We start from the raw sequence: 57,671 nt of genomic DNA on the forward strand, positions 1-57,671 counted from the left end.
CTTTTATTTTATCTTTTGAAGAAAATTTAGCCATAAAAAATGCACCTCCAATTGTTAGTTATGTGTCTAACAATTGGGGTGCACTTCATTTTTAAGTTAGTCTTTTCCCCTTAATTAGAGTTAAGTTCTACTTTCTCTAACCCTTCAGCCAATTGTTTCTTATCTAGTCCTTCTCCTATTACTACTAAGTTTGTCGGGAAACCGAAGTCTTGTTCTAATAAAGTTGGTACTCCGAACGAATATTGGAATAGGTGAGGGTATTTATCTCCACGGAATTTCACAAAACCTTTCACTCGATAAATACTATCTGGTAAATTCGAAAGCCATTCATATAATTTGTCTTGATCAATCGGTTTCGTAAATTGATATGTCATCGTTTGTATATGTAAATGCTGTTTGACATGTAGTGTCTCATGTTCCTCATCATTTGGAAATTCTGCTTCTTCTATATCTTTTAAAGATATATTACAATACTTTGTCTCATACATTTTCGCATGATCATTTATTGCCTTTACTTCTTCAAATACTGTGTTCTTATCTTCATCTGTTAGTAAATCTGCTTTATTAACAAGAATGTGACTACCAAATTTCAGTTGCTCATGCAATAGCTGTTGTACATTTGCACTTAATATACTTCGGTTTAACCACCTTACTGCATCTAAAACGACTACAATTGATTTCACTTCCAGAAAAGGAGCTAAAATTGGCGAGACACACGCGTCTAACACTTCAATTGGATGCGCAACACCTGTCGTTTCTATATAAATTACATCTGGTCTTTCTTGTTGGTATAACGAATGTAATTGTATTTCAAGCTCTTCTTTTAACGTACAACAAATACATCCTTTAAGAAGTTCTCTTAAAACATTCTCTTTTCCAATAATATCTGTATCTACTGAGTATTCACCAATTTCATTCATTAATACTGCAACTTTTCTATTCTTCTTTTTCTCTGCTAACAATAAATTTTGTAATAATGTTGATTTTCCACTACCTAAAAAACCACCTAATATATGAATCTCCACTTTATTCATTCAACCGACCATCCATTTCTTTACTTCAAATGTATTCAAAGCGTAATAATTACGATTTATACTTATTATTTTATTAAAAGAATGACCATTTGTAAATATAAGAGATTCACTGTTCATTTACTTCATATGCAACTCTAACTCCAGACTCAATTGCCCCTTGCATCCACCCATGTGTTAATGTCGTATGCTCTCCTGCAAAGTGTACTTTTCCAGATGGTGGTGTAATATACGGAAATAACTCGAGCTCTTGGCCTGGTTCGAAAGCTGTAAATGCACCGCAAGAATACGGATTTTTACTCCAGCTAAAAGATGTTCCAGTGACAAACTCACTATAGACGATGTCACCGTATATTTCCGCTAAATTTTTTAATGCGTAACGAATACGATCTCTTTGCGGGAGACTATCCCATGTTAACGCCTCATCTGCCCACGTATAACTTGCTATAACGATAGCTGGTCCTGGAGTATGAATGCCATAACTCGGATAGTATGTAAAACGTATCGGTAAATCAGTAATAGATTTACCTCCACACTGTCCCGCTTTCTCCCAAAATCTACTTTTAAACTCTATTGCAATTTTAGTTGCAGCAATATAATTTAATTCACGAATTGCTCTTTTTTTAAAATAAGAGAATAAATAGTATGGCTGAACTTCTACAAACCTTAACGCTGAAAATGGAATGGTAATAATAGCAAAATCACTTGTTATTGTAAATTGCTCTAACGTTTGTTCATGATTTCCTTGTAACATTACTTTATTATCTTCTTGTATAATTTTATCAACCTTATACTGCATTAAAATATGTTCCCTTAATTGTGGTAAGAATGCATTCGATAATTTATCCATTCCACCAGTTATTTCATAATATTTCGTTGTTGAAGTAAAGAAAATCATTTCACGTAATACTTCAATTAAGGACATTCCCATATAAGCTTCCATATCAAGAAGTACCCCAATCATATCTATTGCACCATCTGAATAATACTCCATTAAAAATGAACCAAGCGAATACGTTTTATACTTTTTTTCAACGATAAGCCAGTTTTTATCAGGATCCTTCTTAATATAATTTAGTATTGGTTCTAATACCTCAATCATTAGCTCTTCTGCCGTTTTTCCTCTTTCTTTATCCAAAACCGGATATTCAAGTACACTTGGATCATTTTCAAACACATTCAATCTCGTTTGAATGTTATTCGTATAAATGATATCTGCAAAAGTTTTATTTATAAAAAGGTTTAAAGGTAGTTTAAATTTATGAATATACGCTAAGGTTAACTTATGGGTGTCAGGGATTCTCATCGGTCCCGCATTAAAATATAAACCCACACTAAATGGTTCCCGAATCGTATACACTCTGCCACCTATTCTGTTATTTGCTTCTATAATCGTTACTTCGTGCCCAGCCTCTTTTAATAAAGAACCTGCAACTAATCCAGAAATCCCTGCACCTGCAATCGTAATCCGTTTTGGGTTATTCTTTTTAACAAGCCCTGCATGAATAATATGAAACATTTCTTCCATTGTTAATGGGTTCCCCATACCATTTCCCCTTTTACAAAGGATTTTACTGAATTATATTCGGTTCACTGAATTCCTATGTTTTGTTCGCAGATTTGTACGGATACATTTTCAAATACTTGAATATCTTTTATAAAATGTAATAAACTAGATATGACTCTATAGAAGTAAGACGTATTATCTTACATAACAAAACCAATGAAATTGCGAGGAATTTTGAAATGAAAAAAGGTATTAACCGTGTTGTATTAGTAGGAACAGGAGCAGTTGGATGTAGTTATGCTTACTGCATGATTAACCAAGCCGTAGCTGAAGAATTTGTTTTAGTCGATGTAAATGAAGCAAAAGCTGAAGGGGAAGCAATGGATTTAAGTCATGCTGTTCCATTCGCCCCAGCTCCAACTAGAGTATGGAAAGGCAGCTACGAAGATTGTAAAGATGCTGACCTTGTAGTTATTACAGCTGGATTACCACAAAAGCCAGGCGAAACACGTTTAGATTTAGTTGAGAAAAACGCCAAAATCTTTAAACAAATCGTTCGCAGTATTATGGATAGCGGATTTGATGGCATCTTCTTAATCGCAACAAACCCTGTAGATATTTTAACTTACGTAACTTGGAAAGAATCTGGTTTACCGAAAGAACGTGTAATCGGTTCTGGTACAACGCTTGATTCTGCTCGTTTCCGCTATATGTTAGGTGAGTACTTCAATATTGGTCCACACAACATTCACGCTTATATTATCGGAGAACACGGCGATACTGAACTTCCAGTTTGGAGCCATGTTTCCGTTGGTATCCAAAAACTACAAACATTGCTTGAAAAAGACAACACGTATAATCAAGAAGATTTAGACAAAATTTTCATAAACGTCCGTGATGCAGCTTACCATATTATTGAGCGTAAAGGCGCAACTTATTATGGTATCGGTATGTCACTTCTACGTGTTACAAAAGCAATTTTAAACGACGAAAATAGTGTATTAACTGTATCAGCTTACTTAGAAGGTCAATACGGTCAAAAAGATGTTTATATCGGGGTACCTGCTGTTTTAAATCGCGGCGGTGTTCGTGAAATTTTAGAGGTTGAATTAAGTGAAGATGAAGAATTAAAATTCGACCACTCTGTTCAAGTATTGAAAGAAACAATGGCTCCGGTTCTTTAATGAAAATAAAAAAGCAATCCAATTTATTTTGGATTGCTTTTTTATTTTCATTATCTCCTATGACTTTTTAGTGATTTTCTATCATTTCTTATTTTTTAGTCTCATCCTCATTATTTATATCAAGTACATCTAATAAAAAGATAAAGATTGGTATCCCGATAATAAGCCCCCATATTCCGAGGAAATGCTCTGAGAAGATAAGAATCATAAATGTGTAGAATATTGGTAAATTTGTTTTTGCAGACATAAACTTCGGATTTAAAAAATAACTTTCAAGAGCATGGATTACTGTTATGAATACGAGTATGTATACTACGTACATAACTCCGCCTACGTTGTAAGCAATGATACAAAGTGGAAACAAAGAAATAATCACACCTGCAACAGGAATCAACCCTAGTAAGAAAATCATAACAGCTAATACAAGTAGCTGTGGAAATCCTAAAACGATTAATGCAATAACAGTAAGAATACAATTTACAACGGCAATTAAAAACTGAGCTTCAATTACTTTGCCGAACGATCTTGCAAATCTTTCACCAAAATATGCAATTTCTTCATAAAAGATTTTTAACTTACTATCTTTAAACTTTGATGTAAATGTAATAATACGCTCTTTTTCTAATAAGAAAAATAAGCTTAAAATTAGAGATAATAATATTTGTAAACTTACCTTCCCTATATTTGCTATTGATTGATATATGACGTCTACACCTTGTTCTATATATTTTGATACTTCCATCCCATTAATTGTCGAAAGTGCATATTTAACGATTTCATTATCAGGTGGATTTTGAAAAAATAGTTTAAATTGATAAATTAATTGTGAAATTTGTATCGTCAGCACAGGTAAATATTTATATAACGTTGTGCCTATAAAGGAAACTAGTATTATATATAAACATGCAATAACAATTTTCCGGTTTACTTTCAATTTTCTTGAAATAAAACGTTGAAATCGATCCATTAAAAACGTCAGTATAAACGTAATTAATATTAAATTAATCATACTTTTTAATGCGTATAATACAAGCGCTACTATTATTAAAACGAGAAACCGTTGAAACCCTCTACTTCGAAAAAAACTCTTTACTTCATTCATTAAGAATTAACCTCCCCCTTCAATGGATGGAAATTGAATATATTACATTTTATGAACTCCTATAGACAATCTTTCTTACTAATTGAGAAGAATCCTTTTTTTCTTTTCATATTGTTAGATTCGTTTAACTAGAATCCACCAACATATTTCGGTGGATTCCAGTTATTTTTCATATAATCTTTTATAAACTAGGTAATTTTCTATTTTTAGACTGCTGTTCATACGCATATCCAATATTGAAAAGCTCTTTTTCACCAAACTGTTTCCCTACAAGCACTACACCGATTGGTTCTCCATTTTTATCATATCCAGCAGGAACCGCTAATTCCGGATAACCAGCTACAGCTGATAGAAGAACTTCATCGTTATTAATCATAACTAGAGCATCCAAACCTTTTTCTACTAAATACCTATCTAGCTCTTTTCTTGCATTTTCTTGACTCGTTTGCACTACGTTTTCAAACTCTTCTTTCGTTATAACAGATTTTTCAGACCCTTCAATTAATGTTTGTCCGTATTTTATTCGTCTTTTACTATCCTTTTTATTAAACCCTATAATCTCTTCTAACGATTTTACCGGTACATTCTTTTGCTGTGAAAGATAGTCGTTTACATTATGCTTGAACTCATATTCTAATGTTTGCAAATTATCTACACCCTCAGTACTTAACTGGATATTATCCGTTAATATCGCACCTGCATCTTGAAGGTCTTTTCTAATTTTTTCTGCTACTACTTTTCTATTTTCATCTTGTTGGTCTACAGAAAAAAGAAGCCCTATCTTTTTCCCTTTTAATCCATTTATTGATAAATCCTTTGTATAATCAATTCTTTCTTTATCTTTCATTTTTTCTGTCATAACATCTTTTTCGTCATAACCTATCATTGCATTAAATAACGTTGCTGCATCTTTTACTGTTCTTGCTATAGGTCCTGCTGTATCAAGAGTTTCAGCTAATGGAATAATTCCTGTTCTACTTACCATACCTAAAGATGGACGTAACCCAACTACTGATTGCTGCGCCGCTGGTGCAACAATCGATCCCGTCGTTTCTGTTCCAATTGCAAGCGGCGCAAAATCTGCTGCAACTACTGTAGCAGATCCTGAACTTGATCCTGAAGTATCGAATGTAATCGGACCGTACGGGTTTAAATTTTGTCCTTTCTTCCCGCTATACCCGCTTGGCATTGTAAAAGATAAATAGTTCGCCCACTCAGACATATTCGCTTTTCCTAAAACAAATGCTCCTTCTTCTTTCAACTGCTTCACAATTGTTGCGTCTTGATCTGCAATCCAATCTTTTAATACATAAGTTCCTGCACTAGTCGGCATCACTTTTTCCGTCTGTACATTATCTTTTACAACGACAGGAATACCATATAAATTCGAATTTTTGTTTCTATCCCGCTCTTGATCTAACTTTCTTGCTTCTTCCATCGCATTAGGATTTATCTCTGTAACAGAATTTAATGTTATTCCATTTTGATCATGTTCTTGTATTCTAAAGAGATAAATACTCGTTAATTCTTCATATGACAACTTTCCATTATCAATCATTTTTTGAAGCTCATCTACAGTCGCATTTACGACTTCTTTTTCTTTTATCTTTACATTTTCTATATTGATTCCTTTAAGCTGATTATGTATCGGTTGTAGCACTCTTTCTTTATCATATACAATACGCTCAGGTTCCTTTGGAAAATAATTTTTATACACGTAATATCCACCGGCACACGCTAATAAGACAATGCCTCCAGTGATAGACAGCGTTACCTTTACCCATTTCTTCATGTTGCTTCCTCCACTCTATAAGATGCTTAGCTATACAAAAAAGAGAGTTACCTTTTACTTAACTCTCTCCAATCAAAATGCTAAATGAAAAAATGAAAGATTTCAATCTAATTACTTCTTTTTTTGCATTTGCTTTGCTAACATTTCTTTCACTTGATTATACGTTAATCCTGAATTTTTATTTAAACGCTTTACTTCCTCAACATCAGTACCTACCACTGTATATTTTTTCTCATCATTCATTTTTCTAATTCCCTTCTCACCGTATTATTTCTTATATTTCTTCCCTAAATGCGCATAAATTAACACCACTACAAAAAAGGAAGCTGTTTTTAAGCACAGCTTCCTTCTCGTTACATATTGTATTTCTTAATAAAATTTCACTACATCTTCAGTAGGCAAGAACGTTCTTTCTGCTGGTTGTTCGTTTGGTTCACCAAATGGCATTTGACCTACTAAGCTCCACTCTGCCGGAATGTTCCAAGTTTCTTTCACTTCAGCATCTACGATTGGGTTGTAATGTTGTAATGACGCCCCAATTCCTTCAGCAGATAATAGCATCCACACAGTATGTTGTAACATCGCATTTCCTTGATGAGACCAGAATGGGAACTGATCTTTATATAATGGTGCATTTTCTTGCATTTTTTCTACAGTTGCTTGATCTTCAAAGAATAGAACTGTTCCTACACCTGCATGAAAACCTTTTAATCTTTCTACAGTCGCTTCAAAGTTTTCTGCTGGTACACGGGCTCTTAGTGTTTCTTTAACGATATCCCAAAACTTTTCATGCTCTCCATCCATTAATACAACCATACGACCACTTTGCATATTGAAAGATGTTGGTGCGTGTAAAGCTGTTTTTAACACTTCTTCAATTCTTTCTTTCGTAATTACATCGTTTTTTGCTACTTTACGAATTGAACGGCGGTTCACGATTGCTTCTTTTAAGTTTGTTGTAGTTGCTGACATTTTAATTCCTCCAAATGTTTGTTTTATAATTTATTTTGTTATTTCATAACAAGCGAATTAGCAATATCCATCGGTATTACATTGCATACCTTCAAATGAATTTGTTTTATCCTTTTCAATTTCTTTATCAATGACCCTTTCTAGTGTTTCTTTACTAGCAAGCCCTTGAATGACTTCATCTCCAATCATGACAGTTGGAACAGCCATAATATTCGCTTCATCATATGCGTGTTGAATTGCTTCTTGATGCTTTTCTTTATATTTACGAGTTACTAAAGCATCTTTAAATTCCGCCTCAGGAAGTCCTACTTCTACCGCTAATTTTGTTAACACATCAATATCTTCAATGTTTTGCTCTTCTTGGAAAAATGCTGTGAATACGCGGTGATGATACTCATTACCTAGTCCACGTTCTTTCGCAAATTGACATCCTTCGAAAGCTAAATGTGTATATGGATGTGGTGAAACACGTGGCAAGCGCATATCAATTCCTAACTTCTTCGCTGTCGGAAGAATGAAAGCATCCCATGAACCTAATTTTTCTGGCTCATTCCATGGATCTATTTTTGCATATGGACTTGGACGTAATTCAAATGGCATCCATTCAATCTCTACATCTTTCTCTTTCGCTACCTCATCTAATGGACCTTTTGCTAAAAAACAAAACGGACATATAAAATCTGAGTATACTTTCATTTTTACAGTCATAACTTTTACACCTTACCTTTACAGTTGTAATCGAATCAGTTACATTAATGATAAAAAAATATAAATATGATTTAAGCATTCATTTTTTCTTGCAAAGTTTCAAACAACTGCCCCATCGTAATATTTCTCAAAACTTCTTCCATCGCGGATTGTGCTTGAATTAAAATAATTTCTAACACCGCTTGAATATTCGCCCCAATTGGACAATCTGGATTCGGTTGCTCGTGAATATGAAATAGCTTGTCTTCTTCGACTACATTCACTGCATGATACACATCTAACAATGTGATTTCATGTAAATCCTTTAGTAATCCCGCGCCACCCGGTCCACGATTTACGTAAACAAAGCCAGCTTGTTTCAAGTACGACATGATTTTACGAATGACTACTGGATTTGTATTGACACTCTCAGCCATATAGTCTGAAGTACAAAGTGAAGATGGATTGTTTTTCAAAATAGATAAAATATGAACAGCTATGGAAAAGCGGCTACTAATTTTCATCGTAATCACCACCTCGTTGTAATCATTATAGTTACAACTAAAAAATAAGTCAATCCTTTTCATAAATTTTTTATAAGTAAATTAAAAAGTGTCCCATTATGATATATGAGACACCTCTTTTTATTCTGCAAATAGCGATTGAAATTCTTCAATAAATAGCTGCACAGCGATTGAAGAATCCTTTAATGAAGGAACAGCTAAAGCAATTTCTCTCCATACTTGTGGTTCCAATTCTCTCGTTTGCACATTTTTTGGTAAATTCGTTAAAGATAATTCAGCTAATATTGCAATGCCTAATCCTTCTTGAATCATATTTAAAGCTGTAGTAACTGTCGAAATTACATACTCAGCCCGAAGTGGTACGTTTGCTTGTTTAAACATATCAATAATAGGTGGTTCGTATCCGCCCTTACATAATATGATCGGTTCATTCTCTAAATCACTAATTGTAATAGAGTCCTTCTTACAGAGAGGATGATCCTCTCTTAAGATAGCAACCATTTTCCCCTTCGTTAATGGAACAATCTCCATATCTTTATTAGGCAAAATAACAATTCCTATATCAATAACCCTCGATACTAACCAATCTTCAACTTCTTTAATCGTTCCTTCACAAAGAACTACTTCTAAGCTCGGATACTTCTCCTTAAAAAGGTTTATCATTTTGGGTAAGAAATGTGCAGAAGCACTCGGAAAACTACCAATTCGAATCGTCCCAACTTCGTGTCCTTTCTCCATCGCAACTTCTTGTTCAATCTTCTCTACACCGTTCAAAATCTCTCTAATATGTACAAGAATCCTGTTTCCTACATCCGTAACGAGGAGCCCTTTTCGTTTATCACGTATAAGAATAGTAACGCCTAACTCTGACTCAATACTTGAAATCGCATGACTAACAGCTGGCTGCGTCATATTTAATACCCTGGCGGCCTTCGTAAAACTACCTAACTCAACAGTTTTTATTAATACTTGCAGTTGTGTAATGGTCATAACTAATCACTTATACTCCTTATAAAAAAGATTCATTTTATTTATTACAGTCGATATCATATCATAGTGAAATGAATAACAACAAGGAGGTCTTTCAGTGACACAGCTTTCTCGAACTAAGACGGCCATAATCCTTACCTTTCTCGTTTTCATGTGGGGAATCAATTGGCCTTTATCAAAGTTTGCCCTGCATTATACACCACCTGTTTTATTTGCAGGCGTTCGAACTTTAATTGGAGGATTCATTTTACTCCTGTTCGCATTACCGAAATACAAAGAGTTACATTTAAAAGAAACGTGGCATTTATACGTTATTTCTTCTTTACTTAACATCATTATATTTTACGGGTTACAAACTGTCGGCCTTCAATATATGCCTGCTGGGTTATTTTCCGCCATTGTATTTCTACAACCAGTTTTACTCGGTATTTTCTCGTGGATATGGCTTGAAGAATCAATGTACGGCTTGAAAATTTTTGGGCTTGTTCTCGGATTTATTGGTATAGGTGTTATTAGCTCAAGCAGTTTAACAGGACATATTTCTATTATTGGAATCCTTCTCGCGTTAGGATGCGCTATCGGCTGGGCACTTGGCACAGTATTTATTAAGAAGACTGGTCACCGTGTTAATGCCATTTGGATGGTAACACTTCAGCTTATTATTGGTGGACTTTGCTTAATTGGATTTGGTTCAGAATTTGAAAGCTGGTCTAGTATCGCTTGGAGTATACCATTTGTTAGCGTACTTCTCTTTATTTCATTCTTTGTTATTGCAATGGGGTGGCTTGCATACTTCACACTTGTTGGAGCTGGTGAAGCAAGTAAAGTTGGGGCTTATACATTCCTCATTCCACTAATTGCTATTATTGTAAGTTCAATTTTCTTACATGAGGCCATTACCATTAGCTTATTCATCGCCTGTCCATTCAACAATTTCTCCATCTTTATATTGTTGATATGCGTCCCAAGCTATTTTTTTCTCTTTATCAGGATTTTTAGCGACGAAAGTAAATCGCTGGAACTGACCGGGTAAAATCCCTTCTCCTGTTGCTTCCCATACTACAGTTTTAACTTTTCCAGCTGTATCTTTTTGCTCCTCAACTTTCCATCCTGGCACTGGTTCATACTGCTGGAACTCTACTCCAGACGGTATTTTCAGTGTAACTTTTGTTGTTGCTACATTTTTTCCAACTGGTACTTTTATCGTATATGTCTCCCAAGAACCAACGTCAGAAGTTGCTGGTTTTACAGTGACGTGCGCACTAACAGGTAACGAAAACATTCCCATTGCAATAATTGTTGCGATCATTGTTGTTCCTAATTTTTTTATACGTTTCATTTTCTATTAGCTCCTTTTCATACATAGCTTCTTTTTATCTGCCACCGACAATAAATTTAAAATCTGTATCGAAACTATCAAGAGATTTTGTTAATCCATGAACATGTATATTCCAGTTTCCTGTCATATTAATATACATACCTTCTGCTTCATATTCTCCTGGTGAAACTACTGAAACTTTAAATGAACCTTTTCCCATGTTCATATCTAATGATTGAGTCGTCAATATCATTTGTTCCATATCAGTAACAGGCTGTCCCTTTTCATCCTTTAGTGTAATATGGAATTTATTTTGTCCTACCTTATTCGGACTTACATTTAGCGTAAGTTCATATCCATTATCTAATTGCTTACTCTCTGTAAAAGGTCCAGTAGGAGGCATCGGTGGTGTTTGTACGTTTGTCATAAAAGCTACGATTACGAAAATGATAATTCCAATGACAAACTCTACTTTCACCGTAGCTCCTAATCCTTGCTGCGCTCGCATTCTCCCTTTCATATAATGAATAATTCCCAATATCCCCATGAAAATGAATAAAAGTATCTTTGTTAATAAAGCCAATCCATACTTCGTATCAAATAACGAGTGGATTGTTGGAATAAAAAATGTACTGTTAAAGAGGCCTGTTATTAAAATCACGATGACAGCACCTGTTGCCCACGGTGAAAAACGCTTAATCATATCCCAATACATATGCCACTTGTTATCCTCTTTACGTAAAAGAAGAATAATAGATGATAAACCACCAACCCATAATGAAGCTGCTAATAAATGTAGAAAATCCATAACGACAGCAATGTCTTTAAACTTTAAACCGTATGCGTGACTATTAAAGGCCTTCATAACAAGTAACCCTATAAACAATAGTATTGGAATACTCCATACTTTAAACGACGAAAACTTCTCATGCTTCACCGCAAAATACGTAACAATTATAAGCGTACTAATGAGAACCATTTGAGTAATCCATACATAACCAAAAACAGAAAGCTGTAATGTTTCTTTTAATAGTAAAGGATTGAATGCTTCTATCCATGAAACATCAGCATTTATTTTCGCTTGCAGTGGTAGATTGAATAACAAGCTAATCAATATCCCAAATAAAGAGATCCATATTATGTTCTTACTCCTTGATCGAACCGAGGTTGCATTGCCTTTATACATAATAAGATTAAAGAATAGCACTCCTATAAATAGTGAGAAACTTGTATATAAAATTCCACGTTCCATAATCATATCGATTTGTGGGACGTAACCCATCTCTTCCACTTGTATATCGTCTGTTTCCGCTTCCGCTAATCCAACCCGGAACGGGATAACTCCTTGAATTGGATGTCCATCAGCTGAAATAGCTTTCCACTGAATAGAGTAAAGACCATTTTTGAGATTGTCTTTTAATCCAGCTTCTAATAGCTTTTTATTTTTTTTATCAATATGAGCATCTTTTAAATCAACCCTTTTACCTGATGTATCTCTCACGTACAATGTATTAAAACTTGAAACTTGTATGTCCTCATCGAATTCGATTTTTACAACAGATGGTGCTTTCTTCAATGTTTCATTTTCAGTAGGGTTTGATTTCACAACGTACGCATGAGCAGATGCACTTTGCGGTATCAATATGATAAGCACACACACAAGTAATAACCATGTCCCTAATCTTCTCATTACTTTCACACTCATTTCACTTCTTTCTTCCTCATCGCTCTATTTTCATTACTTTAACTTCCGAAGTTTGATTCTCGGGCGAAATATTAACCTGATTAAATATAAACTTCTATAAAGTATAACTCTTATTTCTCTTCCACCTCTAAACTTCTAATATAATAGTAACTATCACTATAGATACAACTTACATTTTTAAAGTCGATTGTTATTATATCATAAAATATATTTATGTAAGTTATCAAAGAAGAAAAGTTATCGTGAATCATTTGTGAAGAAAATGTGAAATGCATAAATAAAAAGGTGTTACGTAATAACGTAACACCTTTTTAAAAATATCCTTCTTCTATTGCTCTTCCGGATAATCACAATACTCGATAATCGTTCCTTCTGTATCCGCTGGGTTAAGATATATTAATCTTCTACCGTGCTTATTAATCCGAAGTGTATGCTCTAACGTTCGAATTCCTTGTTCTTTCAATTCCTCTAAAGCCACATCTAAATCATCTACTCGATACGCAACGTGATGAACACCTTTACCTTTTTGTTTAATAAAACGGGCAATTGGAGATGTCGTATTATTCGTCGGTGCAAGTAATTCTATTCTATCTCCATCCACTTCAAGAATGGCTACTTCGCTTTCCACACCAGGAGCTTCACTTACGTAACGATCTATTAAAGTTCCTAGTAACACATTTTCATAAAAACGTATCGTACTATCTATATCTCGAACTGCGATTCCGATATGATCAATTGTTTTTTTCATTTTATTTCCCCTACTACTTTATTTTTTCTCATTATTAATAGTAACAAAAAAAGCTATAGAAACAAGTCTATAACTTTTTTTTATTTAACCTATTTTCTTATCCGCTCTAGTTGCTGGTTGAACTTGGTTTTTCACTTTTAAAATGCTAATGCCATATCCGATAAATCCACCGATAATCGCTGGGAAGATCCAGCCTAATCCTACTTCCTGCATCGGAAGGAATTTAGTGAACACTTGGCTTACTACTTCAATGTTAACTCCAGCTGCACTTAATCCATCAAATAAGCTGATGATAAATGTTACGATTAAGCTTACTTGATAAACTTCAGCTCTTCCTTTAAATAATGAATGGAAGAATGTTAAGAAAATCAATGCGATTGCTAGTGGATAAATTGCTGTTAATACTGGAACAGAAACTGCGATCAATTGTGTTAATCCTACGTTTGCAACAATTGCACTAAATACACATAGCGTAATTGCAATTGCTTTGTAAGGAACATTTGGGAATAACTTATGGAAGAATGAAGAACATGCTGATACAAGTCCCACACTAGTTGTTAAACAAGCTACTGTAATCATTAATCCTAATAATACTCCGCCATATGATCCGAAATAGTAGTTAGAAACTTTCGCTAATACTTCTCCGCCGTTCTCTAAATGTCCAAGCTTTGCAACACTTGAAGCACCCATATAAGAAAGTGCTGTATAGATAATTGCTAAAATAGATGCTGCAATAATTGTCGCTTTTGCACAAACGACCATAATTTGTGTTTTCGTTTTCGCACCTTTTTCTTTAATAGCATTGATAATGATAATCCCGAATACAAATGATGCTAGCGTATCCATCGTTAAGTATCCTTCTTGGAATCCTTTAAAGAATGCATGTGATGTATAAGCTTCCACTGGTGCTTGCATATCTCCAATCGGATGTATAAAAGCAACGATTACTAAAATACCGATGAAAGTCAACTTAATTGGCGTTAAGATTTTTCCAACAATATCGACAATTTTCGCGGGATTTAGCGAAAAAAAACAAGTGATACTAAAGAATATAATTGTGAAAAGAATTAAAGGTGTAGAACCTACTCCTTCTGGCATAAACGGCTTAAGACCAATTTCATAAGAAACATTTCCTGTTCTTGGTATTGCAAATAACGGACCAATCGCTAAGTATAAAACTGTTGTAAACACAATCCCAAACACTGGGTGAGCACGACTAGCTAACGACTGCAAATCATCTTTACCTGAAAAACCAAATGCTAGTACACCTAGTAATGGTAATCCAACACCAGTTACTAAAAATCCAGCGTTAGCAATCCATACATTCTCTCCAGCTGATTGACCAAGCATCGCTGGAAAAATTAAATTTCCCGCTCCAAAAAATAGTGCAAATAACATTAATCCAATAACTACTATGAACGAAAACGGTACTTTATTCGCCATAATATAACCCCCATTCAAGTTTCCTTATCTCATTTTCCAATTTTAACTAATTGAATTTTCTGAATATTTAATTTAAGTATCAACTATTCTTGAATTCATTATAGTTTGCTATATAATATTTTGCAATACTATTTTCGAACTTTTCTTTTATTTTATAAATATACATTTTTTAACATAAAAAATAGACTAAAAATCCAACATAGTCATCCATGTTGGTTTTTCCATTTACTATCATGAATTAAAATTTTGCTGCTACTTTTTTAACGTTTTCTAGACCTTCTTCAACAATTTGTTGTGAACGATCTGGATATTGATTGTGTCCTTCAATTACAACTGTCTCTGGATTTGTAATTCCCCAGAATCCAAGTACAGTTGTTACGTAATTAACTGCCATTTCCATAGGAGCCATTTGCTCTGAAGAGTAATCTGAACCACGAGCACCTAACACAACTACTTTCTTACCACCAACTAAACCTTCTGGGCCATTTGCTGTATATTTAAACGTTTTTCCAGCTTGAGATAAGTATGAAATATATGTGATTAATGGTGCTGGTACTGTAAAGTTCCATAATGGGAATGCAAATACAACCTTATCAGCTTCTAAAAATTGATTTAAATATTGATCTACTGTAGCAACTGCCTTCTCTTCTTCAGCTGTTAACTCCATACCTTGGCTACGTTTATATCCACCTGAAATCGCAATATTTCCGTAATAAGGAAGATCTAATGCAAATAAATCTAATTCCGTAATTTCTGTATTTGGATTTGCTTCTTTATAAGTACTTACAAATGTTTCATACATTTTTGAACTAACTGCTTGCTCCGCTGGACGATCGTTTGCTTTTACAAATAATACTTTCGACATTTTTTTATTCCCCTCTACAGTCGTATTTTCTTCTTTTTTACCAAATAATGAGCTAAATAGTCCCATTTTCTTCACCTAATCTTTCTTTTCATATTCATTATTCATCATCATAAAAATTCTTATTCTAAGAAAAAGTTCCAATAGATACCTTAAGTTACGCCATTGCAACTTTTTGTTATTTAATTACCTTATGTAAGTGATTGTAATATAGTCACTTACTTTAGTCGAGTAACTTTTAATGAAAAATAAAATCTCGACTTAAAAATATTAAGCGAGATACAATTGAACACCAAATACATCTTTATTACTTGTATAATAAACTTAGAGAGGAAAATTCATATATAGAAAGGATTTATTCATGAGCACTATAGAAAAGATTCAAACTTTTATTATTCTTTTTGCTGTTACATGCGGCATCGTACTCGGACAATTTAATATGATACATACGTATTCAGACAAATTTATTGTCCCCTTCTTATTCTTCATGCTATATGGATTATTCCTCAGCATCCCATTAAAAGAAATAAAAAACGGATTTCGCAATTTAAAATTTGCTGGAACAAGTCTTACTATTAACTTCTTATGGACACCTTTACTCGCTTGGGGGTTAGGGGCACTATTTCTTTCCGATCATCCAGCACTTTGGGTTGGATTTATAATGTTAATGGTTACTCCATGTACAGATTGGTACTTAATCTTTACTGAAATAGCGAAAGGTAATGTAGCACTTTCTACTGCAATTTTACCTGTAAATTTAATTTTGCAAGTACTGCTCCTTCCCATTTATTTATTTTTATTTGCTGGTGTCATGAAAACTGTAGCGGTTTCTGTTTTAGTAGAAAGTATTGTTATCGTAATCGTCTTACCATTTATACTTGCACACGCTACAAAGTTCATTATGAATAAAATGAAAAAAGCTGAACCTCTCGAGAATAAACTCATTCCGTTTTTCAGCTCTGCTCAAATTGTATTTTTAAGTTTAGCAATAGTAGCGATGTTTGCATCACAAGGTAAATATTTACTACAAAATATGAATGTTGTTTTATTATTACTCGTTCCTGTTCTATTGTTCTTCATCATTAATTTTTTACTAGGACAATTTATCGGGCGCATGATGCATTTATCTTACAAAGATACAGTAAGTCTAAGCTTAACAACGTTAGCAAGAAACTCACCTGTTGCACTCGCTATCGCTGTGACCGCTTTTCCAGACGAACCTCTTATCGCACTTGCACTCGTTATTGGACCATTGATTGAGTTACCGGTACTAGCTTGTGTGTCACAAGTTTTGTTGCTTATTAAGAAAAAACGGCAATATGCATAATAAAAAACGTCCCATTTTGGGACGTTTTTTATTATGGAAAGATTACATACAACACTTACTTCTTATTTATCAATACAAATGAAATTACCGAAACTACAAACGTAATAATATCCATTATAAATCGATGGGCTCTAAAAATGTTATATGTTATAGAGAATTAACTTTTCGTTACATTAACAGATCCTTTCTAATTAAAAATGATAGGAAACGTAAATATAACGAAAGCTGCCCAAAGTCCGTATATTGGCAAATACTTCGTAACGGCATCTTGGATAGCTTTTGGTCCTGATTTATTTTGCAAGAAACGCATATAGGAAAACATAATCCAAATTAGATTTGCCCAGATCAGTATGTTTACACCTAAAACAGCTAGTCTATTAGGTGTAATCCCGTAAGAAGAAAGTCTAAATACGATGGCTGACAATGCAACAGTATCAATAATAAGTGCCAAAACAATTAAGGAAAAATTTATATAATCTGAAATGTTCTTTTTCTCGTCCGAGTCACTCTCAACGATAGAAAATATAGTAACAGCCAATACACCAAGCAGTATTCCGTTGAAGGCCATTAGGAAATTGCGATCCAAGAATGGATTTTTCCCGACCCAAATTACCGTTATAAGATAGATAAGCAAGGTGATCAGGACGAGAGGACTAAAAATTTTAGATATGTATGGTGTAATATTTTTAGCAAGCTTAAGATCCATTGATACTAAGTATGCAGTCACAATAGCGAGAGCGGCTGCTCCAAATAAAACAACATTACTAAAATAGAACTCTCCTATATCTAAGTCAACAAAGCTAAATAAACGCATGGTGAATACCGCTAGTATCATTCCGCTCACTGCCATGCTCCCGTAGAGAAGACAATATTCTAAATTAAATTTAATATAGGCTAATCTTGTACTGCCTTTTGAATATTCATTTCCTGTAAACGCAAGCCCTACTAAGACCCATAAAAATATAGGAAGATGTAAATAAGCAAGTATGGTACTGTCTTTATAATTTATTGGCAACGTATTAAGATACACCCCGGAAACTAGGAATAACGCTATAAGGGAATAAATAATACTTTTTTTCGGCTTATTATTGTAAACAAAATAAGCAGCAATAAAGGGAATTACACCAAAAGCCAAGTTTATTGGAGCAATTGCTTCCTGCTCAACAAAGTGGAAAATGATCCTGGTGCTTATGCCGGCCAGAATAGCTAAAAGGCCCATGAATAAGAAACCTTTTTGAAACAAAGATGTTTTTTCTTTATTTACTTTCTCCTTGAAATACAACCTTTCATACCAAGCACCTAGAATTTGAGAATCAGGGTTTTGGTCCCATGCTTGTGAGAATGCTTTTTTAAAAGCTTTCGGATCTTTTCTATACATCTTCTCCAACTCATGGGGGTTATCCATATTTTTAACAATCAAATTGTTACTGTTCATAGTTATACCTCCTCTAATTTTAAAATAAGGTTGTTACCTTTTAACAAAAGCACCTCACTCATTTATTATGATTTTGATTTTAATACAAAATTTATCGTTTTACAATAAAAAATTATTATTTAAAGGATTTTTTTAATCGTTAAATTTTATATCAAAGAAAAACAAAAGAGCATGACAATTTTATGTCATGCTCTTTTAACAAATTAATTCTCAAATACAAAATTAATCTTATTATCTTTCCACTCTAATTTCGCATCAAACGTTTTCTCGCCCTTTTTAAAGCCTTTAATTAAATCAGTCTTTTCACCTTTTAAGAGCTTTGTCATATTCTTTTGCGAAATTGTTTTACTTAATATCTTCTTTGAAATGGTGAAATCACATTGCGTTGTATTATAGTTAGAACAACCGTAAAACGTTGACTTATCAATTACATCGCCATCACATTTTTTACAGCTACCAACCTTTTTACCCGTTGTAAATTTCGATCCTTTTCGTTCAATCGATTCAACATGTAGTCCCGTGAAATCCCACTTCTCAGACATTTCCACTGCGTCTTCAATAATTTTAGCTGATAGCTTTTTCGTCTGTTCCATAAAAGTTGCTGGTGAAGCTGTACCTTCACCAATTTCCGCAAGACGTTGTTCCCATTTCGCAGTCATTTCCGGTGAAGCTAGTATTTTGTCACCAATTGCGGTAATTAATACTTTTCCTTTATCAGTCGCATACACTTGGTTTTTCTTTACATCTATATATTTACGGTCTTTCAGCATCGTAATAATCCCTGCGCGGGTCGCTTCTGTTCCTAAACCTTCTGTTTTCTTCAATACCTTCTCTAGCTCTTCATTCTCTAAATACTTACCAGCTGTTTTCATTAACGTAATAAGTTGTCCTTCTGTATAACGCTTCGGTGGCTGTGTTTTTCCTTCTTTCACTTTCACCTTTACAACTTTTCCTTCTTCACCTTCAGCTACAATTGGAAGAATGGTTTCGTCATCTTTATCGTCTTGGAAAATAACTTTACGCCAACCTTCTTGAATTTGCTGTTTTCCTTTTGAAATGAATTCAGCACGTTCATCTACAAGCGTTACAATCGTTGTATAGTCAAAGATTGCAACTTCATAATGAGCTGCAATAAGCCTTCTTACGATCATATCGTATATTTTCTTTTCATCACCTGATAGTCTCCTTGGGTTTGTAACTTGCTCTGTCGGAATAATCGCGTAGTGATCTGTTACTTTCTTTTCATTTACATAACGCTTATTGTTCATAATGGATTCAACCGGAGCCGGTAATAAACCTTTATATTCATCAAACTGACTTAACTTCTGTAAAATATCAGGGAACGTCGCTGCTTCTCCTTGAGTAACATAGTTAGAATCTGAACGTGGATAAGAAACAATCCCTTTTTGATAGAGTGCTTGCGTTATATCAAGCGTCTTTTTCGGTGAAAACTTAAAGGCTTTATTTGCCGTTGCTTGCAGTGATGATAAGTTGAATAAAAGCGGCGGCTGAAACTCTTTACGCTCCGTTTTCATTTCCTTCACAACAGCCGGTTTCCCTTGGCAAAATGCCGCAATTTTATTCGCCATATCAGGGTCTTTTAAGCGGGATTCATTATCCTTCTCCCATTTCCCGTCATATTTCTTTCCTTCTATATTAAAGGTTGCAAACACTTCCCAGAAAGGCTCTGACTTAAAGTTTTCAATTTCTTTCTCACGCTTTACAATCAATGCTAACGTTGGTGTTTGGACACGACCAGCAGAAAATACATCATTCATTCCTTTTTTCTTTAGCAAAATACTAAACACACGTGATGCATTCATACCAACAACCCAGTCAGCACAAGATCTTGTGTATGCTTCGTAATACGTATTAATTGTATCTGATTCGTCAAGTAAATTTTTAAACCCTTGATAAATAGCTTGCTTCGTTAAAGACGAAATCCATAGACGCTTCATCGGCTTTTGCACGTTACAAAGATTAATAATATTTCGTACGATTAGTTCCCCTTCACGCCCAGCATCGCCTGCGTGAATAATTTCTGTTACCTGTGGATTATGTAACAGCTGTTTCACAACGTTAAATTGCTTATACTTTGACTTTGTTACTTCAAATTGAAAACGCTCTGGAATCATCGGTAATGTATTAAGTGACCATTTTTTCCACTCTGCGTGATAATGCTCTGGATTACATAACTGCGTCAAATGACCAATTGCCCATGTACAGTACGCTCCATTTGGAAATAACTCATTCGCTTCTACCTCTAAATATCCATCTTTCCGGCGATATTTAAACTGTGAAACAAGAGCCAACCCTTGATCTGGTTTCTCGGCAATAATTAATTTCATTTTATAACTCCCTATCTGTATTCCAGTGTTACTTTCATTGTCTATATGTTTAGAAGCGATGATAAAACAACAATCTTATTTATCATTCGCGGTTTGTCTCGCAAATGGGAGACCTATAATATTATACGCTTATTCTTTATGGCTTCACAATAGAAACTCATAATATAACAATTTCTTTCACATGCTTACAATTAAAAAAGACGCCCTAAAAAATCAAGCGTTCCTTTGCTTACATCTATGAAATTGTGCAGATAATATGCAGATATAAATTATCATAAGTACACATATGATGAAATGAACGATAGGACAAGGAGGTATCATAATGTTTGCTTATACGTTAACTGCCCTAACACTTTGCTGTACCTCAATTCTTATTGCATCCAATATTTCTAAACGTAAGGGTACCCTAATGGAGTATATGGTATTTATTATGTCTTTTAGTATGAGTATCGGTTTAAGTATTGGTTTTTACTTAGGCATTCTCTTTAAGGGGGAATTACTATATTCTACTTTACTTGCTATTTTAATTAGTGGTTTTATCGGTTTTTTAGTGGGTCTACGTTTTCACCTATATACTGCTTTAGAAGGAATGTTCTCTGGATTAATGGCAAGTATGATGGGAGCAATGATTACAGAAATGTTAAACGCTCAACAAGCTCATAGTATATTGTTCATTAGCCTTTTACTTACTATAACGATTACTATGTCCTGTGTGATTCAATTGTTATCGGAGAACTTTTCTACTTTTATCCAACAGCGTTTTTTGTTATTCCTTTCAATTAGTGTAGTAATTATCGTTGCCGTATTCGCGACATTCCCAGATCATACTCCTGCACCTTCACCGGGGCATAATCAACATATACATTAGTACTTGCAACAAAAATGAATAAGCAGCTATCCATAGGATAACTGCTTCCTATTATTCTGGCTTATTAGGAATATTTTGGTTTGGAACATAGTCAGATTTATAATCTGTATAGTTCACTTCCGTTACCATCCCTGCTGAAGCATGATGTAGGTCGTGACAGTGGAGCATCCACTCACCGGGATTGTCTGCTACAAAGGCTACTTCATATTCTTCTCCTGGTTTTAAGTTCAATGTATCTTTTACAATTGGAGAACCTTCTATCGGTTTTCCATCTTTACTCAACACCTGAAAGAAGTGCCCGTGTAAATGCATTGGGTGATCATCCATTTTAGAACGATTTACCAACTTCACTTTTACTAAATCACCCTTTTTTACTTGAATTGGGTCAATATCCGGAAATACCTTTCCGTTAATTGTATATACCATTTCATTTCCATTCATTTGCGTATTTAAGTCCATATTATATGTGGCAGTATACTCTTGATTTAACGTGAAACTACCTAATTTTTTAGTACTATATTTCATTATATCTACTTTCGGTAATTTTTCTTTTTCGTCTGCTTTATCTTTCATCTCTTTACTGCCATCATATTCAATAACAGCTTTCATTCCTTTTGCACCTTTATTTTTCGAATGGTCTTCAACATACCATTTCCCAGTTTTATTAGCAGTAAATTCAATATCATAACGTTCGCCCGGTGCGATTGAAATTACTTTATCCTTTATAACTTTTGGATCGTTTATTGGTTGACCATCTGTCGCAATTACTTTTATATCATGACCGTGAACATGTATATCATGTGATAGATAACCAGCATTAACGAGTCGAAAACGAACTTTATCTCCCTTATTCACTTTCAATGGCACTACTAAATCACCGCTTTTTCCATTGATTGTGAATAAATCATACATACTCATATCATGACCTTCCATCTTCATATTTCCATGGTCCATTCCTGCCATATTGCCAGAGTCTTTTTGATCACTGCCCATGTCCATACCAGAATGATCCATGCCGTTCTTATCATCATTCTTTTCCTCATTTTCATTACCTTTAGATTTATTACCTATTTGCCCTTTTGTCATTTCTTTTAACTGCTTATTCATTTCTTCTTTATCTGTAACCCATTCATCCAACATTAATGTGTAATCTTTATCATATTTTTCCTTTGTATCTTCTACAATGAGCGCTCCATACAAACCTCTATCTAATTGATTTACAGAATCTTGATGCGAGTGATACCAGTACGTTCCTGGTACGTTCGCTTCAAATTCGTAAGTGAAACTTTTTCCTGGTTCAACTGCATCTTGTGTCACGCCTGGAATTCCATCCATGTTATTTGGTACAGGATATCCATGCCAATGAATAGATACTGGTGCAGATAATTCATTTTTTAATGTCACTTTCACCTTTTCACCTTTTTTCACCCGAATTTCTGGACCAGGAGATGATCCATTAAATGTCCAGACTGGAACAATAACACCGTTACTTAACTTTTGCTTTTCTTCTTTCGCTATTAAAGTAACTTCTGGTCCTTTTTCAACCTTCAATGGTTTTGTAGCTGTTTCAGTCTGTATTGTTTTTTTATCTTTCATATTTTTATGATCATTTGTTGTATTTGTGGCCAAAGAACATGCAGCAATTAAAAATATTACAGAGACCGTAACAGCTTTTAATACAAATCGCTTCATGGAAAATCCCTCCTTTTTCTTTTTCAAAATCATTATAGAAGTTGATTTTCAAGAAAATAAGGAGATGTCATTAGATCTTACGTAAGCTAATTGGAAGATTACTAAAAGTGGAGACATTACAAGAGGCGAATATTTTAGAAATACAAAATGCTTTCCTTGTAGCGACTATATTAGCCGTTCTCGTATTTGTTTTGACGTTATTTCTTAAGAAACAATAACACTTCTATTATTAAATAAGAAAAATGTAGCTAAAATGCTCTTCACAAAAGAACTTAGATTTTTGTATAATAAGAACTAATGTTCTTCACAGACAATAGACTCAAATTACACAAATATATCAAATAGAAGAGGATTGATATACGATGAAAATTGATAGACCAAAAATTTCACCAGAATTATCTTCAAAGAATTTTCAAGATATTTTTTATGAAGAAGATCCAACATTGGAAGTGTGTGAAATTATAGACTCCACTTTCGAAAATGAATCTGTAGATAGAGTACGATTATATGATGCGGTGATAAAAAACTGTAAGTTTACTAATACAGACTTTAGCAATATTGATATTACAGATGTTTGTTTTGAAAACTGTGATTTATCAAATGTTAATTTAAGCAATTCTTCTGTTCACAGAGTCGAATTTAAAAACAGTAAATTAATCGGAGTAAATTTCACAGAATCTAGCTTAGGAAATGTTAAATTTGAGAATTCAATTTTGAATTTAGCGGCATTTGGAAATTCTAAACTAGAAAAAATCATCTTCAATGAAACTTCATTAAATAATGCAGATTTTTTTGACTGTAAACTAAAAAAAGTTGAATTCCAATTATGTAGTCTTGATGAAGCTAATTTTGATCAGACATCACTGAAGGGGATAGATATTAGTTCTTCTAGCTTTGATACGCTTACAGTTTCAGTGAACGATTTAAGAGGATGTAAAGTATCAACATATCAAGCTGTTCAGTTTGCAACTTTATTAGGATTAATAATTAAAGATTAGTATTTCGAAGAAAAGAACCCTATCCCGAATCATGGATTTTTTAATTGTCCACGATTCGAGATAAAGTTCAAATAAATTAGTGATGACTTTTTATTATTTAACTACAGCTTGGTTTCCTTTTACATGTTCATTATTTATACTCATAAATTCTTCAATTTCTTCAACTTCTCTAATGATATCTTTTGACAAGTTTTCATACCCGTCTTTCGTTACAAGAATGTCATCTTCAATACGAATTCCAATTGATTCTTCTTCAATATAAAGACCCGGTTCAATTGTTATAACCATACCTTCTTCTAACACTCTATCTTTATATGTTCCTACATCATGTGTATCTAAACCAAGGAAATGGCTGACACCATGATAATAGTATTTTGATAACTCTTCATCTTCTTGAATTAAACCAATTGCTTTACACTCTTCTGCCAGTACCTTTTTTGTATGCTCATTTAATGCAGCGAACTTTAATCCTGGCTTAATAAGCGCTGTTGTTTCTTTTAATGCCTTTAATACAATATTATAAATTTGTTTTTGACGACTAGAGAATGTTCCATTTGCCGGGAATGTATAACTAATATCAGCGTTGTAGTAGTCTTTTTGAGCACCTAAATCTAGTAATACTAAGTCACCATTTTGAATTTGTGCATCATTATCTTCATAATGAAGAACTGTAGCATTTTTCCCACTCGCCAAAATTGTATTGAACGCATGGTGCTTAATGCCAGATGATTTCAGTGTAAAATCAAATTGTGCTTCTAATTCATACTCCATCATGCCTGCTTTTGCATGCTTAAGTACGTTGTAAATACCGTCTTTCGTTATAGCAATCGCTTCTTTAATAATTTCAATTTCTTCTTCTGTTTTAAATACTCGTAATTCACAAATGTTCGGATATACATTACCAATTGTTACGTGTGGGTATTTTTCTCTTACATGTTTAGCAAATGCTAATGTTTTTGTCTCCGTACCATTCCACTCACGACTTTCTATATCTAAATATAAATGCTTCGCATTTTCTGTAAAGAGTATATTTGACATTGTCTTTTCAAAGCTATCTAAATATACAACTTTCTTTATACCTGAAATTCCCTCTGCTTCTTCGCTAGAAACTGTTTTCCCAACCCATTTTTCCATTACTGGATCTGACTTTTCAATGAAAAGTGTCTCTTCTACACTATTCCCAACCTTTTTCAGCATAAAAATAACATTTGGTTCATCGATTCCCGTTAAGTAGTAAAAATTACGATTCGGTACAAATTTATAATGTGCATCAGCTGACATATGCGGTGCTTGCCCCGCAAATAAAATCGTAATAGATCCCTCTGGTAATGTGTTTGCTAATCGTTCTCTATTTTGAGCAAAAAATGTTGATTTCATAATAATCCCCCTAGCGTTTTATGTATAATTGTGAAACTAATTATTCAATACACTTCATTCCATTATTGTTATAATTTTTCGTCAATTTTTAACTAAATTTTAGATAGTATTGACACAGACAACTAAACAAGTTACAATAACTATAAATTAGTAAGTTACTAATCTGAATTTAAATAAGAGGTGAACAAAATGCAAAACATTTTATTCCGTATTAATGAATTATCAAAAAAAGAAAGAACGTCTGGATTAACAGTTGATGAAAAACAAGAACAACAAATGTTGCGTCAAAACTATACAGAAACATTTCGTGGAAGCCTAGATTCCATTTTATTAAATACAAAAATTGTTGATCCTAATGGTCTTAACGTTACACCAGTTGCATTACAAGATGCTCAAATACGTTTAAAATTAAGCAAATGAGTTCCGAGCTAAAGAATTTCAATAAAACATAAAAAGAGCTGGATTTCCTATATAGAAATTCCAGCTCTTTTTATTGTCTTTTTTAATTTAGTAAACGAGCGATACATCGCAATTCTCCACGACACAATCATCGCAAATGCAAGTAAGAAAAACATTCCACTTAACTCCGCTAAATCAATCGATTGACTTAAATATGATTTCAACGCTACTCGTACAGCTAATAATCCGACTAAAATAAATATAAATGCTTTTGACGGTTTCATATATATTTGTTCGTCTCTTATTTCAAACTTCGTTGTTTTTATAAGAAATACAGAGAAAATAAGCCCTGCAATAATTGCTTCTATTATTTCTAACGACGTTAATCGGAATTCCGGTAAAAAGTACATCATTGCTCCAGTACTCATAAAAATTGGCGGCAATATAATTTTCTTTTTCGTTACCGGTTTTTTCGCTGCTTTAAAGCGCAGAAACATGACACCAACAGCCATACAAACCGCTAAAATACTTGATAAAAGTGCTATCATACTCTTCCCACTCCTATCTATTTAAAAGACTTTTTGAGCAAAATCATAAACCAAACGAGCCCGATACTTATAATAACATGACCTAATCCAGCCATATGGCTTAAACCGTAAAAGTCAGTTCCATTTACTTGTAAAAGACCTCTCCATAGCATTGTAGCAATAGTAAAGATTACTCCTACATTATAAACAACAAACCATGCACAAAAGCTCTTTGTTTCTTGTACATGAAACACTTTACATAAAGCTAAAGCAATTAAAAAGAATACAAAACCGAGCACTAATACATGTGTATGCACTAATTGCAACATTGTGGATCCTTTAATTCCTTGTGCTTTCGTATACTCTCTTGCAAATACACCTGATAATAAACCAATAATTAAGTAAATAAATGCCGCATTATATAATTTCTTCATTCTATTCCTCCTGTTGTAAACTTTCTATATTCGCTGCAATTATTTTAAGCGAAGTTTATGAACGGAGTATGAACAAAATATTACATTCAATTTTTGAAAATAAAAAAGCCATTCCACAAATAATAATTGTAGAATGGCTTTTCAATTTATTTTAAATCTTCTATTGAGAAAGCACCTGGAAGTAATTGCTCAACAGTCACTTCTTTTTCATCACCTTTTACATTCGTTAATAATACAGGCATTTTCGGATCACAGAATTCAGCAATTACTTGTCTACACGCACCACATGGTGAAATCGGTCCATCAGTTTCTCCTGTAATAACTAAGTAACTAAAATCGCGCTCACCTTCTGATACTGCTTTAAATATTGCTGTTCTTTCTGCACAGTTACATAAACCGTAAGAAGCATTTTCTATATTACAACCAGTATAGATTTTCCCTTCTTTCGTAACTAACGCTGCGCCAACAGGAAATTTAGAATACGGAATATACGCTTTCGATAACATCTTGTTTGCTTCTTCAATATATTTTGTCTTATCCATATTATTTCCCCCTCAAAGTAAATGAAATGATGATTAGTCAGTAATAACTGTATGAACTAATTTAGGAGCCATTGCTGTTTCAGCGATAGAGATGTTCTCATAAATTTTTGCTTTTACATCTTCTACATTTTCACGATTTGCGTAACATTAATCCTACTGCTAAATCGATTTCATCTTCCTTCGTTGCACGACCTGCACCAAGTAACATAGCTGCAATACCAATCTCATCTGCAACAATGTTAGAAATAACACCTGAAGTTTTTGCAGGTACATCAATTACATACTTAGCTTGTGGCATTTTTTCTGGATTGTCTACAATTGAGCTATCTCCGCCTTGATTGCTTAAGAACTCTTTAAATTTCTCAGTTGCTTTTCTGTTTTTCATCACTTCAATTAGCATTTCACGAGCTTCTTCTAACGTATTTGCTTTTTTCGCAAGTACGACCATTTGGCTACCTAATACAAGTACTAATTCTGTTAAATCTTCTGGACCTTCACCTTTTAACGTATCAATCGCTTCTTTTACTTCTAGAGCGTTACCAATCGCAAAACCAAGCGGTTGTGACATGTCCGAAATAACAGCCATAGTTTGACGTCCTACATTATTTCCGATACGTACCATTGCATGTGCTAATTCTTTTGCATCTTCTTCTGTTTTCATAAATGCACCAGCACCTGTTTTTACATCAAGTACGATTGCGTCAGCACCAGCTGCAATTTTTTTACTCATAATTGAACTTGCGATTAAAGGAATTGAGTTAACAGTTCCTGTTACGTCGCGCAATGCATAAATCTTTTTATCTGCAGGTGTTAAGTTTCCTGTTTGTCCAATAACAGCTACTTTGTCACGGTTTACAATATCAATAAATTGTTCTTTTGTAATTTCAACGTGGAATCCTTCTACCGCTTCTAATTTATCAATTGTTCCGCCTGTATGTCCTAAACCACGACCAGACATTTTTGCTACTGGTACATCTAAAGCAGCAACTAATGGTCCTAATACTAATGTTGTAGTATCACCAACACCGCCAGTTGAATGTTTATCTACTTTAATTCCTTCAATTGCTGATAAGTCGATCGTTTCACCAGACTCAACCATCGCCATCGTTAAATCTGCACGTTCGCGATCTGTCATATCTTTAAAGAAGATTGCCATTGCAAGTGCACTCACTTGATAATCAGGAATACTTCCGTCTGTATATCCATTAATAAAGAATTTGATTTCTTCAGTCGTTAATTCTTTGCCGTCACGTTTTTTTGCAATAATATCTACCATTCTCATTACAATCACCATTCCTTTTTATATTATACGAATCTATTAAAATAATAAGCCAACGATTGTTGCTGATAAGAAACTTACTAATGTTGCACCGAATAGTAATTTCAAACCAAATCTTGCCACTACATTCCCTTGCTTTTCATTTAAGCTCTTAACCGCCCCTGCAATAATCCCAATTGAAGAGAAGTTTGCAAATGAAACTAAGAATACAGATATAATCGCTGTCGTTCTATCTGAGAAATTAAAGTTTCCTTGTGCTAAATCTGTCATAGCGACAAATTCATTCGATACTAATTTTGTTGCCATAATATTTCCGGCATTAACTGCTTCATGCCAAGGTACACCCATAATAAATGCAAATGGTGCAAATGCATAACCAAGAATTTCTTGGAATGAAATACCGATTACACCTTTAAATACTGCATTAATGAATGCGATAAGAGCAACGAAACCGACTAACATAGCTGCTACTGTAATGGCAACTTTAAATCCGTCTATAATGTATTCACCTAATACTTCAAAGAAAGTCTTTTTCTCTTCTTCTTGCACTTCTAACATATCTTCTTCCTCAGTAACCTCGTAAGGGTTACTGATAGAAGCGATAATAAAACCACCAAATAAGTTAAGCACTAAAGCGGTTACAACATATTGCGGTTTTAATAACACCATATATGATCCGACGATAGACATTGAAACGGTAGACATTGCAGATGCACATAATGTATACATTCTTTTCTCTGGCAATAACCCTAGTTGTTTCTTAACTGATATAAATACTTCAGATTGTCCTAAAATCGCAGAAGCAACAGCATTATATGATTCTAGTTTCCCCATTCCATTTACTTTACTTAATGCTAAACCGATAGATTTCACAATAATAGGTAATACTTTAATGTGTTGTAATATACCTATTAGTGCCGAGATAAATACGATTGGCGTTAATACACTTAAAAAGAACGAAAACTCTTTTTGATTTACTAGTCCACCAAATACAAAATTCACACCGTCAGCAGCATATTTTAATAACTCTCCAAAACCATCTGCTATTCCGCTAATTAATATATTCCCTACACTTGTATTTAATAATAAAAATCCCAAAATGAATTGTAATATAACCATCGTTATGATTGGGCGATATTTGACTTTTTTTCTATCATTACTAGCAAGCCAAGCGATACCTAAAATCAATACGAGGCCTAAAACACCGATTAAGTATTTCATAAGCCGTCTCCTCCCATTCGTATCCGCTTACATTTTTTTCAATTATTAAAGCAATAGATACACTTTACTTTGTGTATCTATCGCTTTTGACTTCATTAATGATTAGTAGTTATCTGTAGCACCTTTTGCATCATTTAATACGATTGCAACACTAGCACTTGCTCCAACGCGAGAAGCTCCAGCAGCTACCATTTTTTCTGCATCTTCACGTGTACGAACACCACCAGATGCTTTTACACCAACGTTTGGTCCTACTGTTTTACGCATTAATGCGATATCTTCAGCAGTTGCTCCGCCAGTTGAGAATCCAGTTGAAGTTTTTACGAAGTCAGCACCAGCTTTTACTGATAATTCACAAGCGCGTACTTTTTCTTCATCTGTTAATAGGCAAGTTTCAATGATTACTTTTACAAGAGCTTTTCCTTTTGCTGCTTGTACTACTTCATAAATATCTTTTTCAACAAGTTCGTTGTCGCCATCTTTTAAAGCGCCTACGTTGATTACCATATCAACTTCAGTTGCACCTTTTGCGACAGCATCTTTTGTTTCAAATGCTTTTGTTTCAGTAGTGCTTGCTCCTAATGGGAAACCGATTACAGTACAAACGTCTACATCATGTCCAGCTAGTTCATCAGCCGCTAATTTTACCCATGTTGGGTTAATACAAACAGAAGCGAATTTATATTCCTTTGCTTCTTCAATTACTTTCATAACATCTTCTTTAGTAGTATTAGCTTTTAAAATTGTATGGTCAATTAACTTTGCAATGTTCATTATCTTCACTCCTCATATCTTTTAACAACTTCATTCTAACTCTTAGTTGAACAAATGTAAATACACTTTTGAAATTTTGTTCATTCTTTTTTAAAAGGAATTTTCTTGTAGTAAATAAAGCGCATTCTAACAAAGAACATTTCAAATATATAATCAAAATTTTTATGTTAACAATGGTAGTATGTATCTCCATATCCATAATTATTTTTAAAAAGGCAACTTGTGTTCAAAAAACTCCTATCATTCATACATAACAAAATAAAAGGCGTTCTCAAAATTAACATCTTGAGAACGCCTTTTATTTCTAATCTTTTTGATAATGTAACAATTCTTTTGCTGTATGCTGATCGATAATTAATACATTTGCATACCCGCCACGTAACGCACCATCAATTGCTTTGATTTTTCTATTACCACCTGCAACTAAAATAGAACGTTTCTTTAATTTCAGTTCTTCTAACTCAATTCCAATGGTCCGCTTATTAATTTCTTCACTACTAATATTTCCGTCCCCATCAAAGAATCGTGAACAAATGTCACCGACCGATTGTTTTTTGAGTAAACTCGTTTCACCCTTATCGAAATAACCTAATCGGAATAATAGCGCTTCGTCTCGCACTGTTCCTACAGTGAAAATTGCAATATTCGCTTGCTTCCCCATTTCGATAATATGATGAATATGTCGATCCTGCTCTACTAATTCTTTTGTCACTGCATTATCAAATATAACTGGAAGAGGTAGATTTCTTGGCGTCGTTTGAAAAGCATCTGCAAATAAAGCTATCGTTTCATTCGCATATGTATTTACACTTGAATGACTAATACCACCTTTTAGCTGGACAACCTCTACCCCTTTTACATGTTGCGGTACGATTTTTCTAGCGATTTCATACATCGTCATTCCCCAGCTTACACCAACAATATCACCGTTTTTAACTGTCTTTTCCATATACTCAGCTGCATATTTACTTATATACTCTGTAATCGTTGCATATTCCGGTACTGGAGAAAATACAACATGTGCCTCTAACAAGTTGTATTTTTCTTTCAGTAAATTCCCAACGTTATCTAAATCCGCAAATGGATCAGCGATGCTAATTTGAACAAACCCTTTTTCTTTCGCATACTTTAACAATCTAGAAATTGTTGGTCTTGAAATATTTAATTTGTTAGCAATTTCTTGCTGACTATAATCTGATTGATAATATAATCTTGCAACTTCAACGCTTAATTGTTGTTTATCTTTTTCCATAGTAACTCATTACAAATCCCTTCCTGTATTTCCCTTTCGTTACAAGCATTATACAGCTTTATGCAAAAAAATTCGACTACCGAATTTTATCTATCTGAACTTCTACTACACTTAATATATAATGAAAACTTATTGTGTAGATTTACAAACTCAATATAGATACGCTTGAAACATGTAAATCGATTAACATTTAATTCACATTTTTTCTGTAGTAACGATAACAAAGCCGTTCAATAAGAAACATGAAACATCATCTAAAAACTATTCAAATACCCCTTATAAACAGAAGATACTATTTATAAGGGGTATTTATTCAATTTAATTTTATAAAAATTGGATGGAAACAATGCAAGTTCTCACTTATTTAGAATAAGTGAAAAGATGATGTTTTATTTGTTCAATAAAATAATGATGGTGTATATTATCGTTAGATACTCGACTTGCCATAATAGCCCCCTCCATTGAAGAGGCAAGAAAGGAAGCGAGTGATATAACCTCTATATCTTCTTTAAATTCTTGTTTCTCTATTCCTTCTTTTATGAGAGAAGCCATTAACATTACTGTATCATCATAACCTTTTGCTGCTGCTTTTTGTAATTCTGTAAATACTCCAGTACTTTCAATGGCACTATTAAGTAATGGACAGCCTCCAGCAATAGGAGGATTATTAGCTGCATCTTGATATACAAGGAAAATTGCAAGGATTTTATCAATTGCTGTCTTTTTATTTTCCATTGCTTTATGAAAATGACTCCACATAATCTCACCACTTTTGTCGTAGGCAGCAAGGACAATTTCTTCTTTACTTTTGAATCTACGATAAATAGATCCTTTAGGTAGTTCAGTAGCTGTCATTATATCCTGGATGGATGTGCGAGTTATCCCATTAGTATTAAATAAATATAAAGATGTTTCAATAATTTTTTCTTTAACCTTATCAACTTTAGTCATGCTTTGTAATCCTCCTAATGAAAACGATCCTAATATTCTAGGTAATGTTTACCCTCTATTTTCTTAATTTTTTTGTAAGTATAAATAAGTTTGGAACAGAAATATCTTATCAATCCCTATCTTATGGAAACCTCAAACAATACAGTTTGAAAAGAAGTTAATCAAATTGTATTACCTACATAACTTAAGTGAATTTTCTGTCAAAACAACATGACCAATTGTTTAATTCAGTCATATTATACAACTAATTTCATCTAAAATCGTAGAGGTGTAAAAATATATAGTTAATTTTAACGTATAGACATATGATTATTATATATAATTTTTATCAATATGTTTAGCTAAAGTGTTTGAACTACTCCCACTTTCACTTCATTCTATAAAAGATTAACCATTAATGATTACTGGAATTAAATTGTAACAAAGCAACTGAAATATAAATATATTTGCTTTTTTCCATTTTGATTTTGTTAATACTTTATAAAAAGGGTTTAAAAAACTAGAAACTTGTAGTATCATTAGATTTCGATTCGGACCGAACCGTCCGGTTTAGAATCCTATATAAATATATTTAGAAGGAGAGCGTTATGCAGAAAGAAAAATCAAAAATTATAGGTAATTTAATTATGGGGGCAATACAGTGAACTTTATAAAAATGAATAAAAAAGAAATCATTATGCTAATAATCTTTACACTGTTTGTACCATTTCAAATTGGCTTGTACATACTATTTGGCATATCACTTTTAGCTAATGTCAATTTAGTTGAATCAGAATTTGTTCTGAGTGCCATCGGTTTTACTGTACCTGCTATTGTAGGAATCATTTGCTTTAGGAAAGAAATTATTGAAAGTTTTACTTATTTTAAAGAGAAGACAATTTTGAAAATAGTAAGTATTCCTATGGTAGTTTTATTTACGTTAATTGTGGAACAGTGTGTTATGTATTTTCTAGCAACTGGTCAACCAGAGAACCAAGAGCAGCTCCTTGAAACGGGTGCAGAGGTACCTCTTGTATTTACATTGCTTGTATTTGGTATTCTGGGTCCAATACTTGAAGAAATTGTGTTTCGCCACATATTAATAAATCGTTTTTCTTACCATATTGGTACCGCTATTGCATCTATCATTTCGATTATGATTTTTACACTTCTTCATACGAACCAACTTTCGGATATTGCTATTTATTTACCTGGATCGTTGATACTTACTGCGGCTTATCTTATTTCTAAAAGATCCATTGCATATGTTATAGCGATACATATGTTAAACAATTGTCTTGGTTTCATTCTGTAAGAAACTAGACTTGTTTCTGGTGCCAAAAATACTTTTTCTATGACATAAGAAAGCTAATCAAAAATTATAAAATATTAGGAGAGTGTCAGTCATGATTGTAACAACAACTTCTGGAATTCAAGGTAAAGAGATTATTGAGTATATTGATATTGTAAATGGTGAAGCTATTATGGGTGCAAATATTGTCCGCGATGTATTCGCTTCCGTTCGTGATGTTGTCGGTGGCCGTGTTGGTGCTTATGAAAGTAAACTAAAAGACGCTCGTGATATTGCAATGGGCGAAATGAAAGAACTTGCAAAAGAAAAAGGTGCGAACGCTATCGTTGGTATTGACGTAGATTACGAAGTTGTTCGTGATGGAATGTTAATGGTTGCTGTCAGTGGTACAGCTGTGCGTATATAAGTAAATAAAAAACGGTTCCTCCCTTGGAATTTATACTTTGATGGGAGATCCTGGTTCTGTTGCAGATTTTAAAGAATAAAACGAGAAATAATCAACTTTTTTATTTCTCGTTTTATCTACATATTTATTTTTGGAAAAATAACCTAACTCCAAATACTAACAATACTATGCCCGTAATACCCTCCATTGTACGGTTCACTCTTTCTTTTCTTAAAAAAGTTCTTAATTGACGTATGAGTGAGATGTAAAGTAAATACCATATTGCTGTCAAAGTCGTAAATGTGACTCCTAATAAAAGAAATTGGAGGAAATGATTTTGATTACTCACAATAAATTGGGGTAAAAAACTAAGGAAAAATACAGCGGTTTTTGGATTTAAAATTGCCGTAGTAAATCCTTGTCTAAAGCTTTTAATTGCCCCAATATCCTTAGAGTCCATTTCTGCTGAACCTGACATATCTTCTTTTTTATGTAAGGCACTTTTAATTGACTTTACAGCTAAATAAATTAAATAAACAGCCCCAGCATATTTTATAAATGTAAATAACATAGCAAATTTCATTAAGATAGCAGAAAGTCCTAACGTAGCCATTATTGTATGAATCATCATTCCAGATATCGTTCCTAAAACAGTCTTTATCCCGCCATTTTTACCATGCGAGATAGTATTTTTTGTAACTAGTGCAAAACCAGGACCAGGCATCATTATGATTAGCATTGCTGTAAGGATAAATAATAGATAATTTTCCATGTTGTAGTATTTCCTCTCCAATTTTTAGTTTTGCTTACAGTATAGCTTTTTTCATTAAAACATTACATATAAAAGACTTGATCAGAAATTTATTTAGGTTATTCGTATCAATTTGATTAAATATTACCCAATAGCCACATTGATAAAACATATGACAAACTTATATATAATTACAAGTTCAACTCTCACAAAAAAACAGGATAAAAAAATAAACAGCAGAACTAGTCCACTGTTTACTTTGCCACACCTTCATGTAATTTTTCTGTATAATCCTTTACATCTTTCGCTGTATGTAAATCTTCTTTTATAAACGTAAACTCTTCCGGACTAATCCCTTTTACGTTTTGTAGTAAATTATTATATTTTGCACCTACTGTATACCATTGATTTGATATGTTTTGTAGTGCTGTAATTGCTGCATCGATTGTTTCTGTCATGTTTGTTGTTTTATTTTTTACATCAGTCAAAATTACGACTTCTGCTTGTGCTCCTGAAATTCTATCTTTTAAATTGGCGATTTCTCTTTCTGCATTTGCGATATCTTTTTTCGCAACCGCAATCATCGGCCCGCCAGCAAGACATGTTATTAGAGCTACGCAAAGTACGCCACCAGCAATGACCATATCATTACTCTTTTTAATCGAATCGTTATATGTATTTATTTGTTGCTCTAGAGCTGGAATACCAGCATTCGTACTTGCCAATATCGCTGTTAACTGATTTGTATCCTCTTTGAAACTATTTGTATCTTTCGCCATTCTATCGCGAAAAGCTTTCAAATTTCCTAATAATCCATCTACCTCATTTTGATTCTTTACAATATCCGCATACAACTTTTCTAAATCCGCTTTTAATTTTCCGCTATCCTTTTGATCAATCGCTATTAACATGTCATTATAATACGATTGAAAAGTATTATTGTAATTTATAATATTTTGATCCGTTTTCATAATTTGAGGCTTCATATTATTTAACCAATATGCTGCATTAATTTTTGCATCTCTTTGATGCTGAATCATATTCTCTTTAAATTCACTATTAATCGAACTTATTTTACTTAAATCCGTCTCTTGTTGATTTTGAATTAATTTTGCATATGAATCCATTGCAAATATGCTTGATGTCGTTTGTGCCATTACATCTTGGAATCCTGCTGGTCCAAGAGAATAGTTTTTCACATTTTCTTGTAGCACCTTTGCATTTTGTTCTGCTGCAAAAGGATGTAAAGGAAATGCGTTACTCGTTGCCACCCCAGCAATCATTACCGCTAAAAGACATTTTTTATAAAATCGTTTCTGCATATTTTTCACCTATTCTCTTTATAAGGATATCAAAAGCTCCTGCTCACAACTGAACAGGAGCTTCAAATCATTCATCAACACTTAACGCTCTAACGATTCGTATTCAATTATGCTTTTTTCGTGTCTACTACTTTAATATCTTCAGCATAAATCTTTTCTGCATAGTCTTTAATGTTTTTCCAGCTATCTTTCGCAATGTTTAAATCTTCTTTAATGAAAACAAGATCGTTTGGACTAATTGAATCCACATTTTGAAGTAAAGAATTGTATTTTGATCCCATTGTATACCATTGGTTTGAAATGTTTTGCAACGCTGTAATTGCAGTATCAATCGTATTTGTTAAATACTCAGTTTGTGTTTTAATGTTCGTTAACCCAGCTACTTCTAATTGAGCAGTTGTAATTTGTCCAGTTATTTTTTGAATTTCAGCTTGTGCATTGTCAAGTTCTTTCTTCGCTAATACGATACCAGCTGTACCACCGCCTACAGCTGCTGCACCACCTGCAATTAATGCGACTCCTAGCGGTGTTCCTGCGCCCGTAGCAATAACTACTGCACCACCAATAATTGCAATTGGTCCTAGAGCTGTCGCAACAGATGAACCGATAATAATTGCATTATATTTACTAATTGCCTCATTGTACGTTGTAATTTAATTTTGCAGAAGCGGAATTCCTGCATCTTGACTAGCTAATATAGATGTAATTTGATTTGCATCACCCTTGAAGTTTTGCGTATCCGACGTCATTTTATTTCGGAATTTTTTCAAGTCTTCTACTAACTGATCCACTTGCGCTTTATTTTCATTAATACTACTTGATAATCTAGTTAGGCCTTTCGTAAGAGTCGTTTTATCTTTTGCATCTACCGCAGCAACTAAAGTATCATAATAGTTTTGGAATTTAGTATTGTAGTTAATGATGTTTTGATTCGTTGAAATAAGCTGTGGCTTTAATACATCTAACCATTGCTTCGCATTTCCTCTAGCTGTATCTTGGTGCTGAATCACTTTTCCTTTTAAAGCTGCATCAACAGTCGATACATTTCCAAAGTTAACATTACCTTGTTTAATAATTGTTAAAGCATACAGATCCATTACTAAAGCATTTGAACCTGTTCTTTCCATTGCATCTTTCAAGCCTTCTGGTCCTAATGAATATTCTTCATAGTCATTATAAGCTTTTGCTACCGCATGAACTGGAGCTTGTTTCACTGTACTTTCAGCTGCATACGTATGAGCCGGCATAATATTTCCTGCTGCAAATACTGCCATAAGTGCTGATAGAGCCATTACTTTATATGGTTTTTTTGTCATTTTTCTTCTCTCCCTATATCGCTAATTATTTTTCTATTTAATGTACTTCAACGTTTGTAACGTAATCTTCAAATTGATTTGTTTGCTTATTCATTTCATCACTTACTTTTTTAATTTGATTAAAATGTTTTTGAAGTAAACTACTGTCTGTATACGTGCCTTCTTCAACATTTGTTTGAATTTGAATCATATTATTATTTAAAACTTTCCAATCGGTTAATAACGTTTCTAAAGTTGTAATTTGACGATCAATTAATTCTGTAAAGCTATTTACTTGATCTTCAACGAATGTAATTTGAGTCGCCTCTGCTTCAGTTTGTGATAACTTTTGAATAAGTGGCAATAACTCTTTTTGCTTTTGCTGAATGCGAAGAGCTGCTTCTCTCGTTTGACTATCTGCAGCATTTACAATTTCATTACTTAAAGTACCGATAGAAACAAAATCGATTGTTTTCGTTTGTGCAGTTTGATTTGTGATTGTAAATACTTGTTTACCGATATTAATAGAACCTTTAATGATTTCTTGAGGTCTATTCAAAATAGTAGTTAGTTCAGCTTGAATTTCCCCTTGAATTCTTTTAATATCTTCTCTTAATTTCACAATATCTCCACTTGATCCTTGCAGTGTTTTTATTGCTTCATCGGCTTTAATTGATAAGTTGTTACTATCTTTGTCTAATACTGTTTTAAATCGATTTAACTCTAATAAATCTTGCTCCATACTCTCTTGGATGCTCTGTACTTGCAATTGTAATTTTCCATATGCACTCATAAAATCTGCTTTTGCTTGCTGATCTTCATTTACGTTTCCTGCTAGTTCATAGAGCTTACTATAATAGCTATTAAATCTATTGCTGTATCTCATCATCTCTTGATTTAAGTCAATTAGCTTCGGATTATATTCATCAATCCACTCTCGTACATTCGCCTTTGCAAACTTTTGATGATTCGTTAAGCTACTCATCGCATTTACCTTAATGTCTGGCTGTTGCAAAATAATTAATCCGTATGCTTGAATAAGCGGTGATTGTGATCCTAACATTCTAATTGAGTTGGATAATGTATTTGGAGCAATTACATTTTGCGCATATACTGTTTTCACTTCTGTTTGCCCCTCCTTAGCGTAAGCGCTTACAGGAATGAAGCAACTCGTAGATACTGCTGTAACCAATAACCCTGTAATTAAAGTCTTTTTCACTTTAACTCCTCCTATGTATTAGCAACTATTACTATCGCATTTTATTATTCTATTTTCTTGCCCATAATTTGAGATGGTTAAAATAGAGAACGTTCTCACCGTGATCCATGTATGAACCACCTCTCTCGTATTGCTACAGCACTTACTTATCGTCACAAAACATTTTATTATTTTTCATATGTGTTTAGTATGAATAATATTGTATAAATTTTCTATTCCATCGAAATTCTCACATTCACACAGTGAATATATTACTTAAAAATATTATTCATTTTAAACTAAACAACATACATAAATATGAAATTTCGTTTTGTTTTCATATAAATTTTGTACTGTAAGGTCATTTAAACACAGCTGTTTATATAACGTAAAGAAGTATTTTCATTCCCTTTATTTTCAAGCTTTCATGTCCTTATTTCAAAATATAATCCGATTCACTTTATCGATTGAAATATCTACATATCACAACAGAAAACACCACTTGCAAATAACTGATAAAATTATATTGATATAATTTTTAACCCCGTATGCAATTATGCATAGCATATACACAAAAAGGATAGCTTCATTTTCACGAAACTATCCTTAAAAAATCTTCTTATTTTTTCAAATGATATGGAACTGTCGTAATAACAACATTTCTTTTATAAAGTAAATACGCACGTATGAGTAAACTGGATTGATTATGAAGAATGTTATGCCAACCTTTTTTCGGAATGAACTGTGGTATAACGACCGTAACGCGGTAATTCGATTCACTTGCCTTATATTGCACTGTATCAATAAACTTTGTTAGCGGCTGAATAATACTTCTATAATGAGAATGTAATGTAACAAGCCTTACTTCAGGTTGCCACTTCTTCCATTTCTCTTCAAATTTCTTTTCCTCTTCTCTGTCAAAAGCAACATATACTGCGATAACTTGATCTGCTGAAAGAGATTTTGCATAGTTCAACGAATTTTCTACTACATGCGTCATACCTGCTACAGGAACGACAATTACATTCCCCTCAATTGGAATAAGAGGTTCGCAAGTTTTTAAACTTAATTGATCACCCACTGCATCATAATGCTTCTTAATTCGATGGAATAAGAAGATAATAACTGGTAAGAAAATAAGAATCGACCAAACTTGTGCAAATTTAGTTAAGAAGAACATGCTCATTACGATAAAACTAATAACTGCACCAATTAAATTAATCGTTAATCTTAAAGCCCATCCTTCAGGCTTTTCGCGAAGCCATTTTAATACCATCCCTGTTTGAGAAAGTGTAAATGGAATAAATACACCTACTGCATATAGTGGAATTAAATGTTCTGTTTGTCCTTGGAAAGCTACAATTAAAATAATCGAAGCAACTCCAAGTATAATAATACCGTTTGAGTAACCTAGACGGTCTCCTCTAATCGTAAACATTCTCGGTATGAATTTATCTTTTGCAAGGTTAACCGCTAATAAAGGAAATGCAGAATAACCTGTATTAGCAGCGAGAATTAATATTAAAGCTGTTGTACCTTGTATGAAATAGTACATGAAATTACGTCCAAATGTTTGTTCAGCAATTTGAGAAACGACTGTTACTTCTTTACTCGGAGTCACTCCGTAATAATAAGCTAAAAATACAATTCCTGAAAATAACACAGCAAGTAATGCACCTATTGCCAGCAATGTTTTTGCAGCATTGTTTGGCGCAGGATCTTTAAAGTTCGGAATTGCATTTGAAATTGCTTCAACACCTGTTAAAGCAGAACTACCTGATGCAAATGCTCTTAGTAATAAAAATAAAATAATCCCTGCAACTGGTGTACCAATCGGCGCATGTAAAGTAGGTGAAACATGACCAGTTAAAATATTATATATACCCACACCAATTAATATAAATAGTGCTAAAACGAATAAATAAACAGGATATGCTAAAACGGAAGCTGATTCCGTTACTCCTCTTAAATTTAATATCGTAATTAATATAACAAATATAACCGCAATAATTACGTTATGTGCATGTAAGCTAGGAAACGCAGACGTAATTGCATCTGTACCAGCGGACACACTAACCGGCTACAGTTAAAATATAGTCAACTAATAAAGATCCTCCAGCAATTAAGCCTGGATTCATCCCTAAATTTTCTTTTGATACAACATACGCTCCCCCGCCATGCGGATAAGCAAAAATAATTTGTCGATAAGATAAAATAAGGGCTGTCAATAATACTAATACTCCAACAGCGATCGGAATGGAATACCAATAAGCGATCGCTCCAACACCTGCTAAAGCAATTAAAATTTGCTCTGGACCGTAAGCAACTGATGATAATGCGTCAGAAGATAAAATAGCTAAAGCTTTCGTTTTATTAAGCTTTTGTTCTCCAAGCTCTGTTGATTTTAACGGTCTTCCAATTAAAAATCTTTTAATAGATGAAACCAATGCTGTCCACTCTCCAATAATTTTGTACGAACTTTTCTGCTTGTTACAGCCAGTAAACTATTTCTTCAGAAAACAAAAAATGTCTACAAGCCATAGCGAAATAGACTTGTAGACATTATTTTTTTTGTCGCACAAGCTCCACCTTCCTTCTCAATATAACGCTTACGAGGTTAGCTGTCGGATTCGGGCCTATGAGTAGCCCTACCTTTTTCAAGGATTCACCCCATCGGATTATGTACTAATCCGTAAAAACGGGTCCCCCGTACCATGCGGTTTCAGCGATTTAGAAAATTGAAACTGTGGATTATAATACTCCTTTATTTTCAAAAAGTAAACAAAAATTTTTAATAAGAAAAAAATTAAAATGATTGTGCATAATCCACTGAGAAATATACATAATGAATACTAAAAAATCCACAAAGGAGACCCATATGTCTAAAGAAAAGAAGCCTATTTTTTCCGATTCATATTTAGATGCAGTAGCAAATGAAATTAATCAGTTATATGGTAAACGTGAACAGGAAATAAATTTGACAGATAGAACGAAAAGAAATAAATAATTTGTCATACAAAAAAATAAAAAAGATAGCAATACACTTATATATTGCTATCTTTTTTATTTTTTCATACATCTAATTCTATTACAGATCTGTTAAAGGTCATCTCTTCATACACCTTTAAATTTTGATATATAGTGCTTAATAATGGTGCCGTTATAGAAAATTGCTCTGCTACATCCAGTAAATATCCTTGCAAGTGCTTCCCTTCAATAAACGAACCCTTCTCCATATCACGTTGCATCGATGACTTCATATCATACGAAATTTTATCAATCGTTTTCATATGTTCCTGGGCAATATTAACCTTTATTGGAGCTCCTAATACTCTCATGATTTGTACAGATTCCTCAAACACATTACGGATAAAATCACGGCCGCCTTCACTTTCACGGATTGGTCCAATTGGTGCACGCATTAACGTTGTCACACCGGACATTACAGTAATAAATAAATATTTATGCCACATATCTTGCGTAATATTTTCACTTAAAACAAAACTAGATTTCGTACCTGCAAATGCTTTAGAAATATGCTTTACTCTCTCTGAATTTTGAGACTTAATTTCTCCAAACACAAGTCTGTTGGCAGCACTAGTTTGTACAATTTCTCCTTGATCGTTTAACGTCGTCTCGATAAAGCATAAACCGCCAATTACTTTTTCTTCGCCGAATTCTTTTTGTAATAGTGATAAATGAGCGATACCATTTAACAATGGAATGATTACAGTACCTTCGCCAACAAACGGCTTCAAATCTTGAATTGCCTCGTTTAAGTGATACGCTTTTGTTGAAAATAAAATGACATCAAATGGAGAAGTTCTCTCTTCCTTCGTTATTAATTTCGGTTGAAAGGAAAAATCCCCGTTAACACTTCGGATTACAAGTCCTCTTTCCTCTAATTGTTTTTTCCGTTTACTACGAACAAGAAATGTAACATCTTCTCCCTTTTCGACTAATCTGCCACCAAAAAATCCTCCGACTCCACCAGCGCCTAATACTAAAATCCGCATACAGCATCCCCCTTTTCAAAATACAATTTCATAACTTTTAGTATACATAACATTATACATGTCCTCTGCTAAATAAGCTGAATTTTCACTCTCAATCGAGTATAAAACAGTGGTTATTTTCAAATAAATTTGGGCATGTTGTTTCTATAGCATATATGGAAAGGAAACAATGTAGATGGAGTCAATACAAGCAATTGAGGAAAAAGATGTAGCAACAGCTATATTTCAATTTATATTCCCGTTTTCGTTTAAAGCTGGATATGAACAAAATATGTTCCCATTCTTACAAAAAAACGATTTCCGTCCTTTTCGGCTCGATCATCTCGATGATGAAAATACATATTATGGGGAGTTTAAAGTTTCACATCAAAATATGGAAGCATACTATCTTTCATTTACAAATAAAATTCTCTTTCCTCACTCAGAGCATCAAAAGGGCTTGCAACGTTATTCAAAGGACCTTAACTTAACTGGACATTTAACAACAAACCTTATTTCAATTCCATTCAAGATACACTCTATTGATGTAACACTTTGTCCTTATGAACTTGGCTTCTTAACAATTCGAACAGAAGTAAACACTACTCTAAACATGACTTTATCTGAAGCAATCGAATTTGCTGCTCGCTTCCGTGTACTTGAAACTAAAAATGATACAAATGAGACTATTTGTATTGAATGTAACGGAAAAAAATATTCCCAAGTTGAAAAATTCATTTTTGGTTATTTATTTCATGGCGTAACTGATTTCTTTGAAAAGAAGAGATTAAGAAGTTCATACTTTCAAACCTTCCCTTTCTTCGAAGACCAAAGAATGTACGTCCAAACTTTATTGTCACTAAAAGAAAGTTTGGAACTTAATGAAGTGGATGTTTATCGTACTTCTAGTCTTTCCGGATTAACAAGTGATGGTAAGCCATATGTGAGTGCAAATAACCTTCCTTACATTCATGACTATTTAAAAAAACACGCTTACCAGAGATGGGCTCCAAATCGTTATTTCATAATGGAAGAACATATTTTTACATGTGTAACAAATGAAGGAGAACGCGAAATCGCTAAACTTGCTAGTCAAATGTACGGGGAATTTTATTACGCTTTATTATTAAACCTATTCCATAAAATTGTTTTATTAAAAATGGCAAACGCCTATGCTGAGCTAAACATTGAACAAGATACTAATGAAATAGAGAAATTAATTTATTCGATCAATTCGTTCACTGCTAATTATTTTTCTTTAGAATTAGTATCCCAATCACAAAGTGAAGATATTTTCTTCCGCTTAAGAAAACTTTTTAATATTGAGGTTCTATACTCGAACGCGAAACAAAATCTTGATAGTTTGTTTAAATATCAAGAAAATGTCGCCTCTAAAAAAGATAGCCTTTTATTATTAATTTTAACGCTCTACTCTGTAGTGGGCCAAATGTTAGGGTTTACTATGATTGACCTTTTAAGAAACACCGATTCAAACAAAATATCGTCACCTCTTGAATTTTTCGCTCTATTAATTGCAATTAGCGGCATTGTCATTTCACTTATTTTAGGAGCCCAAAGTTTATACCAATGGGGTCTACAACATAAACGTAGAAAAGCTTGGGTAAAACAAACTGTACTTTCTGCCGTTAAAGAGAAAGAAGATAAAAATTAAAGAAGGTTATTTTCAAATTCTTGGCGTGCTGCAGTAAGTGAAATTTTCATCAGCGATTTTCCGATTATATCGGCGCAACTCGAAATATATCAGCGATTTTTAAGATATATCAGCGATTTTTTTAATATATCGACTTGCCGACAAAAACCGACAAATGACAGAACCGGATAATAAAAAAAGGGTGCTCCAAAATTAAACTTGGAGTACCCCTTTTATTATACGAATTCTGTTTACTTCCCTGCTTCGATTTGCTCTAATGCAGCAGCTACTTGCTCTTCCGTTAATTCATGTTGTATTACGTAGCGGTTACGTGGACTTACACGACATTCATGAGAACATGCACGTAAATATTTCGCTTCGTTTTCTTCAGAACATAAAATTTTCTTATTACATTCTGGATTTGAACAGTTTACATAGCGCTCACAAGGTTCACCTGTAAAGTGGTCTTTACCAACAATAACATGTTCTTTTTGGTTTACTGGTACAGCGATACGCTCATCGAACACGTAACATTGTCCATCCCAAAGCTCACCTTGTACTTCTGGGTCTTTTCCGTACGTTACAATTCCGCCGTGAAGCTGACTTACATCTTCATAGCCTTCACGAACTAACCAACCAGAAAACTTCTCACAACGAATTCCGCCTGTACAATACGTTAAAATCTTTTTACCTTCAAGTACTTCTTTATTTTCACGAATCCAATCTGGTAATTCACGGAATGATTCGATATCAGGTTTAATCGCACCTTTGAAGTGACCTAAATCAAATTCATAATCATTTCGTGCATCAATGATAACTGTATCTTCTTGTTTCATTGCTTCATAAAAATCTTTTGGCTCTAAATACTTCCCAGTTATTTCGTGTGGGTTAATGTCATCTTCTAGACGAAGTGTAACTAACTCTGGACGAGGACGCACGTGCATCTTCTTGAATGCATGACCATCAGCTTCATCTATTTTAAATACGATGCCATCAAAACGTGGATCATTGTTCATTGCTTCCATGTATTTCTCTGTTTGTTCTACAGTTCCAGAACAAGTTCCGTTAATACCTTCTTTTGCTACAAGAATTCTTCCTTTTAATTCAAGTGAATTACAAAATGCTAAATGCTCTGCCGCGAATTCTTCTGGGTTTTCAATTGTTGTGTACATGTAATATAGTAATACTCTGTATGGTTTTGTAGTTGCCAATGTATTTCTACCACCTATCTAATTTTTTAAATCATGTATAAGTTAACGTTCATATCAAAACATATATAATAAGAAAATGAATCCCATTTTCTTTTCTTTATACTATTTTCTATCAGTTAACAAAAATAAAAAACAAGATTACACATCAAAACACTATGGTTATGTTGTAATCCCAATATATTATATATCATACAAATGCAATTCCATCAATTAATATGCTGGATTATCGGCTTTATGTTCACATAAATTTCAAAATTGACCCTTTAATTTATTATGTTTCCCCACGTCATCACACCATAAACTCCCAATTTATTTTACGTTATCACACCATCCATTGCGTAAAGGCATATAATTTGCATTAAGGAAACCTTCGTGTTCAAATGAAATTATCACATAACATATTTAAATGTATTGAAATAATGAGTAAGAATAAATACAATAATTTCATCAAGTTAACATTTTAAAGGGGAAAACTACTATGAATAAAGATATAACAAAAGATGAACATCTCCCTTCTGAAAGTACAACTGTACAATCAGCTCATTTAGCTTTAAGTGGAGAAACAAAAGGCTGGAAAAGACTGTTACCATTTTTAGGACCCGCTTTTATCGCGTCCGTTGCTTATATTGATCCTGGCAACTTTGCCACAAATATCGCAGCTGGTTCACAATATGGATATTTACTATTATGGGTTATACTCGCTTCTAACTTAATGGCTGTATTAATCCAAACGTTATCAGCTAAATTAGGAATTGCTACAGGAAACAATTTACCCGAAATAGCTCGTGAAAACTTTCCAAAGCCTGTGTCTATCGGCTTATGGATACAAGGTGAACTAGTTATTATGGCTACAGATTTAGCGGAATTTATTGGAGCTGCTTTGGGGCTTTACTTACTATTTGGAATCCCGATGCTACCTGCCGCTTTAATTACTGCAGCCGGATCATTTATTATTCTTGAGTTTCAACGTAGAGGATTTCGTCCACTAGAAGCTATTATTACAGGAATGATTTTCATTGTAGTAATTGCTTTTGGGATTCAAGTTTTTTATGCAAAACCAGAATTAAGTCCCCTTCTTTCAGGACTATTTATTCCAAAATTCCAAGGTGTAGACAGTATATTACTTGCAGCAGGGATTTTAGGTGCAACAGTTATGCCACATGCAATATACTTGCATTCTGCATTAACACAACGCCGCGTGGTCGGAACAACTGACGAACAAAAGAAAAAGATTTTTCGTTTCGAATTTATCGATATTATTATTGCAATGGTTATTGCTGGAGCAATTAATGCAAGTATGTTAATTGTTGCTGCTGCACTATTCTTTAAAAACGGCTTGCACGTTGAAGATTTAGATGTTGCTTACACTCAATTTACCAATTTAGTAGGTCCTGTATCGGCTGCATTATTTGGGATTGGACTTTTATCAGCAGGACTATCTAGCTCTTCTGTCGGTACAATGTCGGGTGATATTATTATGCAAGGTTTCATTCGCATGCATATTCCGTTATACTTACGCCGATTTATTACAATGATTCCACCATTAGTTATTATCGCTTTAGGTGTAAATCCAACTTACGCTCTAGTCATGAGCCAAGTCGTCTTATCATTCGGTATTGCATTTGCGCTAGTACCACTTATTATGTTTACAAGTAACAAAAAGATTATGGGTGCACTCGTTAACCACCGTATAACAACATTTATCGCTTGGATAATTGCAGCACTCGTTATCATTTTAAATATCTTCTTACTGTATCAAACATTTGTAGGATAATGAAAAAGGGTATTCCAATTTTAATTTGGAATACCCTTTTTGGATGAAATGATTTTCTTCTAGTTACCACTTATGTATGTCCCTCTTTCCGGCATCATGACACCATTTTCAGTTCGAAAGTAAAGTGGCAATCCTTCCGCAAAAAACATACTTACCTTGGACGGGTCTTGCCTTTGATGATGAATATGTAAATGTGGCTCACTTGAACTTCCTGAGTTACCGACTTGAGCAAGAAATTCTCCTTCATTTACACGTTGTCCTTCTCTAACTTTAATGGACCCTTTCTTTAAGTGGGCAAGAATCAAAAATGTCTCTGTTTCATCTATCCGTAAATATATGTAATTCCCTGCCATTGACTGAAAATCATCCAATCCGGGAATTAAATCTTTTTCATCATTATTGATTGATACAACCGTCCCAGAAGCTGGTGCCATTACTTTCGCTCCATATATTCCGTAATCCTCTAACTTACTACTTTTCACTTCAGCAGGTGGAATGAGGATATCATATGCCCACCTTTCATTTGGCTTTATAACATGATAGTTCATTTCTAACTGATCACCGCCCCAGCCTATTAATGCTCGTTCATTCAAAGGAACACGAACTACTGCTTTAGGACTCATAGATTGTATATCTGCTGGGTAAGCAATTCTACCTATATTAGCAAACCAACCGACAGGCCAAGCTCCAATGATAGAAAACAGAATGATTAAAAATAGCGTTCTATCTATCCGCTTTCTAAAAATGCCTTTCCAAAAAAATATTATTACTGATCCTATCAAGAGGAAAACTGAAATAAAACTAAAAGCCTGAATACTCCACCAAACAAAAACTGATGTAACACCATTAGCTACATAAACTAAGATCCAACTTATAATTAAAAAAGAAACTATAATCACTAATAAAAATTTCTTCCACATGTCGCATCCCTACTCTCATATCCTTTTTCTCAATGATACAAAGTAAAAATTACGACATATAAAAGAAATACTTACGACTTTCTTACTTTTTTATACTGCGGTAATTTCACAGTGAAAACTGTTTCTTTATCGTTACTACGTACAGTTAGATCCCCTTGATGGAGCTCGGCTATACTTTTTGAAATTGCAAGCCCCATTCCTTTCCCACCAGTATAAGAACTACGTGATTTTTCACTACGATAAAATTTCTCAAAAACGTAAGGAAGGTCCTCTTCCGGAATACATTGTCCAAAATTTTTAATTTCTACTTCAACATTCATTGTTTTATTGGAAATTCCAATTGCAATTTCCTTTCCATCTTTTCCATACATAATACTATTACCTATTATATTTTCAAATAGTCTCACTATAAGTGCCACATCAACTTCTACATACAGCACTTCATCACTTTTAATATAAAAGCTCATATTAACATCATCTAATTGTGGTACAAAGCCAATCATGATTTGTTCAATTAATGCTTTCATATCTACTTCATCTTTATGTAATTCAATCTCTCTATAATTTATTTGACAGTATTCTAATAAATCATCTACTTGATGTTTTAATTCATAACTTTTTCGCTTTAATATACTTACATACTGTTCACATTCTTCTCCATTCGAATGGAGTTTATTTCCTAACAGGTCCGCATAACCGATTAAAGATGTTACTGGCGTTCGTAAATCATGAGAAATATTACTAATCATTTCATTTTTCATTTCCTGTGATTTTTTTTCATTCTCGATAGACTCTTTTAAACTTTTGACCATTCTATTTACATTCGTCGCTAATTCACCAATCTCGTCATTTTTTGAAATAGGTATATGTACTTCAAAATTACCATTACTTATTTCCTTCACGTTCTTATTAATTTCAGACAATCTTTTCATCATTGTTTTTGTCATACATGCAAAGTATGTCGTAGTAAAAATCAAAAAAACTATAAAGTATACAAATGAATATTTTTCCTCTAACGCATTAACATGACTATATATATTTCCAACTAAAATTTGAAGCACTATTATACTTACAGTCGCTAACAAGATGCTACATATGAAAGCTAAAAAAAATTTCGCCCTAATACCCTGTAAAGATCTAATCTTCAATTTTATATCCGACTCCCCAAACATTTTGTATAAACTTCGGTTCTTTTGGATTCTCTTCAATTTTATTTCTCAATCTTGCAATATGAACCATTACTGTATTATTACTTTCATAGGCTCTTTCGTTCCAAACGCTCTCATATATTTCTTCAATTGTAAACACACGATTCTTCGCAGCTGCCATTAAGTGTAAAATATCATATTCAGTTTTCGTAAGATTCATTGTTTCTCCATATAACATTACAGTTCTCGACACTTCATCTATTTCTAAACCTCTAATATTTATTTTCTTTTCCATTACTTGGATAGCATTTTGGTTGAAATATGTATACCTTCTTAATTGAGCTTTCACTCTTGCGATAAATTCAATTGTACTGAACGGCTTCACAATATAATCATCTGCCCCAGTACTAAATCCAATTACCTTATCGACATCCGATGATTTCGCGCTTAAAAACATAATTGGTAAACTATGTTTCTCTCTAATCCTTCTACACAATTCTATCCCATCCATTTGTGGCATCATAATATCCAAAATAGCAAGTTGAATACTGTTATTATTTATTATTTCTAAAGCCTCTTCTCCGTTATGAGCACTAAAAACTTTAAAACCTTCTTGCATTAGATTCACTTTTATAAATTGAACAATATCTTGATCATCATCTACAATTAAAATTGAATTTTTCTCCATATACAAACCTCTTTTTGAAATATATTCCACAATCAATTTTATCATAAATTAAAACCATACTCCCCTCTTGAATAATCTTTATTTTCAGACTAGATTATATAATAACAACACATTCTAGTTTCAAAAGAAATGGAGTGAAAGCATGTTTCCTATATTGAAAACAGACCGACTCATTTTAAGAGAACTTACCGAAGAAGATGCACCGCGTATACTACAATGCTTTTCTAATACTAATGTACTGCGCTATTATGGCCAAAAACCGTTACAAGATGTTGATCAAGTGAAACAAATCATTCATAACTTTAAGTTGAGTTACAATGCAAGAAGCGGTATAAAATGGGGAATCGAATTAAAAGACACGAAAGAACTCATCGGTACCATTGGTTTTCATGATTGGTCTTCTGAGCATAAACGAGCCAATATAAGTTATGCCTTTTTGCCTGAACACTGGGGAAAAGGATATGCGACTGAAGCTGTTTCTGAGGTTATATCATACGGTTTCCATACAATTCATTTAAAGCGGATTGGAGCAATTGTATTTCTTGAAAATGAAGCTTCCAATAAAGTACTATTAAAATTAGGCTTTGAAAAAGAAGGCGTTCTAAAAAATTATATGTATCAAGATGATGTCCCATATGATACGAATTTTTACGCTTTATTAAAATCGGTTTAATAGAATTCATGTGTAAAAAACCTTACTTTTAAAAAGTAAGGTTTTTTGTATTTATTCATTAGCAATATAAGCATTCTTATAAGTATAAATACCACCAAATTGATGCTTTTCAATTCCTTTTACATAATCCTTTTGTACATATGCTGAGCCAATATGATAAAGCGGCGCTACCGCAGCATCTTCTAATAATACCTGCTCGGCTTCTCGCAACGCTTCCCATCGGTTTTCCGTATCTAGTACAAAATCCGTTTTCGCTTTCTTTATTAATTCATCGTAATGAACATTAGAATAATTCATTTTATTATTCGGATTCCCTGTCGTAAATAACTCTAAATAACTAATTGGGTCTTTATAGTCAGGTCCCCAATTTGCCATAGTTATATCGTAATCACCTGCTTGTTCTAACTGTAATTTTTGCTTAAATGGCTGTTGTTTAATTTGTATCGCGATTCCTTGCAAATTCTTTTCTAAATCACCTTTTATATATTCTGCCATCCGTTTTGCATTATCTTGTTCAAACGTTAAAAACTCGAGGTTTACTTGCTCTACTTCAAGCTCTTTTTTCGCTTCTTTCCAAATCTTTTGCGCATTTTGCAAATCATATGAAGAAAGATCTCCGTTTTCTTTTCTAAAATCTTTACCGGTCACTTCATTTACATGACCAACTGGTACAAGCCCGCTTGCAGGCTTTGCTCCGTTATTAATAAAGTGAGCAACGAAATCATCCTTATTTAACGCTAATGAAATAGATTGACGCACCTTTTTATTTGCTAACGCGGTATTTTTTTCATTAAAACGAAGCATAGCAATTCCAGGATCGCTCGACATATGTAATTCCTTATTCCCTTTATACTTGTCTACAACTTGCGAATTAATAGGTACTCGATCCAAATCTCCGGCTTCATATAAATTTACAGCTGTCATTGTATCCTTTACGATATGAAAGTTTATTTCGTCTAATTTCACTTTCTTTCGATCCCAATATGCAGCATTCTTCTTTAATTGAAACTCTTGTTCATGCTTCCATTTTTCTAATACAAATGGCCCGTTATATATGAGATTACTAGGTTCCAATGCATAATTGTTTCCTTGTTCTTTCAAAAATGATTCATGCTGTGGTAAGTATATAGGTAGTGCTAACAACTGTAAAAAATACGGAACCGGCTGTTCGAGTTCAACTTCTAACGTATAATTATTTATTGCTTTAACCCCAAGTGCATCAAGAGGCATTGTTCCCTTATTAATCTCTTTCGCATTTTTCACATAAAAGAGCATGTATGCATATTGAGATGCCGTTTCAGGGTTAATTGCACGTTTCCACGCAAATATAAAATCATTTGCTGTTACATTATCTCCATTTGACCATTTTGCATCTTTACGCAAGTTAAATGTATATTTCTTACCATCTTCACTTCTTTTAAACGATTTTGCTACTGCTGGAGTAGGCTGATCTTGATCATTTAATACATATAACCCTTCAAATATGTTTTGCATAACGTGTGCTGATGTACCATCCATCGTTTTCGCAGTGTCCAGAGAAGGAATTTCTTCTGATACTGTTACATTTAACACTTGTTTTTTAACCTCTGTATCACTTTTATTCGCCTTATTATTACAAGCTGTTAATAATAAAGATGTAACAAGTGCCATTACCATTAAATGGCTCTTTTTTCGCTTCATGAGTTGTTCTCCTTAAGTATAAAATATTATAAAGCGTTATATATTATAGCAGAAATATGAACAGAAAGATGCGACATTCTTTTGAATATTTATTCGTTCAAGAAAAAAGCTATCCTTTTAAAAGGATAGCTTTTTCAACTGCCACATAATTAGTTATCTTTGCAAACCTCGTTTATAACGACTTGCTTCAAATATAATACGCTCTTCATCTAACGTTTTACATTCGCCATTCCAAACGACACGTTTTCCGTTAATAATTACATCGCTTATATCTTTTCCACTAGCAGCATACACAAGATGTGATAACACTTCATCTGCTGGTTGTAAATGCGGCTTATTAGATGGATCAATCGTAATAAAATCAGCACATTTTCCAACCTCAAGTGATCCTGTTTGTTTCATCCCGATTACTTCAGCAGCCCCTTTAGTCGCAAGTGTAAGAGCTGTTTCAACTGGTAAAGCTGTTGCATCTTGGTGAATACCTTTTTGTAGTAAAGTCGCTATGCGCATTTCTTCAAACATGTCTAAATTATTGTTAGATGCAACACTATCTGTTGCAATTCCTACTTTTATTCCTGCTTCTAGCATCGCTTTTACATTCGCTATACCAGAACCTAGTTTTAAATTACTATTTGGATTATGAGCTACTCGAACGTCATGTTCTGCTAAAAATGCACGCTCATCGTCATTTAATACTACACCGTGTGCAATAACTGTTGGGCGTTTAAACAATCCGCAGCTCGCTGCATATTCTACTGGACGTTTTCCATATTGTGCTTCAATATCACGTACTTCACGCTCTGTTTCAGAAAGGTGGATATGAACCATCGTTTGATTCTCTACTGCAATCCGTGCGCACTCTTCTAACAATTCTGTACTACATGTATATGGACTATGTGGTGCAACCATCGTAGTTAACATGCCACTTTCGTTATAGTAACGCTTCACATATTTCTCAGCTTCTTCAATCGCTTTCTTTTCATCGTCTTTCGTTCCGAAGCTAAATAAAGTCCTTGAAACAGCAGCTCGCATCCCGCTCCTTGATACCGTTTCCATAATTGCGTCTTGATCTACTCCAATTGGATTAAACATGTCAGAGAATGATGTTGTACCACTTTTCACCATCTCAAGTAATCCTAATTCCGTACTAGCGACCGCAATTTGGGGAGTAAATTGACTTTCCAGTGGCCAAATTCTCGTCTCAAGCCATGGCTGTAATAACATATCATCTCCAATACCTCTTAAAAGACTCATTACAACATGTGTATGTGTATTTACAAGCCCTGGTAAAACCCACTTTCCTTTCATGTCAATTACTTCATCTACTTCAAAATCATTAGCGAATTCTCCGCTCTTTACATCTATAATTTGATCATTTTCTACAATGATATATCCATTTTCTATCACTTCGTTTTGTTCATTCATCGTTACAATTGTAGCGTTTACATAAGTTGTTTTCAAAAGTATTTCCCCTTTCAACTCTATGAAGTTCCCTTTAATAAGTTACCACCATTATAGTAACTTATTAAAGATTAAGAGTCAAAAGATAATTTTAATTCTTTCGTTATTTTTCCCTTCAAAATGCTATATTGCTTTTCATTTGTATCTGCAAATGCTTCTTCCCGATTTGATTCCACACCCAAGTAATTCAGGTTTTCATTGAATTGAGACTCTGTAAAATCAAACCTCTGCCCATCTATAAAGTTATAAAAATGCCACACGCCCCCTATTTTTGTCTTTATAATTTTCCCTCCACATATATCTTGAACGACTAGAGCCGTTACACCACACTGTCCCTTTGCTGGATTTTCAATTGTCCACTTTGAACTTGTTTCAATCGACCACGATTTTATTAGTGCTCCATATATTCTTTTTTCCTTTACATCATCCATTCTAATCTTCCCCTACTATTAATAGTTTTACACATCATATTTCAAAAGAGGCAGTAAACGACCCTTAAAGACAGTTGATGGTGTCTCTCCTATTAACTGTGCTCCCATTTTCAAGTAATATCCTTTTGCATTCGGATCACTATCAATTGTAAAACTTTTTAATCCTAGTTCATTGGCTTTTTCTATTACATACTCCCAAAGTATTTTCCCGTAACCTTTTCCTTTGTAATCAGGATGAATGTACAAGAAATCGAGAGCTTTATCATTACGTAAAAATGAGAAAAAACCAATCTTCGCATTATCGTTTTCTAAAACATATACAAAATTATTTTTTATGTATTCTTCTGTAATTGTTAAATCTTCCTTACAAGCAAATATGAATTCTTCACTATAATCCCACGTTGCTTTTGATTGTAGTGCGAATTCACTTAATTCATTTGCTTCACTTAATAACGCTTCTCTTATCTTCATGATTCTTTCTCCTCACCTTCGATATGTAAACTACTAAATTGATTCGGAAAGCACTTCAAAAAACCTTTTTTTTTCATAAATTAGAGATTATTTTTATAAATCTTTATTATAACCAGTACAATTTTTTTAAAGAAAAAGAACGCCATCCCTAAAAGTTGGCGTTCTCTTTTTCTAAAATTTAATCTTCAAACTCACTCATTCGTTTTACTATTTCGTACGATACAAACCTATACAGTTTCTACTACCGCTTCAAGCATTGTTCCATTTTTAGCATAATTCGTATGCCAAGAAAAAGCTTTTTCTAAAATATGAGGAGTTTGTCCACCTCTTGTTTTTGCTTCTTCGTAATAAGCACGTAGTTGATCACGATACATTGGATGTGCGCAATTCTCAATAATAAGTTCCACTCTTTCTCTTGGCGCAAGTCCCCTTAAGTCGGCATACCCCTGTTCAGTAACAATAACATCTACATCATGTTCAGTATGGTCTACATGAGAAACGAAAGGAACAATACTTGAAATGTTACCACCTTTCGCAATCGATTTAGTAACAAAGATAGCTAGGCGTGCATTTCTTGCAAAATCACCAGACCCACCAATTCCATTCATCATTTTTGTACCTAAAACGTGAGTAGAGTTAACATTTCCGTATATATCTAATTCTAATGCAGTATTAATTGAGATTAATCCAAGGCGACGAATAATTTCAGGATGATTGGAAATCTCTTGCGGACGCATCATTAATTTGTCACGATATTTTTCAAAGTTAGAAAATACTTGTTGCATTTTCTCTTCAGAAAGCGTGATAGAACAACAAGAAGCAAAATTGACTTTTCCAGCATCCATAAGATCAAAAACTGCATCCTGTAAAACTTCAGAATACACTTCTAAATCTTCGAACTCGGAATCTAACATTCCATGCAATACCGCGTTAGCAACTGAACCAATTCCTGATTGTAACGGCGCTAAACGATTTGTTAATCGTCCTACTTTAACTTCTTCTCGAAGGAATTCTATTAAATGCTGTGCCATAATAACCGTTTCTTCATCCGGAGGAACAATTGTCGATGGCGAATCCAATTGATTCGTAAACACAATTCCCTTTACTTTTTCAGGATCAATTGGAATACCGATTGTTCCAATTCGGTCATCTGTTTTCACAAGCGGAATTGGAAGCCTCTCCCCTTGTTTACCTGGTTCATATAAATCATGTAGCCCCTCTAATTGCGCGGATTGAGCCAAATTCATTTCAATAATAATAGACTTAGCATTTAAGGAAAACGCTAAGGAATTTCCAATTGAAGTGGTTGGAATAATCATTCCGTCCTCTGTAATCGCAACCGCTTCCAAAATAGCGAAATCTATATCCAGAACGTCAGCGCGGAGTAACTCTGCTGTATGAGATAAGTGTTGATCCACAAATAAAAAGTCTCCGTTATTAATTCCTTTTCGCATAGTCGCGTCAGCTTGGAAAGGTAATCTTTTCCCTAAAATTCCTGCCTCAGCAAATAATTTGTCTACATCCGAGCCTAAAGAAGCCCCAGTATAAACATTTACTTTAAAAGATTCATCATTCTTAACTCGGTTTACAAGCGCAAACGGGACTGCTTTTACATCACCTGCACGTGTAAACCCACTTAAGCCTAAAGTCATTCCACTTTGAATCCAGGAAGCTGCTTCTTCAGGTGTAACTACCCGATCTTTTAGACGTTGATCTCTGATTCTATCTAAATTATTCTCCATATGTAATCCCTCTCTCATTGAATATTCATAATTATTTTACACATTTACACTATCAAAATAGGGATTTTAGTATACAATAACGAAAATTCAGACAGAACAGCAAATTTAGGTTCTAAAGCAGAAAAATTTAGAATCCTAGAAGCTTACGAAAATAACTAGCGTATGATTGACTAACTGGTACTCTCTCACCATTATCCATCGAAAGTACAAAAGTAGAATGGGTATCAGGATAAATCGCTTTAATATGATTAACATTTACAATAAACGAACGGTGACATCTAATAAATGAATCTTT

49 protein-coding genes, 5 pseudogenes and 1 riboswitch (1 of these 55 running past the window's edge) are annotated in these 57,671 nt (G+C 33.6%); of the genes and pseudogenes, 12 read left to right on the forward strand and 42 right to left on the reverse strand.

The features are described 5' to 3' along the window. Positions 1 to 110: 110 nt before the first annotated feature. Positions 111 to 1,034, reverse strand: a complete 924-nt coding sequence (locus tag MR169_RS14685) for a CobW family GTP-binding protein (protein WP_001044941.1) — start codon at positions 1,032 to 1,034, stop codon at positions 111 to 113. A 106-nt stretch (positions 1,035 to 1,140) separates the two neighbouring features. After that, positions 1,141 to 2,577, reverse strand: a complete 1,437-nt coding sequence (locus MR169_RS14690) for a flavin monoamine oxidase family protein (protein ID WP_086392224.1) — start codon at positions 2,575 to 2,577, stop codon at positions 1,141 to 1,143. A 200-nt stretch (positions 2,578 to 2,777) separates the two neighbouring features. Between MR169_RS14690 and MR169_RS14695 the strand changes: the two genes are divergently transcribed. After that, on the forward strand, positions 2,778 to 3,722 hold the full coding sequence (locus MR169_RS14695; protein ID WP_000715326.1) for an L-lactate dehydrogenase: 945 nt from the start codon (positions 2,778 to 2,780) through the stop codon (positions 3,720 to 3,722). Positions 3,723 to 3,810: 88 nt separating this feature from the next. Here the strand turns inward: MR169_RS14695 and MR169_RS14700 are convergent, their stop codons facing one another. The 7 genes from MR169_RS14700 to MR169_RS14725 form a co-directional block, all read right to left on the reverse strand. Then, entirely contained in the window at positions 3,811 to 4,824 is a 1,014-nt protein-coding gene (locus MR169_RS14700) for an AI-2E family transporter (RefSeq protein ID WP_001006598.1), read from the reverse strand. A gap of 181 nt (positions 4,825 to 5,005) precedes the next feature. Continuing rightward, positions 5,006 to 6,616 carry an amidase family protein gene (locus MR169_RS14705; protein WP_242319600.1) on the reverse strand — a complete coding sequence of 537 codons (1,611 nt, stop codon included), beginning with the start codon at positions 6,614 to 6,616 and terminating at the stop codon, positions 5,006 to 5,008. A 111-nt stretch (positions 6,617 to 6,727) separates the two neighbouring features. Beyond that, entirely contained in the window at positions 6,728 to 6,859 is a 132-nt protein-coding gene (locus MR169_RS28220; protein ID WP_000997344.1) for a hypothetical protein, read from the reverse strand. A 126-nt stretch (positions 6,860 to 6,985) separates the two neighbouring features. Next, a complete protein-coding gene (locus MR169_RS14710; RefSeq protein WP_016117600.1) occupies positions 6,986 to 7,588 on the reverse strand; it encodes a nitroreductase family protein in 603 nt (200 codons plus the stop codon). 57 nt (positions 7,589 to 7,645) lie between these two features. Continuing rightward, a complete protein-coding gene (locus MR169_RS14715) occupies positions 7,646 to 8,296 on the reverse strand; it encodes a DsbA family oxidoreductase (RefSeq protein WP_016117599.1) in 651 nt (216 codons plus the stop codon). A 71-nt stretch (positions 8,297 to 8,367) separates the two neighbouring features. Beyond that, entirely contained in the window at positions 8,368 to 8,799 is a 432-nt protein-coding gene (locus tag MR169_RS14720) for an Rrf2 family transcriptional regulator (protein ID WP_000704073.1), read from the reverse strand. Positions 8,800 to 8,919: 120 nt separating this feature from the next. Then, positions 8,920 to 9,789, reverse strand: a complete 870-nt coding sequence (locus MR169_RS14725) for a LysR family transcriptional regulator (protein ID WP_016117598.1) — start codon at positions 9,787 to 9,789, stop codon at positions 8,920 to 8,922. Positions 9,790 to 9,886: 97 nt separating this feature from the next. Between MR169_RS14725 and MR169_RS14730 the strand changes: the two genes are divergently transcribed. Then, the gene (locus MR169_RS14730) at positions 9,887 to 10,822 is read left to right on the forward strand and encodes a DMT family transporter (protein WP_347408023.1); all 936 of its coding nucleotides are present in this window, start codon (positions 9,887 to 9,889) and stop codon (positions 10,820 to 10,822) included. Here the strand turns inward: MR169_RS14730 and MR169_RS14735 are convergent. From MR169_RS14735 to MR169_RS14755, 5 genes and pseudogenes are all read right to left on the reverse strand, one after another. Then, positions 10,769 to 11,128: pseudogene (locus MR169_RS14735) on the reverse strand (DUF1775 domain-containing protein); the annotation flags it as partial. The gene MR169_RS14730 and the pseudogene MR169_RS14735 sit on opposite strands and share 54 nt — an antisense overlap. Before the next feature lie 34 nt (positions 11,129 to 11,162). Beyond that, the gene (locus tag MR169_RS14740) at positions 11,163 to 12,812 is read right to left on the reverse strand and encodes a copper resistance CopC/CopD family protein (RefSeq protein WP_103572896.1); all 1,650 of its coding nucleotides are present in this window, start codon (positions 12,810 to 12,812) and stop codon (positions 11,163 to 11,165) included. A 328-nt stretch (positions 12,813 to 13,140) separates the two neighbouring features. After that, positions 13,141 to 13,560, reverse strand: a complete 420-nt coding sequence (locus MR169_RS14745) for a VOC family protein (protein ID WP_044795734.1) — start codon at positions 13,558 to 13,560, stop codon at positions 13,141 to 13,143. Positions 13,561 to 13,644: 84 nt separating this feature from the next. Then, complete coding sequence (gene brnQ / locus MR169_RS14750; RefSeq protein WP_242319601.1) at positions 13,645 to 15,003, reverse strand: branched-chain amino acid transport system II carrier protein; 1,359 nt, start codon at positions 15,001 to 15,003, stop codon at positions 13,645 to 13,647. Positions 15,004 to 15,241: 238 nt separating this feature from the next. Continuing rightward, positions 15,242 to 15,934, reverse strand: coding sequence for an FMN-dependent NADH-azoreductase (locus tag MR169_RS14755; protein ID WP_000522529.1), 693 nt, complete (start codon positions 15,932 to 15,934; stop codon positions 15,242 to 15,244). Positions 15,935 to 16,226: 292 nt separating this feature from the next. Between MR169_RS14755 and MR169_RS14760 the strand changes: the two genes are divergently transcribed. Then, positions 16,227 to 17,192 carry an arsenic resistance protein gene (locus MR169_RS14760; protein ID WP_044795731.1) on the forward strand — a complete coding sequence of 322 codons (966 nt, stop codon included), beginning with the start codon at positions 16,227 to 16,229 and terminating at the stop codon, positions 17,190 to 17,192. Positions 17,193 to 17,379: 187 nt separating this feature from the next. Here the strand turns inward: MR169_RS14760 and MR169_RS14765 are convergent, their stop codons facing one another. Beyond that, the gene (locus tag MR169_RS14765; protein WP_242319602.1) at positions 17,380 to 18,627 is read right to left on the reverse strand and encodes a DUF4153 domain-containing protein; all 1,248 of its coding nucleotides are present in this window, start codon (positions 18,625 to 18,627) and stop codon (positions 17,380 to 17,382) included. A gap of 203 nt (positions 18,628 to 18,830) precedes the next feature. Next, positions 18,831 to 20,975, reverse strand: a complete 2,145-nt coding sequence (topB, locus tag MR169_RS14770; protein ID WP_242319603.1) for a DNA topoisomerase III — start codon at positions 20,973 to 20,975, stop codon at positions 18,831 to 18,833. A 322-nt stretch (positions 20,976 to 21,297) separates the two neighbouring features. Between topB and MR169_RS14775 the strand changes: the two genes are divergently transcribed. After that, the gene (locus MR169_RS14775; RefSeq protein WP_000458520.1) at positions 21,298 to 21,843 is read left to right on the forward strand and encodes a hypothetical protein; all 546 of its coding nucleotides are present in this window, start codon (positions 21,298 to 21,300) and stop codon (positions 21,841 to 21,843) included. A gap of 51 nt (positions 21,844 to 21,894) precedes the next feature. Here MR169_RS14775 and MR169_RS14780 read toward each other — a convergent pair whose 3' ends face one another. Beyond that, a complete protein-coding gene (locus tag MR169_RS14780) occupies positions 21,895 to 23,535 on the reverse strand; it encodes a multicopper oxidase family protein (RefSeq protein WP_136986531.1) in 1,641 nt (546 codons plus the stop codon). Positions 23,536 to 23,897: 362 nt separating this feature from the next. Here MR169_RS14780 and MR169_RS14785 point away from each other — a divergent pair, with 362 nt between their 5' ends. Continuing rightward, positions 23,898 to 24,533, forward strand: a complete 636-nt coding sequence (locus tag MR169_RS14785) for a pentapeptide repeat-containing protein (protein ID WP_044795727.1) — start codon at positions 23,898 to 23,900, stop codon at positions 24,531 to 24,533. A gap of 93 nt (positions 24,534 to 24,626) precedes the next feature. On the opposite strand, the gene MR169_RS14790 is transcribed toward MR169_RS14785, so the two are convergent. Continuing rightward, positions 24,627 to 25,910 carry an aminopeptidase P family protein gene (locus MR169_RS14790; RefSeq protein WP_044795726.1) on the reverse strand — a complete coding sequence of 428 codons (1,284 nt, stop codon included), beginning with the start codon at positions 25,908 to 25,910 and terminating at the stop codon, positions 24,627 to 24,629. 189 nt (positions 25,911 to 26,099) lie between these two features. Here MR169_RS14790 and MR169_RS14795 point away from each other — a divergent pair, with 189 nt between their 5' ends. Further along, a complete protein-coding gene (locus tag MR169_RS14795; protein WP_001179616.1) occupies positions 26,100 to 26,330 on the forward strand; it encodes a DUF896 domain-containing protein in 231 nt (76 codons plus the stop codon). Positions 26,331 to 26,377: 47 nt separating this feature from the next. Here MR169_RS14795 and MR169_RS14800 read toward each other — a convergent pair whose 3' ends face one another. From MR169_RS14800 to MR169_RS14835, 8 genes and pseudogenes are all read right to left on the reverse strand, one after another. After that, positions 26,378 to 26,857: a CcdC family protein gene (locus MR169_RS14800; RefSeq protein ID WP_000561044.1), complete on the reverse strand. Its 480-nt coding sequence runs from the start codon at positions 26,855 to 26,857 to the stop codon at positions 26,378 to 26,380. 17 nt (positions 26,858 to 26,874) lie between these two features. Then, the gene (locus MR169_RS14805) at positions 26,875 to 27,270 is read right to left on the reverse strand and encodes a DUF2871 domain-containing protein (protein ID WP_000737876.1); all 396 of its coding nucleotides are present in this window, start codon (positions 27,268 to 27,270) and stop codon (positions 26,875 to 26,877) included. 146 nt (positions 27,271 to 27,416) lie between these two features. Further along, on the reverse strand, positions 27,417 to 27,812 hold the full coding sequence (locus MR169_RS14810; protein ID WP_242319604.1) for a cytidine deaminase: 396 nt from the start codon (positions 27,810 to 27,812) through the stop codon (positions 27,417 to 27,419). Positions 27,813 to 27,845: 33 nt separating this feature from the next. Continuing rightward, positions 27,846 to 29,094, reverse strand: a pseudogene (locus MR169_RS14815) (pyrimidine-nucleoside phosphorylase). A gap of 36 nt (positions 29,095 to 29,130) precedes the next feature. After that, complete coding sequence (locus tag MR169_RS14820; RefSeq protein WP_242319605.1) at positions 29,131 to 30,312, reverse strand: NupC/NupG family nucleoside CNT transporter; 1,182 nt, start codon at positions 30,310 to 30,312, stop codon at positions 29,131 to 29,133. Between the two features lie 102 nt (positions 30,313 to 30,414). Further along, complete coding sequence (deoC, locus tag MR169_RS14825) at positions 30,415 to 31,086, reverse strand: deoxyribose-phosphate aldolase (RefSeq protein ID WP_044795722.1); 672 nt, start codon at positions 31,084 to 31,086, stop codon at positions 30,415 to 30,417. 304 nt (positions 31,087 to 31,390) lie between these two features. Further along, positions 31,391 to 32,338 (reverse strand): sugar-binding transcriptional regulator, encoded by a 948-nt coding sequence (locus tag MR169_RS14830; protein WP_000409785.1) that lies wholly within the window; start codon positions 32,336 to 32,338, stop codon positions 31,391 to 31,393. 360 nt (positions 32,339 to 32,698) lie between these two features. Beyond that, on the reverse strand, positions 32,699 to 33,289 hold the full coding sequence (locus tag MR169_RS14835; RefSeq protein ID WP_242319606.1) for a TetR/AcrR family transcriptional regulator: 591 nt from the start codon (positions 33,287 to 33,289) through the stop codon (positions 32,699 to 32,701). A 640-nt stretch (positions 33,290 to 33,929) separates the two neighbouring features. Here MR169_RS14835 and MR169_RS14840 point away from each other — a divergent pair. Next, the gene (locus MR169_RS14840; RefSeq protein WP_001009301.1) at positions 33,930 to 34,583 is read left to right on the forward strand and encodes a CPBP family intramembrane glutamic endopeptidase; all 654 of its coding nucleotides are present in this window, start codon (positions 33,930 to 33,932) and stop codon (positions 34,581 to 34,583) included. Between the two features lie 91 nt (positions 34,584 to 34,674). Next, complete coding sequence (locus MR169_RS14845; RefSeq protein ID WP_000637518.1) at positions 34,675 to 34,986, forward strand: heavy metal-binding domain-containing protein; 312 nt, start codon at positions 34,675 to 34,677, stop codon at positions 34,984 to 34,986. A gap of 124 nt (positions 34,987 to 35,110) precedes the next feature. Here MR169_RS14845 and MR169_RS14850 read toward each other — a convergent pair whose 3' ends face one another. The 5 genes and pseudogenes from MR169_RS14850 to MR169_RS14870 form a co-directional block, all read right to left on the reverse strand. After that, entirely contained in the window at positions 35,111 to 35,737 is a 627-nt protein-coding gene (locus MR169_RS14850; protein ID WP_000433001.1) for a LysE family translocator, read from the reverse strand. A 233-nt stretch (positions 35,738 to 35,970) separates the two neighbouring features. Beyond that, on the reverse strand, positions 35,971 to 37,038 hold the full coding sequence (gene nheC, locus MR169_RS14855; RefSeq protein WP_242319607.1) for a non-hemolytic enterotoxin subunit C: 1,068 nt from the start codon (positions 37,036 to 37,038) through the stop codon (positions 35,971 to 35,973). A 107-nt stretch (positions 37,039 to 37,145) separates the two neighbouring features. Continuing rightward, a pseudogene (gene nheB / locus MR169_RS14860) lies at positions 37,146 to 38,354 on the reverse strand (non-hemolytic enterotoxin NHE subunit B). 37 nt (positions 38,355 to 38,391) lie between these two features. Then, complete coding sequence (gene nheA, locus MR169_RS14865; protein ID WP_000751823.1) at positions 38,392 to 39,552, reverse strand: non-hemolytic enterotoxin NHE subunit A; 1,161 nt, start codon at positions 39,550 to 39,552, stop codon at positions 38,392 to 38,394. Between the two features lie 598 nt (positions 39,553 to 40,150). Next, positions 40,151 to 41,978: pseudogene (locus tag MR169_RS14870) on the reverse strand (APC family permease). A 144-nt stretch (positions 41,979 to 42,122) separates the two neighbouring features. After that, a riboswitch (cyclic di-AMP (ydaO/yuaA leader) is annotated at positions 42,123 to 42,269 on the reverse strand. Positions 42,270 to 42,409: 140 nt separating this feature from the next. Here MR169_RS14870 and MR169_RS28225 point away from each other — a divergent pair. Next, positions 42,410 to 42,538 (forward strand): hypothetical protein, encoded by a 129-nt coding sequence (locus MR169_RS28225; protein ID WP_000031873.1) that lies wholly within the window; start codon positions 42,410 to 42,412, stop codon positions 42,536 to 42,538. 64 nt (positions 42,539 to 42,602) lie between these two features. Here the strand turns inward: MR169_RS28225 and panE are convergent, their stop codons facing one another. Then, positions 42,603 to 43,547 carry a 2-dehydropantoate 2-reductase gene (panE, locus tag MR169_RS14875; RefSeq protein ID WP_016117589.1) on the reverse strand — a complete coding sequence of 315 codons (945 nt, stop codon included), beginning with the start codon at positions 43,545 to 43,547 and terminating at the stop codon, positions 42,603 to 42,605. A gap of 175 nt (positions 43,548 to 43,722) precedes the next feature. Between panE and MR169_RS14880 the strand changes: the two genes are divergently transcribed. After that, positions 43,723 to 45,198: a hypothetical protein gene (locus tag MR169_RS14880; protein ID WP_242319608.1), complete on the forward strand. Its 1,476-nt coding sequence runs from the start codon at positions 43,723 to 43,725 to the stop codon at positions 45,196 to 45,198. Between the two features lie 230 nt (positions 45,199 to 45,428). Here MR169_RS14880 and trhO read toward each other — a convergent pair whose 3' ends face one another. Then, the gene (gene trhO / locus MR169_RS14885) at positions 45,429 to 46,388 is read right to left on the reverse strand and encodes an oxygen-dependent tRNA uridine(34) hydroxylase TrhO (RefSeq protein ID WP_000246214.1); all 960 of its coding nucleotides are present in this window, start codon (positions 46,386 to 46,388) and stop codon (positions 45,429 to 45,431) included. Positions 46,389 to 46,866: 478 nt separating this feature from the next. On the opposite strand from trhO, the gene MR169_RS14890 reads away from it, so the two are divergent. Further along, a complete protein-coding gene (locus MR169_RS14890) occupies positions 46,867 to 48,162 on the forward strand; it encodes an Nramp family divalent metal transporter (RefSeq protein ID WP_001030677.1) in 1,296 nt (431 codons plus the stop codon). A 59-nt stretch (positions 48,163 to 48,221) separates the two neighbouring features. On the opposite strand, the gene MR169_RS14895 is transcribed toward MR169_RS14890, so the two are convergent. The 3 genes from MR169_RS14895 to MR169_RS14905 all read right to left on the reverse strand — a co-directional run bounded on the left by MR169_RS14895 (position 48,222) and on the right by MR169_RS14905 (position 50,918). Then, a complete protein-coding gene (locus MR169_RS14895) occupies positions 48,222 to 49,082 on the reverse strand; it encodes a M23 family metallopeptidase (protein ID WP_242319609.1) in 861 nt (286 codons plus the stop codon). A 71-nt stretch (positions 49,083 to 49,153) separates the two neighbouring features. After that, positions 49,154 to 50,254, reverse strand: a complete 1,101-nt coding sequence (locus MR169_RS14900) for a HAMP domain-containing sensor histidine kinase (protein WP_050427511.1) — start codon at positions 50,252 to 50,254, stop codon at positions 49,154 to 49,156. Next, on the reverse strand, positions 50,220 to 50,918 hold the full coding sequence (locus MR169_RS14905; protein WP_086391754.1) for a response regulator transcription factor: 699 nt from the start codon (positions 50,916 to 50,918) through the stop codon (positions 50,220 to 50,222). The genes MR169_RS14900 and MR169_RS14905 overlap by 35 nt, the downstream gene beginning before the upstream one ends. A 142-nt stretch (positions 50,919 to 51,060) precedes the next feature. On the opposite strand from MR169_RS14905, the gene MR169_RS14910 reads away from it, so the two are divergent. Further along, positions 51,061 to 51,591: a GNAT family N-acetyltransferase gene (locus MR169_RS14910; protein ID WP_000483976.1), complete on the forward strand. Its 531-nt coding sequence runs from the start codon at positions 51,061 to 51,063 to the stop codon at positions 51,589 to 51,591. 51 nt (positions 51,592 to 51,642) lie between these two features. Here MR169_RS14910 and MR169_RS14915 read toward each other — a convergent pair whose 3' ends face one another. From MR169_RS14915 to MR169_RS14940, 6 genes and pseudogenes are all read right to left on the reverse strand, one after another. Then, entirely contained in the window at positions 51,643 to 53,271 is a 1,629-nt protein-coding gene (locus MR169_RS14915; RefSeq protein ID WP_000823521.1) for a peptide ABC transporter substrate-binding protein, read from the reverse strand. 153 nt (positions 53,272 to 53,424) lie between these two features. Continuing rightward, complete coding sequence (locus MR169_RS14920; protein ID WP_001999581.1) at positions 53,425 to 54,750, reverse strand: bifunctional S-methyl-5'-thioadenosine deaminase/S-adenosylhomocysteine deaminase; 1,326 nt, start codon at positions 54,748 to 54,750, stop codon at positions 53,425 to 53,427. Between the two features lie 53 nt (positions 54,751 to 54,803). After that, a complete protein-coding gene (locus MR169_RS14925; protein WP_000342921.1) occupies positions 54,804 to 55,163 on the reverse strand; it encodes a YunG family protein in 360 nt (119 codons plus the stop codon). A 27-nt stretch (positions 55,164 to 55,190) separates the two neighbouring features. Then, entirely contained in the window at positions 55,191 to 55,634 is a 444-nt protein-coding gene (locus tag MR169_RS14930; RefSeq protein ID WP_000701892.1) for a GNAT family N-acetyltransferase, read from the reverse strand. 227 nt (positions 55,635 to 55,861) lie between these two features. Then, complete coding sequence (locus tag MR169_RS14935; RefSeq protein ID WP_242319610.1) at positions 55,862 to 57,376, reverse strand: acetyl-CoA hydrolase/transferase family protein; 1,515 nt, start codon at positions 57,374 to 57,376, stop codon at positions 55,862 to 55,864. Between the two features lie 127 nt (positions 57,377 to 57,503). Then, positions 57,504 to 57,671: pseudogene (locus tag MR169_RS14940) on the reverse strand (LytTR family DNA-binding domain-containing protein) (it continues 478 nt past the right edge of the window).

Source organism: Bacillus cereus group sp. BfR-BA-01349 (assembly GCF_022663795.1).
GTDB lineage: Bacteria > Bacillota > Bacilli > Bacillales > Bacillaceae_G > Bacillus_A > Bacillus_A cereus.

What these genes read in the sequence shown, in the direction of transcription:
- MR169_RS14685 (WP_001044941.1), bottom strand. Translation starts at nt 1,034, where the DNA reads ATGAATAAAGTGGAGATTCATATATTAGGTGGTTTTTTAGGTAGTGGA.
- MR169_RS14690 (WP_086392224.1), bottom strand. Translation starts at nt 2,577, where the DNA reads ATGGGGAACCCATTAACAATGGAAGAAATGTTTCATATTATTCATGCA.
- MR169_RS14695 (WP_000715326.1), top strand. Translation starts at nt 2,778, where the DNA reads ATGAAAAAAGGTATTAACCGTGTTGTATTAGTAGGAACAGGAGCAGTT.
- MR169_RS14700 (WP_001006598.1), bottom strand. Translation starts at nt 4,824, where the DNA reads ATGAATGAAGTAAAGAGTTTTTTTCGAAGTAGAGGGTTTCAACGGTTT.
- MR169_RS14705 (WP_242319600.1), bottom strand. Translation starts at nt 6,616, where the DNA reads ATGAAGAAATGGGTAAAGGTAACGCTGTCTATCACTGGAGGCATTGTC.
- MR169_RS28220 (WP_000997344.1), bottom strand. Translation starts at nt 6,859, where the DNA reads ATGAATGATGAGAAAAAATATACAGTGGTAGGTACTGATGTTGAGGAA.
- MR169_RS14710 (WP_016117600.1), bottom strand. Translation starts at nt 7,588, where the DNA reads ATGTCAGCAACTACAACAAACTTAAAAGAAGCAATCGTGAACCGCCGT.
- MR169_RS14715 (WP_016117599.1), bottom strand. Translation starts at nt 8,296, where the DNA reads ATGACTGTAAAAATGAAAGTATACTCAGATTTTATATGTCCGTTTTGT.
- MR169_RS14720 (WP_000704073.1), bottom strand. Translation starts at nt 8,799, where the DNA reads ATGAAAATTAGTAGCCGCTTTTCCATAGCTGTTCATATTTTATCTATT.
- MR169_RS14725 (WP_016117598.1), bottom strand. Translation starts at nt 9,789, where the DNA reads ATGACCATTACACAACTGCAAGTATTAATAAAAACTGTTGAGTTAGGT.
- MR169_RS14740 (WP_103572896.1), bottom strand. Translation starts at nt 12,812, where the DNA reads ATGAGTGTGAAAGTAATGAGAAGATTAGGGACATGGTTATTACTTGTG.
- MR169_RS14745 (WP_044795734.1), bottom strand. Translation starts at nt 13,560, where the DNA reads ATGAAAAAAACAATTGATCATATCGGAATCGCAGTTCGAGATATAGAT.
- brnQ (WP_242319601.1), bottom strand. Translation starts at nt 15,003, where the DNA reads ATGGCGAATAAAGTACCGTTTTCGTTCATAGTAGTTATTGGATTAATG.
- MR169_RS14755 (WP_000522529.1), bottom strand. Translation starts at nt 15,934, where the DNA reads ATGGGACTATTTAGCTCATTATTTGGTAAAAAAGAAGAAAATACGACT.
- MR169_RS14760 (WP_044795731.1), top strand. Translation starts at nt 16,227, where the DNA reads ATGAGCACTATAGAAAAGATTCAAACTTTTATTATTCTTTTTGCTGTT.
- MR169_RS14765 (WP_242319602.1), bottom strand. Translation starts at nt 18,627, where the DNA reads ATGAACAGTAACAATTTGATTGTTAAAAATATGGATAACCCCCATGAG.
- topB (WP_242319603.1), bottom strand. Translation starts at nt 20,975, where the DNA reads ATGAAATTAATTATTGCCGAGAAACCAGATCAAGGGTTGGCTCTTGTT.
- MR169_RS14775 (WP_000458520.1), top strand. Translation starts at nt 21,298, where the DNA reads ATGTTTGCTTATACGTTAACTGCCCTAACACTTTGCTGTACCTCAATT.
- MR169_RS14780 (WP_136986531.1), bottom strand. Translation starts at nt 23,535, where the DNA reads ATGAAGCGATTTGTATTAAAAGCTGTTACGGTCTCTGTAATATTTTTA.
- MR169_RS14785 (WP_044795727.1), top strand. Translation starts at nt 23,898, where the DNA reads ATGAAAATTGATAGACCAAAAATTTCACCAGAATTATCTTCAAAGAAT.
- MR169_RS14790 (WP_044795726.1), bottom strand. Translation starts at nt 25,910, where the DNA reads ATGAAATCAACATTTTTTGCTCAAAATAGAGAACGATTAGCAAACACA.
- MR169_RS14795 (WP_001179616.1), top strand. Translation starts at nt 26,100, where the DNA reads ATGCAAAACATTTTATTCCGTATTAATGAATTATCAAAAAAAGAAAGA.
- MR169_RS14800 (WP_000561044.1), bottom strand. Translation starts at nt 26,857, where the DNA reads ATGATAGCACTTTTATCAAGTATTTTAGCGGTTTGTATGGCTGTTGGT.
- MR169_RS14805 (WP_000737876.1), bottom strand. Translation starts at nt 27,270, where the DNA reads ATGAAGAAATTATATAATGCGGCATTTATTTACTTAATTATTGGTTTA.
- MR169_RS14810 (WP_242319604.1), bottom strand. Translation starts at nt 27,812, where the DNA reads ATGGATAAGACAAAATATATTGAAGAAGCAAACAAGATGTTATCGAAA.
- MR169_RS14820 (WP_242319605.1), bottom strand. Translation starts at nt 30,312, where the DNA reads ATGAAATACTTAATCGGTGTTTTAGGCCTCGTATTGATTTTAGGTATC.
- deoC (WP_044795722.1), bottom strand. Translation starts at nt 31,086, where the DNA reads ATGAACATTGCAAAGTTAATTGACCATACAATTTTAAAAGCTAATACT.
- MR169_RS14830 (WP_000409785.1), bottom strand. Translation starts at nt 32,338, where the DNA reads ATGGAAAAAGATAAACAACAATTAAGCGTTGAAGTTGCAAGATTATAT.
- MR169_RS14835 (WP_242319606.1), bottom strand. Translation starts at nt 33,289, where the DNA reads ATGACTAAAGTTGATAAGGTTAAAGAAAAAATTATTGAAACATCTTTA.
- MR169_RS14845 (WP_000637518.1), top strand. Translation starts at nt 34,675, where the DNA reads ATGATTGTAACAACAACTTCTGGAATTCAAGGTAAAGAGATTATTGAG.
- MR169_RS14850 (WP_000433001.1), bottom strand. Translation starts at nt 35,737, where the DNA reads ATGGAAAATTATCTATTATTTATCCTTACAGCAATGCTAATCATAATG.
- nheC (WP_242319607.1), bottom strand. Translation starts at nt 37,038, where the DNA reads ATGCAGAAACGATTTTATAAAAAATGTCTTTTAGCGGTAATGATTGCT.
- MR169_RS28225 (WP_000031873.1), top strand. Translation starts at nt 42,410, where the DNA reads ATGTCTAAAGAAAAGAAGCCTATTTTTTCCGATTCATATTTAGATGCA.
- panE (WP_016117589.1), bottom strand. Translation starts at nt 43,547, where the DNA reads ATGCGGATTTTAGTATTAGGCGCTGGTGGAGTCGGAGGATTTTTTGGT.
- MR169_RS14880 (WP_242319608.1), top strand. Translation starts at nt 43,723, where the DNA reads ATGGAGTCAATACAAGCAATTGAGGAAAAAGATGTAGCAACAGCTATA.
- MR169_RS14890 (WP_001030677.1), top strand. Translation starts at nt 46,867, where the DNA reads ATGAATAAAGATATAACAAAAGATGAACATCTCCCTTCTGAAAGTACA.
- MR169_RS14895 (WP_242319609.1), bottom strand. Translation starts at nt 49,082, where the DNA reads ATGTGGAAGAAATTTTTATTAGTGATTATAGTTTCTTTTTTAATTATA.
- MR169_RS14900 (WP_050427511.1), bottom strand. Translation starts at nt 50,254, where the DNA reads ATGTTTGGGGAGTCGGATATAAAATTGAAGATTAGATCTTTACAGGGT.
- MR169_RS14905 (WP_086391754.1), bottom strand. Translation starts at nt 50,918, where the DNA reads ATGGAGAAAAATTCAATTTTAATTGTAGATGATGATCAAGATATTGTT.
- MR169_RS14910 (WP_000483976.1), top strand. Translation starts at nt 51,061, where the DNA reads ATGTTTCCTATATTGAAAACAGACCGACTCATTTTAAGAGAACTTACC.
- MR169_RS14915 (WP_000823521.1), bottom strand. Translation starts at nt 53,271, where the DNA reads ATGAAGCGAAAAAAGAGCCATTTAATGGTAATGGCACTTGTTACATCT.
- MR169_RS14925 (WP_000342921.1), bottom strand. Translation starts at nt 55,163, where the DNA reads ATGGATGATGTAAAGGAAAAAAGAATATATGGAGCACTAATAAAATCG.
- MR169_RS14930 (WP_000701892.1), bottom strand. Translation starts at nt 55,634, where the DNA reads ATGAAGATAAGAGAAGCGTTATTAAGTGAAGCAAATGAATTAAGTGAA.
- MR169_RS14935 (WP_242319610.1), bottom strand. Translation starts at nt 57,376, where the DNA reads ATGGAGAATAATTTAGATAGAATCAGAGATCAACGTCTAAAAGATCGG.